This is a genomic window from Streptomyces sp. NPDC043738 (assembly GCF_056436545.1).
The window spans coordinates 80,179-137,849 of sequence record NZ_JBWKCJ010000008.1 but is presented as its reverse complement, the minus strand read 5'-3'; the positions used below and the strand labels follow the sequence as shown (position 1 = coordinate 137,849).

General features: G+C 71.5%; 50 protein-coding genes and 1 tRNA gene. 14 read left to right on the top strand and 37 right to left on the bottom strand.

The window, feature by feature from the left end; translation table 11 throughout:
* Positions 1-75: 75 nt before the first annotated feature.
* Positions 76-157, bottom strand: a tRNA-Tyr gene (locus tag AC0680_RS13725).
* Between the two features lie 190 nt (positions 158-347).
* Here AC0680_RS13725 and AC0680_RS13720 point away from each other — a divergent pair.
* A complete protein-coding gene (locus AC0680_RS13720) occupies positions 348-836 on the top strand; it encodes a YajQ family cyclic di-GMP-binding protein (protein ID WP_384429836.1) in 489 nt (162 codons plus the stop codon).
* Positions 837-983: 147 nt separating this feature from the next.
* Positions 984-1,724 (top strand): antibiotic biosynthesis monooxygenase, encoded by a 741-nt coding sequence (locus AC0680_RS13715; RefSeq protein ID WP_478627902.1) that lies wholly within the window; start codon positions 984-986, stop codon positions 1,722-1,724.
* A gap of 12 nt (positions 1,725-1,736) precedes the next feature.
* On the opposite strand, the gene AC0680_RS13710 is transcribed toward AC0680_RS13715, so the two are convergent.
* The 14 genes from AC0680_RS13710 to AC0680_RS13645 form a co-directional block, all read right to left on the bottom strand.
* A complete protein-coding gene (locus AC0680_RS13710) occupies positions 1,737-2,129 on the bottom strand; it encodes a YccF domain-containing protein (RefSeq protein ID WP_478627899.1) in 393 nt (130 codons plus the stop codon).
* A 133-nt stretch (positions 2,130-2,262) separates the two neighbouring features.
* Positions 2,263-3,129 carry a zinc metalloprotease HtpX gene (htpX, locus tag AC0680_RS13705; protein ID WP_478627896.1) on the bottom strand — a complete coding sequence of 289 codons (867 nt, stop codon included), beginning with the start codon at positions 3,127-3,129 and terminating at the stop codon, positions 2,263-2,265.
* Between the two features lie 230 nt (positions 3,130-3,359).
* The gene (locus tag AC0680_RS13700; RefSeq protein WP_478627893.1) at positions 3,360-4,913 is read right to left on the bottom strand and encodes an NADH-quinone oxidoreductase subunit N; all 1,554 of its coding nucleotides are present in this window, start codon (positions 4,911-4,913) and stop codon (positions 3,360-3,362) included.
* Positions 4,913-6,553 carry a complex I subunit 4 family protein gene (locus AC0680_RS13695; protein WP_478627890.1) on the bottom strand — a complete coding sequence of 547 codons (1,641 nt, stop codon included), beginning with the start codon at positions 6,551-6,553 and terminating at the stop codon, positions 4,913-4,915. The genes AC0680_RS13700 and AC0680_RS13695 overlap by 1 nt, the downstream gene beginning before the upstream one ends.
* Before the next feature lie 98 nt (positions 6,554-6,651).
* A complete protein-coding gene (locus AC0680_RS13690; protein ID WP_478627887.1) occupies positions 6,652-8,649 on the bottom strand; it encodes an NADH-quinone oxidoreductase subunit 5 family protein in 1,998 nt (665 codons plus the stop codon).
* Positions 8,646-9,017 (bottom strand): NADH-quinone oxidoreductase subunit NuoK, encoded by a 372-nt coding sequence (nuoK, locus tag AC0680_RS13685; protein ID WP_478627884.1) that lies wholly within the window; start codon positions 9,015-9,017, stop codon positions 8,646-8,648. Before nuoK (AC0680_RS13685) ends, AC0680_RS13690 begins: the two co-directional genes overlap by 4 nt.
* Positions 9,017-9,631: an NADH-quinone oxidoreductase subunit J family protein gene (locus tag AC0680_RS13680; RefSeq protein ID WP_478627882.1), complete on the bottom strand. Its 615-nt coding sequence runs from the start codon at positions 9,629-9,631 to the stop codon at positions 9,017-9,019. Before AC0680_RS13680 ends, nuoK (AC0680_RS13685) begins: the two co-directional genes overlap by 1 nt.
* A complete protein-coding gene (locus AC0680_RS13675) occupies positions 9,628-10,290 on the bottom strand; it encodes a NuoI/complex I 23 kDa subunit family protein (protein ID WP_478627880.1) in 663 nt (220 codons plus the stop codon). Before AC0680_RS13675 ends, AC0680_RS13680 begins: the two co-directional genes overlap by 4 nt.
* Positions 10,290-11,255: a complex I subunit 1/NuoH family protein gene (locus AC0680_RS13670; protein WP_478627877.1), complete on the bottom strand. Its 966-nt coding sequence runs from the start codon at positions 11,253-11,255 to the stop codon at positions 10,290-10,292. The genes AC0680_RS13675 and AC0680_RS13670 overlap by 1 nt, the downstream gene beginning before the upstream one ends.
* A 73-nt stretch (positions 11,256-11,328) precedes the next feature.
* Positions 11,329-12,582 carry an NADH-quinone oxidoreductase subunit C gene (locus AC0680_RS13665; RefSeq protein WP_478627874.1) on the bottom strand — a complete coding sequence of 418 codons (1,254 nt, stop codon included), beginning with the start codon at positions 12,580-12,582 and terminating at the stop codon, positions 11,329-11,331.
* A complete protein-coding gene (locus AC0680_RS13660) occupies positions 12,579-13,238 on the bottom strand; it encodes an NADH-quinone oxidoreductase subunit B (RefSeq protein WP_478627871.1) in 660 nt (219 codons plus the stop codon). Before AC0680_RS13660 ends, AC0680_RS13665 begins: the two co-directional genes overlap by 4 nt.
* Positions 13,229-13,630, bottom strand: a complete 402-nt coding sequence (locus AC0680_RS13655) for an NADH-quinone oxidoreductase subunit A (protein ID WP_393487357.1) — start codon at positions 13,628-13,630, stop codon at positions 13,229-13,231. Before AC0680_RS13655 ends, AC0680_RS13660 begins: the two co-directional genes overlap by 10 nt.
* 245 nt (positions 13,631-13,875) lie before the next feature.
* Positions 13,876-15,606 (bottom strand): CpaE/TadZ family protein, encoded by a 1,731-nt coding sequence (locus AC0680_RS13650; RefSeq protein ID WP_478627869.1) that lies wholly within the window; start codon positions 15,604-15,606, stop codon positions 13,876-13,878.
* A gap of 138 nt (positions 15,607-15,744) precedes the next feature.
* Positions 15,745-16,890, bottom strand: coding sequence for a secretion protein snm4 (locus AC0680_RS13645; protein WP_478627866.1), 1,146 nt, complete (start codon positions 16,888-16,890; stop codon positions 15,745-15,747).
* A gap of 207 nt (positions 16,891-17,097) precedes the next feature.
* Between AC0680_RS13645 and AC0680_RS13640 the strand changes: the two genes are divergently transcribed.
* The 7 genes from AC0680_RS13640 to rarD all read left to right on the top strand — a co-directional run bounded on the left by AC0680_RS13640 (position 17,098) and on the right by rarD (position 26,356).
* On the top strand, positions 17,098-18,348 hold the full coding sequence (locus AC0680_RS13640; RefSeq protein ID WP_478627865.1) for a sensor histidine kinase: 1,251 nt from the start codon (positions 17,098-17,100) through the stop codon (positions 18,346-18,348).
* Between the two features lie 197 nt (positions 18,349-18,545).
* Positions 18,546-19,859: a sensor histidine kinase gene (locus AC0680_RS13635; protein ID WP_478627864.1), complete on the top strand. Its 1,314-nt coding sequence runs from the start codon at positions 18,546-18,548 to the stop codon at positions 19,857-19,859.
* A gap of 212 nt (positions 19,860-20,071) precedes the next feature.
* Positions 20,072-20,743: a LuxR C-terminal-related transcriptional regulator gene (locus AC0680_RS13630; protein ID WP_478628069.1), complete on the top strand. Its 672-nt coding sequence runs from the start codon at positions 20,072-20,074 to the stop codon at positions 20,741-20,743.
* Positions 20,744-21,037: 294 nt separating this feature from the next.
* Positions 21,038-22,990, top strand: a complete 1,953-nt coding sequence (locus AC0680_RS13625; RefSeq protein WP_478627863.1) for a 2-oxoacid:acceptor oxidoreductase subunit alpha — start codon at positions 21,038-21,040, stop codon at positions 22,988-22,990.
* Positions 22,983-24,077 (top strand): 2-oxoacid:ferredoxin oxidoreductase subunit beta, encoded by a 1,095-nt coding sequence (locus AC0680_RS13620; RefSeq protein WP_384429779.1) that lies wholly within the window; start codon positions 22,983-22,985, stop codon positions 24,075-24,077. The genes AC0680_RS13625 and AC0680_RS13620 overlap by 8 nt, the downstream gene beginning before the upstream one ends.
* Before the next feature lie 227 nt (positions 24,078-24,304).
* Positions 24,305-25,171, top strand: a complete 867-nt coding sequence (locus tag AC0680_RS13615; protein WP_478627859.1) for an SDR family oxidoreductase — start codon at positions 24,305-24,307, stop codon at positions 25,169-25,171.
* Between the two features lie 189 nt (positions 25,172-25,360).
* Complete coding sequence (gene rarD, locus AC0680_RS13610) at positions 25,361-26,356, top strand: EamA family transporter RarD (RefSeq protein WP_478627858.1); 996 nt, start codon at positions 25,361-25,363, stop codon at positions 26,354-26,356.
* On the opposite strand, the gene AC0680_RS13605 is transcribed toward rarD, so the two are convergent.
* From AC0680_RS13605 to AC0680_RS13580, 6 genes are all read right to left on the bottom strand, one after another.
* Positions 26,346-27,218: an ABC transporter permease gene (locus tag AC0680_RS13605; protein WP_478627856.1), complete on the bottom strand. Its 873-nt coding sequence runs from the start codon at positions 27,216-27,218 to the stop codon at positions 26,346-26,348. The two genes, rarD and AC0680_RS13605, sit on opposite strands and share 11 nt — an antisense overlap.
* Positions 27,205-28,263, bottom strand: a complete 1,059-nt coding sequence (locus tag AC0680_RS13600) for an ABC transporter ATP-binding protein (RefSeq protein WP_478627853.1) — start codon at positions 28,261-28,263, stop codon at positions 27,205-27,207. Before AC0680_RS13600 ends, AC0680_RS13605 begins: the two co-directional genes overlap by 14 nt.
* A gap of 91 nt (positions 28,264-28,354) precedes the next feature.
* On the bottom strand, positions 28,355-29,626 hold the full coding sequence (locus AC0680_RS13595; RefSeq protein ID WP_478627850.1) for a LolA family protein: 1,272 nt from the start codon (positions 29,624-29,626) through the stop codon (positions 28,355-28,357).
* 257 nt (positions 29,627-29,883) lie between these two features.
* Positions 29,884-30,897: a polyprenyl synthetase family protein gene (locus AC0680_RS13590; RefSeq protein ID WP_478627847.1), complete on the bottom strand. Its 1,014-nt coding sequence runs from the start codon at positions 30,895-30,897 to the stop codon at positions 29,884-29,886.
* 385 nt (positions 30,898-31,282) lie between these two features.
* Complete coding sequence (locus AC0680_RS13585; protein ID WP_478627844.1) at positions 31,283-32,488, bottom strand: FAD-dependent oxidoreductase; 1,206 nt, start codon at positions 32,486-32,488, stop codon at positions 31,283-31,285.
* On the bottom strand, positions 32,485-33,636 hold the full coding sequence (locus AC0680_RS13580; protein WP_478627841.1) for a carboxylate--amine ligase: 1,152 nt from the start codon (positions 33,634-33,636) through the stop codon (positions 32,485-32,487). The genes AC0680_RS13585 and AC0680_RS13580 overlap by 4 nt, the downstream gene beginning before the upstream one ends.
* A 519-nt stretch (positions 33,637-34,155) precedes the next feature.
* Here AC0680_RS13580 and fahA point away from each other — a divergent pair.
* From fahA to AC0680_RS13565, 3 genes are all read left to right on the top strand, one after another.
* Positions 34,156-35,376, top strand: coding sequence for a fumarylacetoacetase (gene fahA / locus AC0680_RS13575; RefSeq protein WP_478628067.1), 1,221 nt, complete (start codon positions 34,156-34,158; stop codon positions 35,374-35,376).
* A 1-nt stretch (position 35,377) separates the two neighbouring features.
* Complete coding sequence (locus tag AC0680_RS13570; RefSeq protein ID WP_478627838.1) at positions 35,378-36,022, top strand: GOLPH3/VPS74 family protein; 645 nt, start codon at positions 35,378-35,380, stop codon at positions 36,020-36,022.
* Between the two features lie 463 nt (positions 36,023-36,485).
* Positions 36,486-36,965, top strand: a complete 480-nt coding sequence (locus AC0680_RS13565) for a hypothetical protein (protein ID WP_478627835.1) — start codon at positions 36,486-36,488, stop codon at positions 36,963-36,965.
* Between the two features lie 84 nt (positions 36,966-37,049).
* Here the strand turns inward: AC0680_RS13565 and nuoN are convergent, their stop codons facing one another.
* Genes nuoN through AC0680_RS13495 form a run of 14 tightly spaced genes read right to left on the bottom strand, consistent with a single transcriptional unit; the run spans position 37,050 to position 53,329 of the window.
* Positions 37,050-38,702, bottom strand: coding sequence for an NADH-quinone oxidoreductase subunit NuoN (gene nuoN / locus AC0680_RS13560; protein WP_384429753.1), 1,653 nt, complete (start codon positions 38,700-38,702; stop codon positions 37,050-37,052).
* Positions 38,699-40,357, bottom strand: coding sequence for an NADH-quinone oxidoreductase subunit M (locus AC0680_RS13555; RefSeq protein WP_478627833.1), 1,659 nt, complete (start codon positions 40,355-40,357; stop codon positions 38,699-38,701). Before AC0680_RS13555 ends, nuoN begins: the two co-directional genes overlap by 4 nt.
* A gap of 3 nt (positions 40,358-40,360) precedes the next feature.
* The gene (nuoL, locus tag AC0680_RS13550; RefSeq protein WP_478627831.1) at positions 40,361-42,271 is read right to left on the bottom strand and encodes an NADH-quinone oxidoreductase subunit L; all 1,911 of its coding nucleotides are present in this window, start codon (positions 42,269-42,271) and stop codon (positions 40,361-40,363) included.
* A 13-nt stretch (positions 42,272-42,284) separates the two neighbouring features.
* The gene (gene nuoK, locus AC0680_RS13545) at positions 42,285-42,584 is read right to left on the bottom strand and encodes an NADH-quinone oxidoreductase subunit NuoK (protein ID WP_350730467.1); all 300 of its coding nucleotides are present in this window, start codon (positions 42,582-42,584) and stop codon (positions 42,285-42,287) included.
* Positions 42,581-43,447: an NADH-quinone oxidoreductase subunit J gene (locus AC0680_RS13540; RefSeq protein ID WP_478627828.1), complete on the bottom strand. Its 867-nt coding sequence runs from the start codon at positions 43,445-43,447 to the stop codon at positions 42,581-42,583. Before AC0680_RS13540 ends, nuoK (AC0680_RS13545) begins: the two co-directional genes overlap by 4 nt.
* Entirely contained in the window at positions 43,444-44,070 is a 627-nt protein-coding gene (gene nuoI, locus AC0680_RS13535) for an NADH-quinone oxidoreductase subunit NuoI (protein ID WP_478627825.1), read from the bottom strand. The genes AC0680_RS13540 and nuoI overlap by 4 nt, the downstream gene beginning before the upstream one ends.
* Complete coding sequence (gene nuoH, locus AC0680_RS13530) at positions 44,036-45,424, bottom strand: NADH-quinone oxidoreductase subunit NuoH (protein ID WP_478627823.1); 1,389 nt, start codon at positions 45,422-45,424, stop codon at positions 44,036-44,038. The genes nuoI and nuoH overlap by 35 nt, the downstream gene beginning before the upstream one ends.
* Positions 45,421-47,958, bottom strand: coding sequence for an NADH-quinone oxidoreductase subunit G (locus AC0680_RS13525; protein ID WP_478627821.1), 2,538 nt, complete (start codon positions 47,956-47,958; stop codon positions 45,421-45,423). The genes nuoH and AC0680_RS13525 overlap by 4 nt, the downstream gene beginning before the upstream one ends.
* Positions 47,955-49,337: an NADH-quinone oxidoreductase subunit NuoF gene (gene nuoF, locus AC0680_RS13520; RefSeq protein WP_478627820.1), complete on the bottom strand. Its 1,383-nt coding sequence runs from the start codon at positions 49,335-49,337 to the stop codon at positions 47,955-47,957. Before nuoF ends, AC0680_RS13525 begins: the two co-directional genes overlap by 4 nt.
* On the bottom strand, positions 49,337-50,197 hold the full coding sequence (gene nuoE / locus AC0680_RS13515) for an NADH-quinone oxidoreductase subunit NuoE (RefSeq protein WP_478627817.1): 861 nt from the start codon (positions 50,195-50,197) through the stop codon (positions 49,337-49,339). Before nuoE ends, nuoF begins: the two co-directional genes overlap by 1 nt.
* Before the next feature lie 50 nt (positions 50,198-50,247).
* Positions 50,248-51,624, bottom strand: coding sequence for an NADH-quinone oxidoreductase subunit D (locus tag AC0680_RS13510; protein ID WP_478627815.1), 1,377 nt, complete (start codon positions 51,622-51,624; stop codon positions 50,248-50,250).
* Positions 51,624-52,409 carry an NADH-quinone oxidoreductase subunit C gene (locus tag AC0680_RS13505; protein ID WP_478627813.1) on the bottom strand — a complete coding sequence of 262 codons (786 nt, stop codon included), beginning with the start codon at positions 52,407-52,409 and terminating at the stop codon, positions 51,624-51,626. The genes AC0680_RS13510 and AC0680_RS13505 overlap by 1 nt, the downstream gene beginning before the upstream one ends.
* Positions 52,406-52,960: a NuoB/complex I 20 kDa subunit family protein gene (locus AC0680_RS13500; RefSeq protein WP_030416193.1), complete on the bottom strand. Its 555-nt coding sequence runs from the start codon at positions 52,958-52,960 to the stop codon at positions 52,406-52,408. Before AC0680_RS13500 ends, AC0680_RS13505 begins: the two co-directional genes overlap by 4 nt.
* Before the next feature lie 9 nt (positions 52,961-52,969).
* Positions 52,970-53,329: an NADH-quinone oxidoreductase subunit A gene (locus AC0680_RS13495; protein WP_006604811.1), complete on the bottom strand. Its 360-nt coding sequence runs from the start codon at positions 53,327-53,329 to the stop codon at positions 52,970-52,972.
* Between the two features lie 724 nt (positions 53,330-54,053).
* On the opposite strand from AC0680_RS13495, the gene AC0680_RS13490 reads away from it, so the two are divergent.
* A complete protein-coding gene (locus AC0680_RS13490; RefSeq protein WP_478627809.1) occupies positions 54,054-54,851 on the top strand; it encodes a C40 family peptidase in 798 nt (265 codons plus the stop codon).
* 86 nt (positions 54,852-54,937) lie between these two features.
* Here the strand turns inward: AC0680_RS13490 and AC0680_RS13485 are convergent, their stop codons facing one another.
* Complete coding sequence (locus AC0680_RS13485; protein WP_478627807.1) at positions 54,938-55,393, bottom strand: carboxymuconolactone decarboxylase family protein; 456 nt, start codon at positions 55,391-55,393, stop codon at positions 54,938-54,940.
* Between the two features lie 182 nt (positions 55,394-55,575).
* Positions 55,576-56,883: a geranylgeranyl reductase family protein gene (locus tag AC0680_RS13480; protein ID WP_478627805.1), complete on the bottom strand. Its 1,308-nt coding sequence runs from the start codon at positions 56,881-56,883 to the stop codon at positions 55,576-55,578.
* Between the two features lie 97 nt (positions 56,884-56,980).
* Here AC0680_RS13480 and AC0680_RS13475 point away from each other — a divergent pair, with 97 nt between their 5' ends.
* Positions 56,981-57,499, top strand: coding sequence for a GNAT family N-acetyltransferase (locus tag AC0680_RS13475; RefSeq protein ID WP_478627803.1), 519 nt, complete (start codon positions 56,981-56,983; stop codon positions 57,497-57,499).
* Positions 57,500-57,671: the final 172 nt, after the last annotated feature.

Sequence of the window (57,671 nt, the reverse complement as noted above, 5' to 3'; positions counted from 1 at the left end):
GCGTCCACGAGGTCTCGGCGCACGAAAAAGGCCCCTGAGTCGTATCGCTACAACTCAGGGGCCTTTTCACACCTGTGGCGGCGCCAGGATTCGAACCTGGGAAGGCGAAGCCGGCAGATTTACAGTCTGCTCCCTTTGGCCGCTCGGGCACACCGCCAGGGTTTGCTGCCGGGAGTCCCGCTTTGGGGCGGTGCTCCGTGGCAACGACGTAAACCATACCCGATGGCTGGGGGTGGTTCGCCACTCGATTCCGGAGCGCTGGATCTTGGCCGGGTGGCTAGGCTTGGCAGGCGGTCCGGGCACGGTCCGCACCCCTGACGGATCTAGGTACGAGGAGCCAACTCAACATGGCCGACTCCAGTTTCGACATCGTCTCGAAGGTAGAGCGGCAGGAGGTCGACAACGCCCTCAACCAGGCGGCCAAGGAGATCTCGCAGCGCTACGACTTCAAGGGCGTGGGCGCGTCGATCGCGTGGTCGGGCGAGAAGATCGAGATGCGGGCCAACGCCGAGGAGCGGGTCAAGGCCGTACTCGACATCTTCGAGACCAAGCTGGTCAAGCGCGGGATCTCGCTCAAGGCGCTGGACGCCGGCGAGCCGCAGGCCTCGGGCAAGGAGTACAAGATCTTCGCCTCCATCGAGGAGGGGATCTCGCAGGAGAACGCGAAGAAGGTCGCCAAGATCATCCGCGATGAGGGCCCCAAGGGCGTCAAGGCGCAGGTGCAGGGCGACGAGCTGCGGGTCAGCTCCAAGAGCCGGGACGACCTGCAGGCGGTGCAGCAGCTGCTGAAGGGCAAGGACCTGGACTTCGCCATCCAGTTCGTGAACTACCGGTAGCAGCCCGGCCTCCGGGTGCCATGGATGGGGCGGTGCGCTGCGGCGTGCCGCCCCACCGGCTTGAGTGGCGCCCGTAGGAGCCCCTGCCGACGGACGGCCGACGGGAGTGCTTGACCTCAACCGCGCTTGAGATTGCAGTCTCATGGCATGACTTCTCTTGACGCGCAGCGCAGCGCCGCCTCGGTGACCGGTCCCGGGGACGGCTTTGTCACGGATGTGTTCCCGCAGGTCCGGCGGCCGGACGCCGGGGCGGTACTGATCAGCGAGTGGGATGCCGGCAGCCCCGAGGGGCAGCGGGCCGTCCTGGACGGCGTCGCCCGGGCCTGGGAGCGGACACCGCTGCCGGCGGGGTTCCTGTCGCGGGTGCTGTTCGCCGGGACCGACGGGCGCAGCGTGCTCAACTACGCCCAGTGGACGAGCGACGCGGCGCACCGGGAGTTCGTACGGAGCGAGGACACCGGGCTGAGCGAGCGGGTCGCGGCGGCGCTGGAGGCGGCGGGGGAGGTGACCGCCCCCGGGCCCGCCCACTACCGGCTGTACCGCAGCATGCTGCCCGACGGGGAGCCGGGGACGCCGGGCTGCGTCGTACGCGTCGCCTTCCGCACGGCGGGGCACGAGGCCGCGCGGGGGCTCGTCGACGGACTGCTGGACCTGCTCGGCGGGGTGCAGCGGGGCGAGGGCGGGATCGCCTCGCACTTCCACATCAGCGAGGACGGCACACGGGTCGTCAACTACAGCGAGTGGACGGACCCGGAGTCGCACGCCCGGCAGATCGGCACCAGCCTGCGGGCCGGCGGTCCGGTGATGAGCTTCATCGCGGGCCTGCCGGGGGTCGAACCGCTGGGGTTCCGGCGGTATGCGGCCCCCAGGGGGCTCGTACGGGTGTGACGCGGCCTCGCGTCAGCGGGTGGCGAACGGCTGGTCGGTGGGGACGATCTCCCGGCCCAGCGGCACCAGGGAGAGCGGGATCATCTTGAAGTTGGCGATGCCGAAGGGGATTCCGATGATCGTCACGCACAGGGCGATACCGGTGACGATGTGCCCGAGGGCCAGCCACCAGCCCGCGAAGACGAACCAGATCACGTTGCCGATCACCGAACCGGCGCCGGCGTCGTGCCGGACGACCGTCGTACGGCCGAAGGGCCACAGGGCGTAGCCGGCTATCCGGAAGGACGCGATGCCGAAGGGGATCGTGATGATCAGGATGCAGCAGATGATGCCCGCGACGACATAGCCGAGCGCCAGCCAGAAGCCGCTGAGGATCAGCCAGAGGACGTTGAGGAGGGTTTTCATGATCGGCAGCCTTCCACGGGCACGGCACAGAACGTAACTGCTCTGCTAGACGCACCGAGCCTGGTGAAACGTTGCACTCATGATGCGACGGGGTGGCGGGGACGGCCACCCGTTCCCGCCGGCGCCCGGCACCTCAGGGGCCGTGGTGGCCCGCCATCTGTTCGAGGCGGGTGATCCGTTCGCGCATCGGGGGGTGGGTGGAGAAGAGCCGGGACATGCCGCCGCCGGCCCGGAAGGGGTTGGCGATCATCATGTGGCTGGCGGTCTCCAGCCGGGGCTCGGGCGGGAGCGGGAGCCGCTGGGTGCCGGCCTCCAGCTTGCGCAGGGCCGAGGCCAGGGCGAGCGGGTCGCCGGTGAGCTGGGCGCCCGAGGCGTCCGCCTCGTACTCGCGGGAGCGGCTGACGGCCAGCTGGATCAGCGAGGCCGCGACCGGCCCGAGGATCGCGACCAGCAGCATGCCCAGGAGGCCGGGGCCCTCGTCGTCGTCGGAGCGGCCTATGGGAATCAGCCAGGCGAAGTTGACCAGGAACATCACGACCGAGGCCAGTGCGCCCGCGACGGAGGAGATCAGGATGTCGCGGTTGTAGACATGGCTGAGCTCATGGCCGATGACGCCGCGCAGCTCGCGCTCGGTCAGCAGCTGCAGGATGCCGTCGGTGCAGCAGACCGCGGCGTTGCGGGGGTTGCGGCCGGTGGCGAAGGCGTTGGGCGCCTGGGTCGGCGAGATGTACAGCCGCGGCATGGGCTGGCGGGCGGCCGTCGAGAGCTCGCGGACCATTCTGTAGAGCTGGGGGGCCTCGAACTCGCTGACCGGACGGGCCCGCATGGCCCGTAGGGCCAGCTTGTCGCTGTTCCAGTACGCGTAGGCGTTGGTGCCCAGGGCGACGAGGACGGCGATGATCAGGCCCGTACGGCCGAAGAGGCTGCCGATGACGATGATGAGGGCGGACAGCCCCCCGAGGAGTACGGCGGTCCTGAGCCCGTTGTGCCGGCGGTGCACGGTACGCCCTCCAAACGGTGCGGCAGGGGAACCCTGTGCCTTGTTGCTCCACTCTCCAGTGGACCCTTACGCACTGGTCAACGCGAGATGAACGGGCCTGGTTCCCCGGCGCGCGGACGGCGGGGCCGGGCGGGGCACGGGGGTGCGCGACGTGGTGCCGTACCGCTGTACGGGTGGACAGGAGGCCGTAGGGGGCCCGGGGTGGGTCCCCTACGGTGCGCGGTGGTCCGTCAGAGCAGCGCCCCGGACGCGAAGCGCAGGACGAGCTGCGGAGCGCCGGAGAGGGCCACGCCGAGGACGGCGGCCAGGGCGATGGCGGTGGCGAGGGGGCCCGGGATCCTGGCGCGGGACGGCTCCCCGGCGCGGGGGGCTGCCGTCGCGCCGGCTTCCTCGGCGGCCTCGGCTTCCTTGGCGCCCCGGAAGAGCACCGCGGTCCACTGCAGGTAGTAGTAGAGCGCGATCACGACATTGACGGCCATGACGACGGCGAGCCAGGCCAGCCCCGCGTCGACGGCCACGGCGAAGACCGTGACCTTGGCGAACAGGCCGATGATGCCCGGCGGCAGACCGGCGAGGCAGAGCAGGAAGAAGCCGAGCGCGAGCGCCACCAGGGGGCGCCGGGCGTACAGGCCCCGGTAGTCGGCGATGCGGTTGGCCGGGCTCGTACGGGCCACCAGGGCGGCGACGGCGAAGGCGCCGAGGTTCACGGCCGCGTACATCAGGGCGTAGGCGACCGTGGAGCCGATGGCGTGCGCCGGATCGTGGGCGTATCCGGCGGCCGCGAGGGGGACCAGGAGGTAGCCGGCCTGGCCGACCGAGGACCAGGCGAGCAGGCGTACGGCGCTGTGCGCGCGGTGCGGGTCCTGGCGCAGGGCCGCGACGTTGCCGACGGTCATGGTGAGCGCGGCGAGGACGGCCAGCGCCGGGCCCCAGATGTCCGCGTAAGCGGGGAAGCCCTGGACCGTGACGAGGATCAGGCCGGAGAAGCCGACCGCCTTGCCGACCACGGAGAGGTAGCCGGCGATGGGCAGCGGTGCGCCGACGTAGGTGTCCGGCACCCAGAAGTGGAACGGGGCGGCGGCGGTCTTGAAGGCGAAGCCGACCAGGGTGAGCGCGACGCCGGCGCTCGCCAGAGTGGCCAGGCGCGGGTCGGGGAGGTCGGCCAGGCCGCTCGCCACCCGGGAGAGGTACAGGCTGCCGGTGGCGGCGTACAGGAAGCTCACGCCGAGCAGCATCACGGCGGTCGCGGCCACCGAGGACAGGAAGAACTTCAGCGCCGCCTCGGAGGAGAGCCGGTCGCCGCGGCGCAGCCCCACGAGGGCGAAGGCGGGCAGCGAGGCCACTTCGAGGGCGATGACGAGGGTGGCGAGGTCCCTGGAGGCGGGCAGCAGGGCCGCGCCGGCCGCCGAGGACAGCAGCAGGAACCAGTACTCGCCGGTCGGCAGGTCGTGGTCCTTGATGGTGTCGATGGACAGCAGGGCGGTCAGCAGCGCCCCGCCGAGCACCAGGAACTGGATGACCAGGGTGAACGGGTCGGCCACGTAACTGCACACATCGGGGTGCCCGGTGAGGCAGAAGGTGCGGCGGTCGCCGTTCAGGAGGGGCAGCAGCGTCAGCGCGGCGAGCGCGAGGCCGGCCGTGGCGATCCAGCCCAGCACCGGTTTGCGGGCCGCCGGAAGGAAGAGGTCGGCGACGAGCACCACCAGGGCCACGACCGCGGCGAGGGTGGGCGGCGCGATGGCGAGCCAGTCGACGGACTGGACCAGTGAGGTGACCGAGCTCATCACTTACCGCCTCCGAGGAGCTGCTGGACGGCCGGGTCGGTGAGGCCGAGGAGGGCCGCGGGCCACAGTCCGGCAAGGACGGTGAGCACGGCGAGGGGGGTCCAGGCCGCGTACTCGTAGCGCGCGATGTCGGGGACGACGGGGACCGCGGACGGTGCGGGGTCCGCGGGGCCGGCGCCGTCCGGGTCGCTCCCGTCACCGAGCGGGGCGGTGGGTGCGAGGTGCGGGGTGCCGCCCATGCAGACGCGGCGGACGACGAGCAGCAGGTACGCCGCGGTCAGCAGGGTGCCCAGGCCGGCCAGCACCATGAACGTCAGGAAGGCGGGGCGGCTGAGGCCGGCGGCCGGCCGGAAGGCGCCGAACATCGCGAGCATCTCGCCCCAGAAGCCGGCCAGGCCGGGCAGGCCCAGCGAGGCGACGGCCGCGAAGGCGAGCAGACCGCCGAAGCGGGGCGCCCTGCCGTAGAGGGCGGCGCCGGTCGTGCCGGCGAGGGCGTCGAGGTCGGTGCTGCCGTAGCGGTCCTTGAGGGCGCCGACCAGGAAGAAGAGCAGGCCGGTGATCAGGCCGTGGGCGATGTTGGCGAACAGCGCGCCGTTGACGCCGGTGGGGGTCATGCTGGCGATGCCGAGCAGGACGAAGCCCATGTGGCCGACGGAGCTGTAGGCGATCAGGCGCTTGAGGTCGCCCTTGGCGCCCTTGCGCACGAGGGCGAGGCAGGCCAGCGAGCCGTAGATGATGCCGACGGCGGCCAGCGCGGCGAGGTACGGGGCGAAGGTGTGCATGCCCTCGGGCGTGATGGGCAGCGCGATCCGCACGAACCCGTACGTGCCCATCTTCAGCAGGACGCCGGCCAGCAGCACCGAGCCGACGGTGGGGGCCGCGGTGTGCGCGTCGGGCAGCCAGCTGTGCAGGGGCCACAGCGGGGACTTGACGGCCAGTCCGATGCCGATCGCGAGCACCGCGAGCACCTGGACAGTGTGGCTGAGCTGGGCGTTCGGGCCGTTGTCAGTGGCGAGTGCGACCATGTCGAACGTGCCGGACTTCACGCCGATCAGGAGGAGGCCCAGCAGCATCACGACGGAGCCGAGCAGCGTGTAGAGGATGAACTTCCAGGCCGCCGCCTGCTTGTCCGCACCGCCCCAGCGGGCGATGAGGAAGTACATCGGGATGAGGACCATCTCGAAGGCGAGGAAGAACAGCATCAGGTCGAGGACGGCGAAGGTCGCGAGGGTGCCGGCCTCCAAAGTGAGCAGCAGGGCCACGAATGCCTTGGGAGACGGGCCCGCCGGCATGTGGAAGTAGCTGTAGAGCGCGCACAGGAAGGTCAGCAGCGCGGTCATGACGACAAGGGGGAGCGAGATGCCGTCGACGCCGAGGTGGATACGGATGTCGAGCGCCGGGATCCAGCTGATGTCGGTGGTGGCCTGCATACGGGCCGGGTGAGCGTGGTCGAAGCCGACGGCCAGCGCGAGGGTGGCGGCCAGCACGACGCCGGTGACGGTCACGCCGTGGCGCAGTACGGCCTGGTCGGGGTTCTTGCCCCGAAGCCCGGGCGGAGCCGGGAGCAGCGCGGCGAGCGCGCCGACGAGAGGCAGGGCGACGGCCCCCGCGAGGAGAAGCTGCAGAGCGGTGTGGTTCACGGGTCAGGCCCTCCTCAGGGGTTCGGCTCCGGCGAGGCAGGCCACGAGGGCTGTCGGCTGGGGGTGCGGGGATCGGCCCCCGGGGAATGGCAGCACGGTCAGGCTCCCGTGCCGGTGGCGACGAGGACGGCGACGACGGCCAGGACGAGCGAGCCCGCGAGCAGCGCGCCGAGGTAGGTCTGCACGTTCCCGGTCTGGGCGCGGCGGACGGCGGCGCCCAGCAGGCGGGGCGCGGTGCCGGCGCCGCGGACGTAGGTGTCGACGACCTCGCGGTCCAGGAAGCGGACCAGCGTGGCGGCGGCGCGTACGGGCCGGACGAAGAGGGCGGAGTAGACGGCGTCGAGGTGGAAGCCGACGGCCGCGTGGCGGTGCAGCGGGCCCAGCAGGAGGCGGCCGGGGTCGGCGGGGTCGGCGGCGCCGGAGACGCTCCCGTAGACCGGGGCGTGGGTGGCGATCGCGGTCTCCTCGGCGAGCCCGGGGGCGGCGTCCGCGGCGGTGACGACCGCACCGATGGGGGTACGGGCGGCGAGGGCGCTGGTGTGCCGCCAGGCCGCGTAGGTGACCAGGCCGCCGATGAGGGCGAGACCGGTGCCCAGGACGGAGGTGGTCAGGGTCGGGGCGAGCGAGCGCCCGTCGAACCATTGGGGCAGCAGGGGGGCGGTGAGACCGAGCGCGAGGGTGGGCAGGAAGAGCACCCACAGGACGGCGTTCATGACGACCGGCTGCGGGCCGTGGTCGGGGGCTTCGACGCCCTTGCCCTTGAAGGCCAGCAGCCACAGGCGGGCGGCGTAGGCCGCGGTGAGGAGGGCGGTGAGCAGTCCGGAGACCAGTACGGTCCAGCCGGCGGCGCCGGGGACGGCGGGTGCCTCTCCGGTGGCGGCGTGCTCGGCGGCGCCCAGGACGGCTTCCTTGGAGAAGAAGCCGGCGAACGGCGGGACGGCGGCCAGGGCGAGCAGCGCGACGGTGACGGTCCAGTACGCGTCGGGGATGCGCCGGGCCAGGCCGCTCATCCGGGACATGGCGGCCAGCGAGTTGGTGCCCGCGGCGTGGATGATCACGCCCGCGCCGAGGAAGAGGAGGGCCTTGAACGCACCGTGCGTCAGGAGGTGGAAGACGGCGGCGCCGCGGTCGCCGACGGCCAGCGCGCCGAGCATGTAGCCGAGCTGACCGACCGTCGAATAGGCCAGGACGCGCTTGATGTCGTCCTGGGCCAGCGCGGCCAGCCCGGAGCCGACCATGGTGATCGCGGCCATGACGGCGAGCACGACCAGCGCGGCCGCGGAGGCCGCGAAGACCGGGAGGAGACGGGCCACGACATAGACACCGGCCGCCACCATCGTCGCGGCGTGGATCAGCGCCGAGACCGGCGTCGGGCCGGCCATCGCGTCCGGCAGCCAGGTGTGCAGCGGGAACTGGGCCGACTTGCCCGCGACACCGCCGAGCAGCAGCAGCGCGATCAGCGTCGGGTGGTCCAGGCCGCCGTTCGCCACGGAGCCGAGGATGCCGGTGATGTTGAAGGTGCCGGCGTCGGCGGCCAGCGCGAAGATGCCGAACAGGAAGGGGACGTCGCCGAGCTTGGTGACGAGGAAGGCCTTGAGCGAGGCGGCGCGGGCGGCCTCGGTCTCCCAGTAGTGGCCGACCAGGAAGTAGGAGCAGATGCCCATGACTTCCCAGCCGACCAGCAGCATCATCAGGTCGCCGGTGTAGACGACCAGCAGCATCGCGGAGGTGAAGAGCGAGACCAGCGCGGCGTAGGAGGGGTAGCGCGGATCGTCGCGCAGATAGCCGGTGGAGTAGATCTGCACACAGGTCGCCACGAAACCGACCAGGACGGCGATCAGCGCGGCGAAGCCGTCGATGTGCAGGGCCAGGTCGATGGGGATCGAGCCGGTCGGGGTGAGCCGGGTGGCGACGTCGGTGGCCGGTCCGCCGCCCTGCCCGACGGCGACGACCACGGTGAGCGCGGCCGCGGCGAGCGTCGGCAGCACGGCCAGCGGCCGTACGAAACCGGGCGTACGGCGCCCCAGGAGGAGGCCGGCGACGCCCCCGAGGAAGGGCAGGAGGGGAACGAGGACGGCGGTGGTCGTGAGCGTCACGCGGTGGCCTCCGCCTTGGTGTCCGGCTGCGGCGTCCCGTCCGCGGCGTCCGCCCCGGCCGGCCGCTCGGCGAGGTCGCGGAGCCGGTCGATGTCGGAGCTGCCGCGGTTGCGGTAGACGAGCAGCACGATCGCCAGGCCGATGCCGATCTCGGCGGCGGCGATGGCGATGGTGAAGAGGGTGAGCGCCTGGCCGGCGTGCAGGGTGTCGCGCAGCCAGACGTCGAAGGCGACGAGATTGAGGTTGACGGCGTTGAGCATCAGCTCGACGGACATCAGCACCAGGATCGCGTTGCGGCGGGCGAGCACGCCGTACAGACCGGTGCAGAAGAGGAGGACGGCGAGGACGGCCGGATAAGCCAGATGCATCAGCGCTGCTCCTCTCGCGGGTCGGGGGCACCGGAGGCGCTGTTGCTGAGCGCCGCCGCCGGGGCCTTGCCCTCGCCGCCCTTGCGGGACAGCACGATCGCCCCGACGAGCGCGGCGAGCAGCAGCACCGACAGCGCCTCGAAGGGCAGCACCCAGTACTGGAAGAGGCTGCGCCCGGAGACTTCGGTGGAGCCCTGGGCGGCGCCGTCGAGGTTGATCCAGGTGGCGCGGAAGGCGTCGACGACGACCCAGACCAGGGCGCCGGCCGAGGCCAGGGCCACCACGATCGCGGCCCAGCGGTTGCCGGAATCGGCGTCCGGTGAGCGGCCGATGGGGGCCTTGGTGAGCATCAGCCCGAAGAGCAGGAGGACGACGACGGAACCGACGTAGATCAGTACCTGCACCCAGGCGATGAACTCCGCCGTGAGGAGGAGGTATTCGATGGCGATCCCGCCGAGGGCGACGACCAGCCAGAGGGCGGCGTGCACCAGCTGCCGGGTGGTGACGGTGACCAGGGCCGCGCCGAGCGTGGCGATACCGACCAGGAGGAAGGCGATCTCGACACCGGTGGGCGAAAGGAAGCCGTGGCCTGCGGCGGTGGCGGCGAGCGTCACGCTTCCTCCCCTGAGGTCTTCGGTGGTTCCTGGTCGTGGGCCGCGGCGGACTCCGCCTCGGCCTGTGCCTCGGCTTCCGCCGCCTGCTGGGCGGCGAGCTTGTCCGCGGCCTTGCGGGCGGCGGCGATCTCCTTGGGCTCCTCGGCCGCCGGGTCGAGCGCCGGCGGCTCGGGCACCGTCCACATCCACTCGCGGAGCTTGTCGCGCTCATGGGTCAGTTCGCGGATGTCGGTCTCGGCGTACTCGAACTCCGGCGACCAGAAGAGCGCGTCGAAGGGGCACACCTCGATGCAGATGCCGCAGTACATGCACAGCGCGAAGTCGATCGCGAAGCGGTCCAGCACATTGCGGCTGCGCTCACGGCCTCCGGGCGCGGCCGGCGGCACCGTCTCCTTGTGGGAGTCGATGTAGATGCACCAGTCCGGGCACTCACGCGCGCACAGCATGCAGACCGTGCAGTTCTCCTCGAACAGGCCGATGACGCCGCGGGTACGGGGCGCCAGGTCGGGCTGGACGTCCGGGTACTGCGCGGTGACCGACCGCTTGGTCATCGTCCGCAGGGTGACGGCCAGGCCCTTGGCGAGGCCGCTGCCGGGGAACTTACGGGGCCGCCCGGAGGGCGTCGAAGAGGAGTGGTGGTCGGGAGACGGGAGGGACATCAGGAGATCACCACCTTCACTACGCCGGTGAGGGCGATCTGGGCGAGAGAGAGCGGGATCAGGACCGTCCAGGCGAGCTTCTGCAGCTGGTCCTCGCGCAGCCGCGGGTAGGTCACCCGTAGCCAGATGACGCCGAAGGCGAGGATCGCGGTCTTCAGCAACGTCCACAGCCAGCCCAGGCCGTCGGCCCCGAACGGGCCGTGCCAGCCGCCGAGGAAGAGCACCGAGGTCAGCGCGCAGAGCACGACGATCCCCGCGTACTCGGCGAGCAGGAAGAGGGCGAAGCGCAGTCCGGTGTACTCGGTGTACGCGCCGAAGATGATCTCCGAGTCGGCGACCGGCATGTCGAACGGCGGGCGCTGCAGCTCGGCGAGCCCCGCGGTGAAGAAGACCACCCCGCCGACGATCTGCCACGGCAGCCACCACCAGTGGAAGGCCTCGACGATGCCGGGCAGCGAGAGCGTGCCGGCCGCCATCGCCACCGACGCCGCGGCGAGCAGCATCGGCAGCTCGTAGGCGAGCAGCTGCGCGGCCGTCCGCAGACCGCCCAGGAGCGAGAACTTGTTCGCCGAGGCCCAGCCCGCCATCAGTGAGCCGAGCACGCCGACGCCCATGACGGCGAGGACGAAGAAGATCCCCGCGTCCAGGGCCTGTCCGACGGCGTTGTGCGGCCCTATCGGGATGGCGACGAGCACCAGGAGGTAGGGCAGCAGGGCGACGGCGGGCGCGAGCTGGAAGATCCGCCGGTCGGCACCGGCCGGAACGATGTCCTCCTTCTGCGCGAACTTCACACCGTCGGCGACGAGCTGCGCCCAGCCGTGGAAGCCGCCCGCGTACATCGGACCGAGGCGGCCCTGCATATGGGCCATGACCTTGTGCTCGGTCTGCCCGATGACCAGGGGGAACACCAGGAACACGGCGAAGACGGCGAGCAGGCGCAGCGCGATGTCGAGGGCGTCGCTCATGCCGACACCTCGCTTCGCTCGGCCCCGCATTCGCGAGGCGCGCACCTCTCCACGATTCGCTCGCTGCGCTCGCTCATGGGGTCTCGCCTCCTGCCGGGTCTTGGGGGGTGGCTTGGTCGGGGCGGGGCTCGGGCGCGGGCTCGGGCTGCTGGACCGGCGCGGATTTCTGCTCGGCCTCGTCCGTCGGCTCGGGCGCGGGCGCGGGCGGCTGCTGCGGCTCCGCCGGGCTCTGCGGGCCCGTCTTCCCCGGCTCCGCCTTCTGCTCCGGCTGCTCCGGCGCCGCCTTGCGCTCCGGCTCGTCGAAGGCCGGGCGCGCGTGGTGCCACGGCGCGTCGGAGGAGCGCGGCGCGGCGGACGCCTCGGGGGCCTTCGCCGCCGGGGCCTGCTCGGGCCCGGCCGCCTCCGCCGCCGCACGCTGCTGGCTCGCCGAACCCTCGCCGGCCGAGCGGGTACGGCGGGCCGGGCGCTCCGGCCGCCCGGTAGGCGCCGGGGCTGCCGGTGTCTCCGCGGCCGCCGGGGTCTCGGGGGCCGCTGCCCCCTCCCCCGCGGCCTGCTGGCTCGCCGAACCCGCGCTCGCGGTCCGGGCACGCCGCGCCGGGCGCTCACCCGCGGCGGCACCGGCCGCGCGGGCCCCGCCCGCCGCCCGCGCACCCCGCGCGGGCCGGGCGGGCGCCGGCGGCAGCTGGCCCTTCAGCGGGCCCCACTCGTTCGGGTCCGGGACACCGGGCGGCAGCATCTGGCGGCGCTTGGGCCCGCCGTGCTCGGACTCGCCCGGCTCCTTGGCGCCCGGCCACGCCTTGGCGACCCGCGCCGCCAGCACGAAGTCCTTGCGCAGCGGGTGCCCCTCGAAGGACTCGGGCAGCAGCAGCGGTACGAGGTGGGGGTGGCCGGTGAAGTCGACGCCGAACATCTCGTGGGTCTCGCGCTCGTGCCAGCCCGCGCCCGCGTAGACGCCGACGGCGGTGGGCAGCGCGGCCGCCTCGTGCGGGACCGTCGTGCGCACGATCAGCCGCCGCACGGCCCCTGGGCGGGCGACGTCCGCGAGGTGCGCGCAGATCCGGAAGCCGGTACCGGGCTCGTCGACGGCGCTCAGCCAGTCGAAGTAGCTGCAGCCGAGGTCGTCACGGGCCGCCGTCAGCGCGGTGAGCCAGCCGTCCACCGGGACGTCGACGGTCAGCAGGTCGTACGCCAGCTCCGCCGTGGCGCCCGCGCCGAAGATCTCGCTCGCGGGCCGCCGCAGCCAGCCGACCACGGGCTCGGGGGCGGGCTGCTCGGCGGTCTCCGGCTGCTCGGCCGGCTGCTCGGGCTGGTCCGGCTGCTCGCTCATCGAGGCTCCTCCCCCGGTGCCGTCGGCTCCTGCGCCGGCTTCGGGGCGGGCGGCGCCACCAGCCCGCTGCGCAGCGCGGCCGCCGAGGGCCGGGCGGCGCCCTTGGTGTACCGCTCGCCCAGCGATTCGCGGGCGATCTTCTCCTGGAGCTTGAGGATGCCCTGCAGCAGCGCCTCCGGCCGCGGCGGGCAGCCCGGCACGTACACATCGACCGGGATGATCTGGTCGACGCCCTTGGTGACCGAGTACGAGTCCCAGTAGGGACCGCCGCAGTTGGAGCAGGCCCCGAAGGAGATGACGTACTTGGGCTCGGGCATCTGCTCGTAGAGCCGCTTGACCGCGGGCGCCATCTTGTCGGTGACGGTGCCGGAGACGACCATCAGGTCGGCCTGGCGCGGGCCGGGCGCGAAGGGGATCACACCGAGCCGGATGAAGTCGTGGCGCGCCATCGAAGCGGCGATGAACTCGATGGCGCAGCAGGCCAGGCCGAAGTTGAAGACCCACAGGCTGTAGCGGCGGCCCCAGTTGAGGACCACCTTCATCGGTTCGGGCGCGAGCCGGGCCAGGGTGCCCAGGCGTCGCGGCTCCGGCAGGAACTCGGGAGCGGCGCCCTCGGGCGCGGCTGCCGAGCCGTTGGAGACGGGGGTCACGTCCATTCCAGGACGCCCTTCTTCCATGCGTAGAGCAGGCCGACGGCGAGGAAGCCGAGGAAGATGAACATCTCCACGAGCGTCACGCCGCCGAAGCCGGGGGCGGCGAAGACCGTCGCCCAGGGGAACAGGAAGATCGAGTCGACGGCGAAGATGACGTAGAGGAAGGCGTAGACGTAGTAGCGGACCTGGGTGTGCGCCCAGCCCTCGCCGACCGGGTCCACGCCGCACTCGTACGTCAGCAGCTTCTCGGGCGTCGGGACGGCAGGGCGCAGCAGCCGCCCGGCCCCGAAGGCCACGGCGACGAAGAGCACACCGACCACGGCGATGAGCCCCACGACCGAATAGCCCTGGAAATAGTCCGCGGCGATGGTGGTGCGTACGGTCGCGTCCGGCACGTCCGCCCCTCGCTCCCTGACTGCGCTTGTTCAACGACTTCGACGATCTGTACGGACGGGAGTCTAGGCCCTGTCAGGCCCGCCCGAGCAGCCGCGTCGTCGCCGACGGTGAGCTTGTCCGTACTTCGCCCTACCTGGGCGGGAGGCAGCGTAGACATCCTGCGCGGTTGTCTCATCAGGCGTCTCACGAAGCGGGATGCCGCGCCCCTCCCACCGGGGCGGGAGGGGGCGTGATCAACGGACGATCAGCGGACCGGACCGCCGTCGAAGGGGCTGCGGCTGTCGGGGCCGGCGGCGGGGGCGGGGGGTTCCGGAGCCCGGGGAGCCGGCGCCTGGGGCGCCGGGGCCTGGGGCGCCGGGGCCTGGGGCGCCGGGGCCTGGGCCGCGGGCCCGGCCTGCGGCGGAGCCTGGCGCGCGGGCTGCGGCGGGGCCTGGGGTGCGGGCTGCGGCGGAGCCTGGCGCGCGGGCTGCGGCGGGGCCTGGGGTGCGGGCTGCGGCGGGTAGTGCTGCTGGGGCGCCGGCTGGGGTTGCCGGGACTGGAGCGGCGCCGGTGCCTGGGGCGCCGGTTGCGGCTGCGCCTGAGGCGGCATGTGTGGCGTGTGCGGCATGTGTGGCTGTGTCGGGAGCGGCGCCTGCGGCGGCGTCTGTGCCGGTGCGTACACCGGCGCCTGCCCGGGCGCGGTCGCCGGCGGCTGCCCCGGTGCGTACACCGGCCCCTGGCCCTCCACGTACGTGGCCGCCTGGACCGGCGCGTCGGCCGTCGCCCGGCCCTCCGCGGGCGGTGCGGGCTGCTGCCGGCGCCGGCCCGGATCCCGCGAGGCCGCGCGGTTCATCGCCTCGGCCGCGATCCGCGCCGCCGCCTCCCGTGTCCGTTCGCCGAGCAGCTCCGTACGGATCGCGCCACCGGCCGCCAGATGGCGGTCGTACGGCAGCGGCAGCACCGCCGCGCCACCGGCCCCCAGGTGCTCGGCCGCCTTGCGGACATCGACGCCGCTGTCGGGCGAGGAGTGGGTGAGCACGACCACCGTGGTGGGCAGCAGTCCGGGGTGCAGGCCGCCGATCCAGTCCAGTACGGAGCGGGTGGCCGCCACGCCCTCCGGGGTCGCCGGAGTGACCAGCACCCGCGCGTGTGTGGTCACCAGCGCGGTGCGCGCGACCTCGGCGGGCAGCGTCTCGCAGTCCACGACGGTGGCCGCGAAGTGGCGGCGCAGGGACGTCATCACGACGCGGTAGGTGTCGATGTCCAGACGGGTGCCGATGGCGCCCTGGCTGCCGGGCAGCAGCCAGCCGCCGCCGGCGAACGGCAGGAGATAGCCGGTCAGGTCCGTGATCAGCATCGACGGATCGACGATCTGCGCCAGATCGCTGCCCGACCAGCGCACCTCACGGGCGCCCAGGCGGTGCGGCAGCGTGCCGAGCGCCGGGTCCGCCTCGACGGCGAGCACGGGGTCGGAGCGGTAGTGCGCGAAGGTGAGCGCCAGGAGGGCGGCGACGGTGGACTTGCCCGCACCGCCCCGGATGCTGGACACGGCGATCTGCCGGCCCGTGGTGACGGGCTGCTGGATGGCGTACGCGGCCTGGGTGACGGCGGCCGTCTCGGCGGCCGGCGACGAGGCGAAGACGCGGCGCAGCGCCCGGCCCGCGCGCCGGGCCAGCGGGTCGCCGCGGCGCGGCCTGGGCTGCCCGTCGGCCAGCTCCGGCGGCAGGAGGGGCACGGAGACCGGCGTCCGCGCGGGCAGTCCGGACCGACCGTAGCGGCCGGGGGCGGGGGCCTGGGCTGACGGGGTGGAAGGGGCGGAAGGGGCGGAAGGGACAGCAGGGGCGGGCGGCGCCGCGGCCTGGATGGGCGCCGGGGCGGGGGCGGCGGGTGAGGGCATCGGCCCGGCGGCGGGTATCGGCCCGGCCGCCTGCACCGGCTCGGTGGCCTGCACCGGCTCGGCCGCCGGAAGGGCGCCCGGCCCGTAGCTCGTGCTCACCGCGTCCCTGCCTTCCGCCGCTCCGGCTCCCACTCGGGCCCCCTCGCCCACTCCCGCTCCGTCCACGTTCGCTCGGTCCGGATTCGCTCGGTCCGGATTCGCTCCCGACGATGACAAGACCCTCCACCACCCTCCGGGTCAGGACGTGCCGAACAGCAGGCCGTAGAGCCCGAAGGCGCCGAGAGCCACCGGGATCAGCGCCACCACGCTCACCGACTCGGCCAGGTCCAGCCACCGCCGCAGCCGGGCCCGCAGCGTCTCCGGCAGCCGCACGGCGAGCACCACGACCGGCAGCACGGCCAGCACACCCAGCGTGGCCAGCGCGAACACCGGCGCCCCGCCGTCGGTGGCCCAGAGCAGCACCAGCCGTACGCCCACCACCAGGCCGGCCCCCAGCAGCGCGACGACCTCCACGGCCAGCGGATAGGCGCGGGCGCGCGAACACAGGACGACGCACAGAAGCAGCCCGGCGAGCACCGTCCACAGGCCGGGCGTGCGCACCGCGAGCACCCCGGCGGCGCCGGCCGAGGCCGCCATCGCGACCGTGGCCAGGGCCAGTTCCCGATGGGCGGCGCCCAGCGCGCCCGCCACCTGGTGCCGGCTGACCGGTGTGCCGCCGGACCGCTGGTCGTCGAGCCGGGTCAGGCCGGCCGCCATCAGTGCGATTCGCGGCAGATAGCCGAGGACCAGTACGGAGCCGAAGCCGAGCGCAACTCCCGTGCGCGCGGGGGTGGTCAGGGCCAGTCCCAGCTCCCAGGCGCCCACGGCGAGCGCGACCGACCCCGCGCCTATCAGGCCGCCGCGCCCGAGCCCCGCACGGAGTCCGAGGAGCGCGAGCACGGCCGCGACGGTCAGCCCGACGGCGGCGAGCCTGGGGCCGCCGTCCGGGACCGCCTGCCATGCCGCGGCCACCCCGAGGATGCCGCCCAGCAGCAGGGCGACCCGGGGGACGCGCGGGCTCGTTTGTCCGGCGCGGGTGCCGAGGGCGGCTCCGGCACCCGCGAGGGCGACGGCGGCGAGGCCGAGCCCCAGGGCGGCGCTCCCGTTCCCGTACCAGTTGTGTGCGCAGATCCCGGCGACCGCCCCGAGCAGCACGCTCGCCGCCGTCGCGGTCCAGGCCCTGCTCTGCTCGCCCCATCCCCAGCCGCGGACGTCGAGGGGGCCGGCCGAGGCGTCGGCGAGGTCCCGCGCCGCGGATTCCGGCTGCCGCGCGGCGAAATCCGGTTTCAGCAACCGGCCCTCGTCACTGCGCGCCATCGCCACCCGCCCCCTCCCGTTGTGCATCGCCACACCATACGGTCCCGGCGTCGCGCCCTGTCCACCGCTGTGGACAACGAGACGGGCACAACCAGTGCCCACGCGCCGCGCCGGGCCAGGGCCTTGACCTGCGACGGGGCGGACGGCATCGGAAGCGGTGGTGGGGAAAACCCCACCACCCACCACCCCAGCCACCCCATGGCACCCGCGGCCGCGGCCGGGCAGGCTGGGGGCATGACGGACAGTTCCCGACCCGGTGCCGCTGCTGACGACCTTGACGGTGCCTCACCCCCGCCGCCCCGAGCACCGCTCGGCAAGGCGACGTGGCGGGAGATCGCCTATCTGCTGGCCAACTTCCCGCTCGGCGTCGTGGCGTTCGCGGTGGTGGTGGTCTGGCTGACGCTGGGACTCGGGCTGTCGGTCACCGTGATCGGCCTGCCGCTGCTGGCCACGGGGCTGATGGCGTGCCGGCAGTACGGGAGGCTGGAGCGGGCCAGGGCGCGGGCGCTGCTCGGGGTGCGGGTCGAGGAGCCGAGCCCGCTACGGGCGCGGGAGCCGGGGTTCTTCCCGTGGCTGTGGACGTGCCTGAAGGATCCGGTCGCCTGGCGGCACGCGCTGTTCGCGTTCATCCGGCTGCCGTGGGCGCTTCTCACCTTCACGGTCGTCTTCGTCTCGCTCTTCGTGGGATGGCCGGCGCTCCCCTGGGTGGCGCGCTGGCTGTCGAACGTCGACCGGGCGATGGTGCGCGGCTTGCTCTCGCCCTCCGACGAGCTGGAGCGGCGGATCGCCGAGCTGGAGTCGGACCGGGTGACGGTCACCGACACCGCGGCCGCGGATCTGCGGCGGATCGAGCGGGATCTGCACGACGGCGCGCAGGCCCGGCTGGTGGCGCTGGCCATGGGGCTCGGGCTGGCGAAGGAGAAGCTGCTGGAGGGTCAGGCCGACGAAACCGTGGCGGCGATGGTGGAGGAGGCGCACGGCGAGGTGAAGCTGGCTCTCCAGGAGCTGCGGGATCTGGCCCGGGGCATCCATCCGGCGATCCTCACCGACCGCGGGCTGGGGCCCGCCCTGGCCTCGCTGGCCGGGCGCTGCACGGTGCCCGCGACGACCTCCGTCGACCTGGCCGAGCGGCCCGCGCCCGCCATCGAGGGCATCGCCTACTTCACCGTCTCCGAGCTGCTGCAGAACGTCTCCAAGCACAGCGCGGCGCGGCGGGCGTTTGTCGAGGTGTGGCGGGCGGAGGACCGGCTGCTGATCCAGGTGGTGGACGACGGGCGGGGAGGGGCGCGGCTGGACGGCGGCAGCGGGATGGCCGGGCTCGCCGAGCGGCTGGGGTCGGTGGACGGGCTGTTCGTGCTGGATTCGCCGGCGGGCGGGCCCACGCGGGTGACGGCGGAGCTGCCGTGGCGGGCGCGGGCCGGGGCGGGGGCGGCTCCCGCGCCGGCGTCGGCGTCGAAGCGGGGGCTCCGGCCGAGGGGCCGCTGACCTGCCGGTTGTGCTGAACCCCAGGTCGGGGGGTGGGGAAAACCCCAGGAAAAGACTGCGAAGACCCTCATGGTGCGCCGGGCTCGGCTCGCGGAGGCTTGTCGTAGCGGAAAACCGCTGGGCCCGAGCAGGGCCGGCAGCTCACTCAGCGGCGCCGACAGTCAGGAACCGCATACGACAGAACGGACGACGAGACGATGGATACCGCATACGCACCGCAGCCCCGCGGCTCGCGAGTTCCCGTGGGACTGCGCGCCCCGTTCTCCGGGCGCACCTGGCGGGAGTTCCTCTACCTCTTCCTCAGCCTCCCGATGTCCGTCGTGATGTTCGCCTACGCCATAGCGGTGATCTCGCTCGGCGCCGGTCTGCTGGTGACGTTCCTGGGAATTCCGGTGCTGGCGGGCGGTCTGGCCGGCAGCCGGGGGCTGGGCAGCGTGGAGCGTGCGCGGGCCAGGGGTCTGCTGGCGCTGGACGTGGCCGATCCGGAGCCGGTGCGCCCCTCGAAGCCGGGCGTGATGGGCTGGGTCGGGGCCGTGCTGAAGAGCGGGGTGTCCTGGCGGCACCTGCTCTACTCCCTGCTGCACTTCCCGTGGGCGGTCTTCTCCTTCGTCTTCTCGCTGACGTTCTGGACCATCGGCTGGGCCCTGCTGGCCTATCCGCTGTGGCGGTGGACGTTCCCCGCCTACCTCGACCAGCCGGGCATCCAGATGTGGGGCGACGGCAGCGGCAGCGGCTTCTACCTCGACACCCCCGCGGAGATCTGGCTGACCAGCGGCATCGGGCTGCTGCTGGTGCTGGCCGGGCCCTGGGTGATCCGCGGGCTGACGCAGGTGGACCGGGTCATGGTCCGCGGCCTGCTGGGCCCCTCCGCGCTCGCGACCCGGGTCGTCGAGCTGGAGTCGGACCGCGGCGTGGTGGTGGACACCGCGGCGGCCGATCTGCGCCGCATCGAGCGCGATCTGCACGACGGCGCGCAGGCACGGCTGGTCTCGCTCGCCATGGATCTGGGCCTGGCCAAGGAGAAGCTGGCCGAGGACCCGGAGGCCGCGGCGCGGATGGTCGACGAGGCACACGGCGAGGTGAAGATCGCGCTCCAGGAGCTGCGGGATCTGGCCCGGGGGATACACCCGGCGATCCTCACCGACCGGGGCCTGGGCCCCGCACTGTCGGCGCTGGCCTCCCGCTGCACGGTTCCGGTGAGGGTGACGGTGGACCTCGACCACCGCCCGGCGGCGGCCATCGAGGGCATCGCCTACTTCACCGCCTCCGAGCTGCTGCAGAACGTCTCCAAGCACGCCCGGGCCACCCGCGCGACGGTGGACGTCTGGCGCACCGCCGACCGGATCGTGGTGCTGGTGACGGACGACGGCAGGGGCGGCGCCCGCACCGATGCCGGCACCGGCCTGGCCGGCCTCGGTGAGCGACTCGGCTCCGTCGACGGCCTGCTCATAGTGGACTCCCCGATCGGCGGCCCGACGTCCATCACCGCCGAACTGCCCTGGCGCGGGTGACCACGGGGGACACCGAAGCGGGGAGACCGGTCGGCGGCCGGGGACGGGACGGGGGTCCGGCCCCGCCCGCCCGCGCCGCTTGCCCCGCCTCGGCACCGCCCCTGTGCCGCCCCCTGCCTCCCCTTCCCCCCTGATCCGCCCGCCCGCGTCCGAATGCTGGGATGCTGGGGACCGGCAGGGTGGGAGCGATGAGACGTGGGGGATCCGAAGTCGTGGAGGACAAGGTGCGGGTGGTCATCGCCGAGGATTCGGTGCTGCTCCGGGAGGGGCTGACCCGGCTGCTCACCGACCGTGGGCATGACGTGGTGGCGGGCGTGGGGGACGCCGAGGCGCTGATCAAGGCGATCAGGGAGCTGGCGGACGAGGACGCGCTGCCGGATGTGGTGGTGGCGGACGTGCGGATGCCGCCGACGCACACCGACGAGGGGGTGCGGGCCGCGATCCGGCTGCGCCGCGACCATCCGGGCCTGGGGGTGCTGGTGCTCTCGCAGTATGTCGAGGAGCAGTACGCCACGGAGCTGCTGGCCGGGTCGAGCCGGGGTATCGGCTATCTGCTCAAGGACCGGGTCGCCGAGGTCCGGGAGTTCGTCGACGCGGTGGTCCGGGTCGCCGAGGGCGGCACCGCGCTGGACCCGGAGGTGGTGGCCCAGCTGCTGGGCCGCAGCCGTAAGCAGGATGTGCTGGCCAACCTGACGCCGCGCGAGCGGGAGGTGCTGGGGCTGATGGCCGAGGGCCGGACGAACTCCGCCATCGCCCGGCAGCTGGTCGTCAGCGACGGCGCGGTCGAGAAGCACGTCAGCAACATCTTCCTGAAGCTGGGGCTGGCGCAGAGTGACGGGGATCACCGCAGGGTGCTCGCCGTTCTCACCTACCTCAACTCCTGACTCGCTGACACCCTGTCAGTTTGGCAGGCCGTGGCCATTTTGGGTGCGGCCCAGGACTTTGGGCGTAGAACCAATGGAGGAGTCCGGAGCGTCATGAATAAGGGGCCACGGGGGCGGTGATTTCATGACAAAACACACCAGAATGGTGTCTCATCTTGACGTCCACCATGTGATCGACCCAGGGAAGGTCACCCTTACCCACGTACGATGGTTATGGGACAACCGTCCGGTACGACTAGTCCCGAGCCCTGCCTCCGGCGGGGACGCCGCACCCCTCGAGGGAGGTCCGAAGCAGTGACCAGCCAGGTCAGTAGCCCAGCCGAGCAGACCGACGCAGCGCTAGTCGGGGAACAGCGCGCTTCCGGTAACGGCGGGCAGAGCAAGGAAGTCCGGCGCCTGGACCGGGTGATCATCCGGTTCGCCGGTGACTCCGGTGACGGAATGCAGCTCACCGGAGACCGGTTCACCTCAGAAACGGCGTCGTTCGGCAACGACCTGTCGACGCTGCCCAACTTCCCCGCCGAGATCCGGGCGCCCGCCGGCACGCTGCCGGGCGTCTCCAGCTTCCAGCTGCACTTCGCCGACCACGACATCCTCACGCCCGGTGACGCTCCGAACGTGCTGGTCGCGATGAACCCGGCCGCACTCAAGGCGAACCTCGCCGACGTCCCGCGCGGCGCGGAGATCATCGTCAACACCGACGAGTTCACCAAGCGCCCGATGGCGAAGGTCGGCTATGCGACCAGCCCGCTGGAGGACGGCTCACTGGCGGCCTACAACGTCCATCCGGTGCCGCTGACGACGCTGACGATCGAGGCGCTCAAGGAGTTCGGGCTCTCCCGCAAGGAGGCCGAGCGCAGCAAGAACATGTTCGCGCTGGGCCTGCTGTCGTGGATGTACCACCGCCCGACCGAAGGCACCGAGAAGTTCCTGCGCGCCAAGTTCGCCAAGAAGCCGGACATCGCGGAGGCGAACGTCACCGCGTTCCGGGCGGGCTGGAACTTCGGCGAGACGACCGAGGACTTCGCGGTCTCCTACGAGGTCGCCCCGGCGACCAAGGCCTTCCCGACCGGCACCTACCGCAACATCTCCGGCAACCTCGCGCTGTCCTACGGGCTGGTCGCCGCCTCCCAGCAGGCGGACCTGCCGCTGTATCTGGGCTCCTACCCGATCACCCCGGCCTCCGACATCCTGCACGAGCTGTCCAAGCACAAGAACTTCGGTGTGCGGACGTTCCAGGCGGAGGACGAGATCGCCGGTATCGGCGCGGCGCTGGGCGCGGCGTTCGGCGGCGCCCTGGCGGTGACGACCACGTCCGGCCCGGGTGTGGCGCTGAAGTCGGAGACCATCGGTCTCGCGGTCAGCCTCGAGCTTCCGCTGCTGATCGTGGACATCCAGCGTGGCGGGCCCTCGACGGGCCTGCCCACGAAGACCGAGCAGGCCGATCTGCTGCAGGCGATGTACGGGCGCAACGGCGAGGCGCCGGTACCGATCGTGGCGCCCAGGACCCCCGCCGACTGCTTCGACGCGGTGCTGGACGCGGCCCGTATCGCGCTGACCTACCGCACCCCCGTCTTCCTGCTCTCCGACGGCTATCTGGCCAACGGCTCCGAGCCCTGGCGGATCCCCGACGTCGGGGAACTCCCCGATCTGCGCGTCCAGTTCGCCTCCGGCCCCAACCACGAGCTGGCGGACGGCACGGAGGTCTTCTGGCCCTACAAGCGCGATGAGCAGACCCTGGCCCGCCCCTGGGCGGTGCCGGGCACGCCGGGCCTGGAGCACCGCATCGGCGGCATCGAGAAGCAGGACGGCACCGGCAACATCTCCTACGACCCCGCCAACCACGACTTCATGGTGCGCACCCGCCAGGCCAAGGTCGACGGCATCGAGGTCCCGGACCTCACGGTCGACGACCCCGCCGACGCCGACGGCAAGGGCGCCGGCACCCTGGTCATCGGCTGGGGGTCGACGTACGGACCGATCACCGCGGCGGTACGGCGCGTACGGGGCGCAGGGGAGCGCATCGCGCAGGCCCATCTGCGCCACCTCAACCCCTTCCCCCGGAATCTCGGCGAGGTCCTGGCGCGTTACGACAAGGTGATCGTGCCGGAGATGAACCTCGGGCAGCTCGCCACCCTGCTGCGCGCCAAGTACCTGGTCGACGCCCGCTCGCACACCCAGGTCAGCGGGATGCCGTTCAAGGCCGAGCAGCTCGCGGAGGTCTTTAAGGAGGCCATCAATGACTGAGACGATCTCGGAGAGGCCCTCGCAGATCGAGGCGCTCTCCCTGGTGCCCAAGGCCGAGGCCAAGCAGTCCATGAAGGACTTCAAGTCCGATCAGGAAGTGCGCTGGTGCCCCGGTTGCGGTGACTACGCCGTCCTCGCCGCCGTACAGGGCTTCATGCCCGAGCTCGGCCTGGCGAAGGAGAACATCGTCTTCGTCTCCGGCATCGGCTGCTCCTCCCGCTTCCCGTACTACATGAACACCTACGGGATGCACTCCATCCACGGCCGCGCCCCGGCCATCGCCACCGGCCTGGCCTCCTCGCGCCGCGATCTGTCCGTATGGGTCGTCACGGGCGACGGCGATGCGCTGTCCATCGGCGGCAACCACCTCATCCACGCCCTGCGGCGCAACGTCAACCTCAAGATCCTGCTGTTCAACAACCGGATCTACGGTCTGACCAAGGGCCAGTACAGCCCCACCTCCGAGGTCGGCAAGATCACCAAGTCGACGCCGATGGGATCGCTGGACGCGCCGTTCAACCCGGTCTCGCTGGCGCTCGGGGCCGAGGCGACGTTCGTGGCCCGTACGGTCGACTCCGACCGCAAGCACCTCACGTCGGTACTGCGCGAGGCCGCCGCCCACCCCGGCACGGCGCTGGTGGAGATCTACCAGAACTGCAACATCTTCAACGACGGCGCCTTCGAGGTCCTCAAGGACAAGGAGAAGGCCCAGGAGGCCGTCATCCGCCTGGAGCACGGGCAGCCGATCCGCTTCGGCGCCCCGGCCCCCGACGGCCTCGGCTCCAAGGGCGTGGTCCGCGACCCGGCCACCGGCGACCTCAAGATCATCGACGTGCTGCAGGAGGGCACGGAGGGCGTGCTGGTACACGACGCGCACAACCCCTCCCCCACCACGGCCTTCGCGCTCTCCCGGCTCGCGGACCCCGACACCCTCCACCACACCCCGATCGGTGTGCTCCGCAATGTCGAACGGCCGGTCTACGACACCCTGATGTCCGACCAGCTCGACACCGCCATCGAGCAGCAGGGCAAGGGCGACCTCGCCGCGCTGCTGACCGGCAACGACACCTGGACGGTCGTCGGCTGACGACCGCGGTCCACGCCTCGGCCGTGCCGCAGGGCGCGGCGGAGGCGTGGCGGGCCCCGGACACCGCTGCGGGTGTCCGTAGGGGAACGTCTCATGGCGTCCCCCTACGGGCACCCGCTTTCGGTTGCGGGGTGTCAGAGCGTCGTTCGGCGCGGGCGCGGCGCGTCTCTTCTGCGCGTCTCGTACGAGTGCCATGCTGACGGCCTCCAACCGCCAAGGGGCAAGACATGAGCATCGTGGTCACCGGCGCCTCCGGGGCGCTCGGCCGGCTGGTCATCGACGAGTTGCTCAAGCGCGCCGCACCGGGCGACATCGTGGCGGTCGCCCGGGACCGGGCCAAGACCGCGGGCCTGGCGGCGCTCGGCGTGGGCATCAAGATCGCGGACTACGGTCGGCCCGAGACGCTCGAAGGGATCTTCGCGGCCGGCGACCGGGTCCTGCTCATCTCCGGCAACGAGGCCGGTCAGCGCCTCACCCAGCACCGCGACGTGATCGACGCCGCGCGCGAGGCGGGCGTGGGACTGCTGGCGTACACCAGCGTGCTGGGCGGGCCGACCGCCACCTTCTCCATCGCCGAGGAGCACATCGCCACCGAACAGGCGCTGCTCGCGTCCGGTGTGCCCTACTGCCTGCTGCGCAACGGCTGGTACCACGAGAACTACACCGGTGCGCTGGCCGGCACGCTGAGGACCGGCGCGGTGATCGGCAGCGCGGGCGAGGGCCGGGTGGCCTCCGCCGCGCGCCGGGACTATGCCGAGGCGGCCGCCGTCGTGCTCACCGGCGCCGGCCATGAGAACTCGGTGTACGAGCTGAGCGGTGACACCGCCTGGTCGATGGCGGAGTACGCGGCCGAGGTGTCCCGGCAGACCGGCCGGCGAATCCCGTACCGCGATCTGCCCCAGGAGCGGTATGTGGCCCTGATGGTCGAGGCGGGGGTGCCGGCCTTGGGGGCGCAGCTGGTCGCCGATGCGGACGCCGGGATCGCCCGGGGCGAACTGGCCGCGACGCCCGGCGACCTCTCCCGGCTCATCGGCCGCCCGACGACACCGATCGCCGAGTCCATCGCGGACGCCCTGAGGCGGCTGACGGCCTGAGGCGGCTGACGGCCTGGCTTCCCGGACCACGGTGACTCCCGCCCGGAGGCGGCCTCCGATCAGAGGCGTCTCCCCGCCGTCGCCCTTCGGCCACCCCTTCGTCATGACCGTCTATCGATACGCACATGACAGGCGGACTGATGCGGCGCTACCTTCGCAGGGTCGACGAAGCACATCAGGAGGGTCCCCTTGCAGCATCGAGCCGATCAGCGCGCTGGACTCGCCTATGGCATCGCCGCCTACACCATGTGGGGCCTGCTGCCCCTCTACTGGCATCTGCTGGACGCCGTCGCGCCGTCCGAGATCCTGGCCCACCGGATGGTGTGGTCGCTGCCCGTCGCCGTCGTCATCCTGGCCGTGCTGCGCCGCTGGGCCTGGATAGGCCCGCTGCTGCGGCAGCCCAAGCGGCTCGGACTGGTCCTGGTCTGCGCGCTGGTCATCTCGGTCAACTGGTTCCTCTACATCTGGGCGGTCAACGCCGGGCATGTCCTGGAAGCGTCGCTCGGCTACTTCATCAACCCTCTGGTCAGCATCGCCTTCGGCGTGCTCGTGCTGCGTGAGCGGCTGCGGCCGCTGCAGTGGACGGCAGTGGGCGTCGGCGCCCTGGCCGTCGTGGTGATGACCGTCGCCTACGGCAAGGTGCCCTGGATCGCGCTCGGCCTGGCCTTCTCGTTCGCGACGTACGGGCTGGTCAAGAAGGGCATCAAGCTCGACGGCATCGAGGGCTTCAGCGCCGAGACGGCCATGCAGCTGCTGCCCGCACTGGGCTTCCTGATCTACCTCGGGGCCCAGGGCCAGTCCAGCTTCGTGGGCGGCGGAGTGGGCCAGGCGCTGCTGCTCTCGGCCTGCGGAGTGGCGACCGCGGTGCCGCTGATCTGCTTCGGTGCCTCGGCGATGCGGCTGCCGCTGACCGTGATCGGGATGCTGCAGTACCTGGCGCCGACCTTCCAGTTCGTGCTGGGTCTCCTGGTCTTCCACGAGGAGATGCCGCCGGAGCGCTGGGCCGGGTTCGCACTGGTGTGGGTGGCGCTGGTGGTGCTGACCTGGGACGCCCTGCGGACGGCGCGGCGGGGGCGGACACAGCTGGCCGCCGCCGCGGCCCGCGCGGGCGAGGCAGCCGCGACCGAGGCGATGGCGTCGGCGGCCGAGCCCGCCACCGCGCAGCCTCCCGGCCTCAAGCCGTGATGTCGCGGGTGGTGAACCGCGCCCAGGCGGCCGCCCCGAACACCGCCGCGTACAGCGCCTGCAGGCCGAAGTTCTTCTGCAGCTGGTCCCAGTAGACGGGGTCGCGCAGCAGGTCCGCGAAGGACAGCCAGTAGTGCGGGAAGAGATACGGCTGGATGGCGTCCAGCTGGGGGATGGTGTCCAGGATCTGCACGGTGATCAGCAGTCCGACCGTGGTCGCCATGGCGGCGATACCGCTGCTGGTGAGCGTCGATATGAACAGGCCGACGGCGGCCACGCCCGTCAGGGACAGCGCCACCGCTCCGGCGATGGCCAGCGCCCGCAGCAGACCTTCGGCGAAGGAGACGGTCGTGCCGGAGAGCAGGGTGATCTCGCCCAGGGGGAAGAGCACAGCGCCGGTCGCCAGCGCGAAGAGCGCCACGACCAGGGTGCCCACCAGGCAGAACGTCATGGCCGTGGCGTATTTGACCAGCAGCAGGCGGGTGCGGCCCGCGGGCGCGACCAGGAGGTAGCGCAGCGTCCCGCCGTGCGCCTCGCCGGCTATGGAGTCGCCTGCGATCACGCCGATGGACATCGGCAGGAAGAACGGCAGCGTCACCGCGAGCGAGGTGAAGACCAGGAAGAGACCGTTGTTGCTGACCTGGGAGATGAACGCCGGGCCGCCCGCACCTCCGCCGCCCCCCGCCCCGCCGTCGCCGGTCTCGATCTTGACGGCGATGCCGACCAGGACCGGGACGCCGGCGAGCACCGCCAGCAGCGCCAGGGTGCGCCAGCGCCGGAAGGTCATGGTGATCTCGCTGCGCAGCAGGCCCAGCGACCACAGCGGTCGGGGCCGGCGCGGCACCGCCTCAGCCTGCGACATCGAATCCCTCCCCGGTCAGGTGTACGAAGACGTCTTCCAGCGAGGTGCGTTCGGTGCCGAAGGCACGGACCCGGACACCGGCGTGCACCAGGGCGGCGTTGACGTCCGCCAGCTCCAGGGGCGCCTGATCGCCCGGCCGGTCCGAAGGGCCGGCCGGGAGGTCGCCCGTCACCCGGTCGTCGGTGACGTGAAGTCCGGTCACACCGTGCTCCTTCAGCACCCGCACCGCGTCCGCCGCGTCGGGAGTCGTCACCGTCAGCCGGCCGTGGCCGCGGGGCCCGAGGACCGTGGCGGACAGGTCGGCGACCGTGCCCTGGGTGATCAGCCGGCCGCGGGCCATCACCGCGGCGTGGGTGCAGACCTGCTCGATCTCGTCGAGGAGGTGGGAGGAGAGGAAGACGGTCGTACCGTCGGCGGCCAGTTCCCGGACCAGGGTGCGGATCTCCCGCATGCCCTGCGGGTCCAGGCCGTTGGTGGGCTCGTCGAGCACCAGCAGCTCACGGGGCTGGAGCAGCGCCGCGGCCAGTCCGAGGCGCTGCTTCATGCCGAGGGAGTAGGCCCGCGCCTTCTTGCTTGCCGCGGCGGCCAGGCCCACCCGCTCCAGTGCGCCGCCGACCCGCTGTGTACGGGTACGGGGGTCGGCGGCGGGGTCGGCGGCGTCGAAACGCCGCAGGTTGTCGCGGCCGCTGAGGAAGCCGTAGAGCGCCGGTCCCTCGATGAGCGCGCCGACCTTGGGGAGCACGCGGCGGGCCGCGGCGGGCATCGGCTGCCCGAGCACCCGGGCACTGCCGGCGGTCGCGTCGATCAGGCCCATCAGCATGCGGATGGTGGTGGTCTTGCCGGAGCCGTTGGGGCCGAGGAAGCCGAAGACGCTGCCGCGCGGTACGGCCAGATCGAGGCCGTCGACGGCGAGCTGGCCACCGCGGTAGGCCTTGGTCAGCCCCCGCGTCTCGATCGCCCGGTCCCCGGCCGGCGAGTGGTCGAAGGCGGCCGGGCCCGCGGGTGGCCGCGCGCCGGCGGCCCCTGTGGCGGGCGGCTGTGGCATCGGCTCCCCCAACGTCGTACGGCTGGCCTGCGGGCCGCGCCGCGCCACCCGGTGAGGGGCGGCGCGGCGGTCCCTGTGCGGTGGTGGCCCGTTACTTGGCGGCGTTGGCCGCGTCGATCAGGGCCTGCTTGTCGACGGCGCCGACGTAGATCGTGCCGTTGTCCGTTATCAGGGCGTTGACCAGGCGGGTGCTGAAGATCCGGCCGGAGCCGAAGGAGCCGCTGGCCTTGTCACCGAGGCTGTCCAGGAACTTGCCGACGTCGCCGCCCGCGCCCTGGTCCTTGCCCGAGGGCAGGCCGGAGCCGGCGCCCTTGATCGTGGCGATGGACGTCCAGCCCTTGCCGATGACGTTCAGCCCGCCCAGGTCCTTCTCGACGTCCTTCATGCCCTTGCGGGAACCGAAGTCCTTGCTGCCCTTGCCGTGTTCACGCTCGGCCTTCGCCCGCTCCTGGTCGCCGTTGACGACCTTGGCGCCCTTGGGCGGGGTGAAGGAGAACTGGCTCGCGGCGGGCTTGGCGAAGTCGACATCGGTGTAGCCGACGTCGATGGCGGCCGCGCCACCGCTCTTGGGGGTGAGGGTGAACTTCAGCGGGACGCCGTTGGCGGCGTCCACCGCGACCCGGATCGAGCCGACGGTCGAAGCGGCCTGCTTGGGCTTGATCAGCAGCTGGTAGGCGTCCCGGCCGGCGACCTTGGCGGTGCCGTCGACGGTGACCGAGGTCGTGTCCCCGGCCGCCTCCAGGGCCTGCTTGGCCAGGTCCTGCGGGGTGGCGTTCTTCAGGTCCTTGGGGAGGTCCTTGGGCTCAGGGCGCTGCTTGCCGTGCCGGCCGGCGTCCGGCGCGGTGCTGTGGACGGCGGTGTTGCTGCCGCTGTCGTACGCCCAGACGTCCTTGCCGTTGTGGACGAGGCTGTACTCGGCGGCCTTGTCGACGATCGACAGCCGCTGCTTGTCGGGGCCGTCGGCGGCGACGCGCAGCGTGTGCGCACCGGACGCCAGCTCCATCAGCTTGCTCTCGGGCGCCGCGGACGCGCCGTCGCCCTTCTTCTCGGCACCGCCCGGGCCGCCGCCGAAGCCGCCGGCCCCTCCGGCCATGCCCGGCAGGGCGGGCAGGCCGAGGTCCGTGGTGATCCGGACCGTGCCGGAGAGCTGCTGGGCATCCGACTTGGCGACCTTGGCGATCAGGTCCTGTGCCGAGATCTCCGGCAGGTCCGGAGAACCGCCGGCGAACGCCGGGACCAGCCCGATCGTGGCCGCCGCCACTCCCGCCACCGCGACCGGCACGGCGTACCGCACCGCTTTACGGCGCTTCGGAGAGTGTCCCCCGTCCCCTTCGGTGACCTCTGTCGGTTCGTACCGTGGCATCTGCCTACCTCCGTCGTTTGCGGCGGTTGCTGCGCTGTCCGCTCGCCCACCCCTGGACTCAAGGTGACCCGTCCGCCGTGCTCTGGTGCTTTCCATCTCACCAAAGCCCCGGGCGTATCGCGTCAGCCCGCGGGGCCAACTCGTCGTACTGCTGAGGTATGACGCCGGGTCACCGCACGGCGTTGCACGTACGACAGGAGTCTGATCACTCCCTAGGGGACAGGCGGGCGATCCCTCAGGGATCCGCCCGCCCCACGTCACCCGGCTCGGTGCACCACCGCGTCGCAGAGGCCTTCCAGGGCCTCCTTGGCCGGGCACTGCGGCAGCGGCGCCAGCATCGCGCGGGCCTCCTCCGCATAGCGCACGGTGTCGCGGCGGGCCTCTTCGAGCGCCGGGTGGGCGCGCAGGCCGGCCAGCGCCTCGGCGTGCCGGGCGTCGTCGGTGAGATCGCCGGCCAGCAGCTCGCACAGCGCGCGGTCCTCCGGCGTGCCGGCGGCGCTCTCGGCCCGCGCCCGCAGATGCAGCACGGGCAGCGTCGGGATGCCCTCGCGCAGGTCCGTACCGGGCGTCTTGCCCGATTCGTGCGAGTCGCTGGCGATGTCGAGCACGTCGTCGGCCAGCTGGAAGGCCGTGCCCAGCCGCTCGCCGTACTGGGTGAGGATGTTGACCGTCGACTCGTCGGCGCCCGACATCATCGCGCCGAACCGGCACGCGACGGCGACCAGTGAACCGGTCTTGCCGGCGAGGACGTCCAGGTAGTGGTCCACGGGGTCCCGGCCGTCGCGCGGCCCCGCGGTCTCCAGGATCTGGCCGGTCACCAGGCGCTCGAAGGCCTCGGCCTGGATCCGGACCGCCTCGGGGCCGAGGTCGGCGAGGATGTGCGAGGCCCGGGCGAAGAGGAAGTCCCCGGTCAGCACCGCGACGGAGTTGCCCCAGCGGGCGTTGGCACTGGCCACGCCGCGGCGCACATCGGCCTCGTCCATCACGTCGTCGTGGTAGAGCGTCGCCAGATGGGTCAGCTCCACGACGACGGCCGAGGGCACCACGCCCGGGCTGTGGGGGTCACCGAACTGGGCTGCCAGCTCCACCAGCAGCGGCCGGAACCGCTTGCCGCCCGCGCGCACGAGATGCTGCGCGGCTTCGGTGATGAACGGCACGTCGCTCTTGGTGGCCTCCAGCAGGCCCTCCTCGACAGCCGCCAACCCGGCCTGGACATCGGCCTCAAGAGCCTGGTCCCGCACGCTCAGCCCGAAGGGCCCGACGACGGTCACGAGGGGTACTCCTGTCTGCTGACGATCAAACTGAATGTCGATCTGTCGCTGTCTCCACCATTGGTCAGCGTATCCGGTCTCAGTTCGATCACCGTGAGCGCCCGCCCCCCGAACCGCCCGCGAAGCACAGCGGCCCCCGGCCGGTACGTTGCGGATCACCCTTTGATGCGGGTTTGACTCCGGTCAACGGGGCAACAAAGGCATCCCGTTTCCCACCCACCCCACGAGCCACAGCTCTGACCGGAGAGCCGAATACCCGCCCCGGAAGAGGCGTTCTTCGGCCATCCTCACAGGCCACTCGCCCCCCGGCCCGCGGGGCGGGGCGGCGGGCGGGACTCCACTCATCCTGAGCGCCGCGCCGCGCACATGCCCGGGCGCCCGGCGGTCACCCGTACGCCCGCGCCACCGCCCGCGCCAGCCGGGGCGAGGCGAACGCCGTGCCGCAGACGAAGCGCATCACCGGGCCGAACGAGGCGGCCGCCGGCAGCCCCGTGAAGTACAGCCCCGGTACCGACGAGCCGAAACCGGCGTCCAGCAGGGGCCCGCCGGCCCGCGTCACGACCTCGGTGCGCAGCCCCTGGCCCAGGAAGTCCAGCGCCGCGAGATCCATCCGGTAGCCGGTGGCGGCCAGCACATGGTCGGCCACGAGCTCCCCGCCCTGGCCGTCGGCGCCACGCAGCGCCAGTACGGGACGGCCGTCGCGCACCGTCGCCCGGACGATCCGCCGGCCCTGCGTGACCTGCACCCGTCCGGCGAAGCGGTCCCGCAGCCACCAGGCGCCCAGCGGGCCGAGCACCCTGCGCACCAGGTACCGCCGCAGCGGCGCCGGCAGACGGCGGAACGCGTCGGCGTGATACGTCAGCGCATACAGCGACCAGGCGTTGCCGAACGGGGACGGCGGCCGCAGCCGCGGCTGGCGGTCCGGTGGCGCGCCGAAGCCCACCGCGGCGGGCTCGCGCGCCACCACTCTTACGGACGCCGCGCCCGCCTCGGCCAGCAGCACCGCGCTCTCCAGGGCCGACTGCCCCGCGCCGACGACCACCACCTCCCGGCCGGCCAGCGCCGACAGGTCGTGGTGCTGCGAGCTGTGCGAGACGGGCCCGGTGGCGGACGGCCCGTCCGGGACCGCGGCGGCCAGTTCCGGCGGCAGGTGCGCCAGACCGCTCAGTCCGGTGGCGACGACCACTGCCCGGGCGCCGAACTGCTCACCGCTGTCCAGCTTCAGCTCGAAGCCGTCGGCCCGCCGGTCGACCGAGACCACCGTGACCTGCTCCAGATCCGGCACCAGCCGCTGCTGCACCCACTGGCCGTACTGGACGAACGTCTCCACCGGGATGATGTCCCAGTCCGACTCGTAGCGGCGCCCCTCCCCTGTTGCCGCGCAGTGGTCACCGAGGGTGTGCCCGGCCTGCGGGGCGTGGATGCTGGAGGCCGCCGGCGTCGACTTGAGCAGCATGCCCGCGGGCATCTGCGCGTGCCAGCTGACCATCGGGCGGCCGAAGACCCGCACCGGCAGGCCGCGCGCCCGTAGGTGCGCGGCCGTCGACAGGCCGTACGGGCCGGCCCCGATGACCGCTACCGGAGTGCTCACTTGGGTTCCTCCCCTTGCCTAGGTGGTGCGTCGGTGCCCGCCCGGCGACCCGCCCGGCGCAGCTGCATCAGGTGGTGGGCGCCCGGCCCGACGGACCGCGCGAGCATGGTGAAGAACGGCAGCGGGTCGTCCCCGGCGAACCACGCCAGTTCGGTGCCCGAGGCCCGCGCCGGTACGTGCGCGGTGGCCGCGCCACCGCGCACGTAGGCGAAGCGCGCGGGCAGATCGACATTCTCGACGACGAAGCGGCGCCCGGCCCGCTGGGCGCCTTCGGGCACGGTGCGCCCGGTGAGGTACAGGTGCTGGGCGCGTACGACATCGACCCCGGCAGTGCTCTCGAAGAGCCGGAACTGCGCGCCCATGCGGGGGTTGAAGTCGAGCAGCCGGTACCGGCCGTCGCGGCGGTCGAGCCGCCAGTCCAGGTCGGCGATCCCGGTGAACCCGATCCGCTTGACGAACTGTGCGGACATCCGGGCGAGTTCGGGGTTGCCGACGACATACGCGCAGGCCGTCATGCCGGCGTGCGGTGGCCAGGAGCGCACCTTGACGCCGGTGAACAGCGCCAGTGGCGCGCCGTCCGAGCCGAAGCAGCCGTGCACGATCCAGTCCTCGGCCTGCTCGCGGGGCAGGTACTCCTGGAGGATCACGCCGGGCCGCGGCCCCCAGCCCCGCGCCAGGTCGAGCAGTTGACCCGGTCCCTCTATCCGGGTCGTGCCGGCGACAGCGGGTCTCCTGCGCCGTACGAACGCCTCGCGGTTCTTGGCCACCACCGGGAAGCGCGCCTGCCTGGCGTACGCCTCGATCTCCCCGTAGGACGCGGGGAAGGCGGCGGCCGGCGAGGGCACGCCGTGTGCCAGGCACAGCTCGTGCAGGCCCTGCTTGCTGGCAAGCCTGCGCGGCAGGTCCGCCGCCACCCTTGGGAAGAGAAACGATCCGGCGAGCACCTCGGCATGCTCGGCGATCAGCACCGCGGCCTCTTCGTCGGTGGGGATCAGCACCGTCGGCCGCCCGATCCGGCGGCCGATCCGCAGCAGCCCCGCCACCAGCCGGTCCGGCTCCTCGCGCCCGGTGGTCGGCCACACGAAGCGGCCGCGGAGATAGCGGGAGGCCGCCGCCGGCGTGCAGCGGTCCTCCGTCACGGCGTACATGGGGACACCGAGCCGCCCCAAGCTGCGAATCGCCCCCACACCGCCGTGGTGCAAGGGATAAGCCCCGATCTTCACGATCAGCCCCGGAACACTCCGGTCGACCGCGAGCCGTGCGCCATTGCGAGCCACGTGTCCCCCCAACGGAACGGCCCCCTCCCCGGCCCGTGCCAGGAAAGGAAGCTAGGACCGAATTGCGTAGTACAGCAAGGCTTTTCCGGACATTGCCATCGCTTGGGGCGTAGCAGGCAGACGGCCGCCGGCCGACTTCCTACGCCTACGCCCACGTCGCGCTCGCGCCCCGCGGCCGCCCCGCCGAGCGGGCCCGCCCGTCCGCCCGACGCATCAGCTGCGCCGATCGCGCACGCTCGCCCGGCGCAACCGCCCGCGCGAGTTATCCACAGGCCACTTCGCCGCGACGTGCCCGGCCGTACTCTGATCAACACAGCCACCGGCTCGGGGACACACCAGCCCCGGACGGCCCGGCTGCCCACCGGCGACGACGAACGCGAGGAGCTGTCCATGCCCGAGCAGAGCCCGTTCGAGCTGGCGGAAGGCGATCCCTTCGGCCCGCACAACCTCCCCTACGGCGTCTTCAGCACCACCGATGCGCCCGACCAACACCGCATCGGTGTCCGCTACGGCGCCCATGTCCTCGACCTCAGCGCCCTGCCCAGCGCCCTCCCGGCCGCCATCCATCCGCACGCCGAGCTTCTCGCCGCGCCGACCCTCAACCCACTCCTCGCCGCCGGCCGGCCCGTCTGGCAGCAGATCCGCGCGGCCGTCCACACCGCCGTGACCGACCCCGCGCACCGCGACGAAGTGGCCCCGCTGCTCCACCCGTTGGAGGAGGTCACCCTGCATCTCCCCTTCGAGGTCGCCGACTACGTCGACTTCTACTCCAGCGAGCACCACGCCACGAACGTCGGCCGGATCTTCCGCCCGAACGACGCGGGGCTGCCGCCCAACTGGAAGCATCTGCCGATCGGTTACCACGGCCGGTCGGGCACCGTCGTCGCCACCGGCACCCCGGTGGTGCGGCCCAACGGGCAGCGCAAGGCTCCGGCGGACGAGGCCCCCACCTTCGGCCCTTCCACCCGCCTCGACATCGAGGCCGAGGTCGGCTTCGTCGTCGGCACGCCCTCCACGCTCCATGAGCCCGTCGGCCTGGGCTCCTTCCGTGACCACGTGTTCGGTGTCTGCCTCGTCAACGACTGGTCCGCCCGAGACATCCAGGCCTGGGAGTACGTGCCGCTCGGCCCGTTCCTCGGCAAGTCCTTCGCCACCTCCGTCTCCGCCTGGATCACCCCGCTCGACGCCCTTGACGAGGCCCGTACGGCACCGCCCACCCGGGACGTCCCAGCGCTGCCCTACCTCGACGACTCCGGCGCGGAGCCGGGCGGCTTCGACATCCGCATCGAGGTGCGGATCAACGACGAGGTCGTCTCACGGCCCCCGTTCGCCAGCATGTACTGGACGGCCGCCCAGCAGCTGGCCCACATGACCGTCAACGGCGCCTCCCTCCGCACCGGCGATCTGTTCGCCTCCGGCACGGTCTCCGGTCCCGACCCCGATCAGCTCGGCTGCCTGCTCGAACTCACCCAGGGCAAGGGCCCCTACCTCCAGGACGGCGACGTGGTCACCCTCACCGCCTGGGCCCCGGGCCCCGGCGGCGCCCGGATCGAGCTGGGCGATGTCACCGGCCGTATCCTGCCCGCACCCACGGTGGGGACTCCGCAGTGACATGACCGACGTGCCCCTCACCCTCCCCGAGGAGCTGCTGCTGCTCGCCCTCGACCCGGTCCGCGGCCGCCCGCTGAACAACCCCAGGTACCTGCGGTACGGGCTGGCCGGAGCGGCGCTGGCCGACCTGGAGGCGGCCGGGCGGGTCGCGGTCGAGCGCGGCGACCGCGTCACGGTGGCCAATCCGCTGCCGCTGGGCGACCCGATACTCGACGGCGCCCTGGCAACGCTCCCCGCCCCCGCCAAGGGCGGCCGGGGCACCAGGGCCCACCGCTGGGTACGCCGAGCCGGCCGCCCCGTCCGGGAGCTGTGCCTGCGCCGTCTGGAGGAGCGCGGCGCGCTGCGCAGACAGGTCCACCGCGCCCTGGGCCTGGTGCCGTACGAGCGCTTCCCGGCAGGGGCGGTGGACCTGGCCGGCCCCGCCCGCGCCCGCTTCAGGGCGGCGGTCGACGCCGGGCTCCCCGACCGGCGCGCCCGGCTCCTGGCGGCGCACTCCTCGGCGACGGGCCTGGACGCCAAGCTCCTGCCGGGCAGCGCCTTCCGCCCACTCCGCCGCGATCTGAGACGCCTGGTCAAGGAGGAGTGGACGGCACACGCCGCGTTCCGCGCCGTACAGGACGACCAGAGTGCCGGAGGTGGGGCGTAGGGCGGGGAAGGGCGGCTGGAGAGTGCGATTAGGCCACGAGTGGCCCCAGTAGAGGTCCTGGCAGAGGCTCCGGCGGAGGGACGGAAAAAGGTCTGCAGCGACCTCGCCAGGGGCCCTGGGGCCAGTCTCGGCAGAGTCCTGGTGGCGGCATTGGCGGGCGTCGCCCTGGCGCCGGCCTCAGCAGGGGGCCTGGCGGCGGCCTTCCCGGCGGCAGGCGCTGAAGCATGAGGTGGAGGGGGCGGGGGGCGGGGCGGGGGGGGGAGGCCCCGCAAGGCAGTAGCTATCCGTGCCCCGCTCCACCCCCTCCCCCACCCCCGCCCATTTCGCCCCCTTAGCCCCGTTTTCGCGTCACAGCCCCACACCAAGTCCGTACCGGCGTTGACGCAATCCGGTGACGGATCCGAGAGCCGTGGAGGGCGCTGCTAGCCTCACGTCTCCCTGTCCCACAACGGAGGAGACGTACGTGCGCAAGGCAGCGCAGATCGCCGGGGCGGCGGCCATCGCCGCGATGCTGCTCAGCGGTTGCGGAAGCAGCGGCGGCACCGACAGCAAGCCGAGCAAGACGCCGGAGGCCGCGCCGTCGACTCCGGGAGACGCCGACAAGCCCGCCGGCCCCACCGCGGTCGAGGGAGCCTGGAAGGCCGGATCGAGCGGCAGCCCGCTGATCCTCGTGATCAAGGAGGGTACGGTCGCGTTCAGCAACGGCCACAAGGCCGCCTGTCTGGGCAAGGTCCAGACGATGGCCGGAATGACCATGGCCGCGCTCAAGTGCACCGACGGGGACACCACCCGCACCATGGGCACCCTCAAGCCCGCTTCGGACGGCAAGACCCTGACCGTCGACTGGAAGAACGGCCCCACCGAGAAGTACACCAAGTCCAGCGACGGCAGCGTGAAGATCCCCGACATGCCCGAGCTGCCGAGCGGCATGCCCAAGAGCTGACCGCCGCCCTGCGCGGCAACGGCCGCCGCCCGGCCCCGAGCGGGGCGCGGGCGGCGGCCGTTGTGCGTGCCGGACTGCGGTGCCTCAGCGCACGAAGACCCCTGCCTGCCCGGCGAGGTCGAGGAAGTACTGCGGCGCCAGACCGAGCACCAGGGTGGCCGTGACGCCGATGGCGATGGCCGTGGTCGTCAGCGGACTGGGGACCGCGACGGTCGGGCCTTCCGCCTTGGGCTCGTTGAAGAACATCAGCACGATGACGCGGATGTAGAAGAACGCGGCGATGGCGGAGGAGATGACACCGACCACCACGAGCCAGCCCGCACCACTTTGTGCCGCCGCCTTGAAGACCGCGAACTTCCCGGCGAAGCCGGAGGTCAGCGGGATGCCGGCGAAGGCCAGCAGGAAGACGGCGAAGACCGCGGCCACCAGCGGCGAACGGCGTCCGAGCCCGGCCCACTTGGACAGCTGAGTGGCCTCGCCGCCCGCGTCCCGCACCAGGGTGACGACGGCGAAGGCGCCGAGCGTCACGAAGGAGTAGGCGCCGAGGTAGAAGAGCACCGAGGAGATGCCGTCCTCACTGGTGGCGATCACACCGGCGAGGATGAAGCCGGCGTGCGCGATGGAGGAGTAGGCCAGCAGCCGCTTGATGTCGGTCTGGGTGATGGCGATGATCGCGCCGCCCAGCATCGTGATGATCGCGACGCCCCACAGCACCGGCCGCCAGTCCCAGCGCATGCCCGGCAGGACGACGTACAGCAGGCGCAGCAGCGCGCCGAAGGCGGCGACCTTCGTGGCGGCCGCCATGAAGCCGGTGACCGGGGTGGGCGCACCCTGGTAGACGTCCGGGGTCCACATGTGGAACGGGACCGCGCCGACCTTGAACAGCAGGCCCATCAGCACCAGCGCCGCGCCGATCAGCAGCAGCGCGTCGTTGCCCATGGTGCCTGCCAGTGCCGGGTCGATCTGCTTGGCGCCGTCCGAGATCACCTCGGCGATCCCGGCGTACGTCACGGTGCCGGCGTAGCCGTACAGCAGGGCCACGCCGAAGAGGAGGAACGCGGAGGAGAAGGCGCCGAGGAGGAAGTACTTGACGGCGGACTCCTGCGACAGCAGTCGCTGGCGGCGGGCCAGCGCGCACAGGATGTAGAGCGGGAGGGAGAAGACCTCCAGGGCGACGAAGAGCGTCAGCAGGTCGTTGGCCGCCGGGAAGACCAGCATGCCGCCGATCGCGAAGAGCGCGATCGGGAAGACCTCCGAGGTGGTGAACCCGGCCTTGACCGCGGCCTGTTCGGCCGGGCCGCCTGGGACGGCGGCGGGCTGGGCCGCGAAGGAGTCCACTCGCTTGCCGTGCGCCGCCGGGTCGAGCCGGCGCTCGGCGAAGGTGAAGACCGCGATCAGGGACACCAGCAGGATCGTGCCCTGCAGGAACAGGGCGGGGCCGTCGACGGCGATGGCGCCCATGGCGGCGATATGCGCCTTGGACGAGCCGAAGCCGCCGGCCGCCAGGCCGATCACCGCGGCGAACGCGGCGGCCAGCGTCACCAGGGACAGCAGCAACTGGGAGTGGTAGCGGGCGCGGCGCGGCACGAACGCCTCGATCAGGACGCCGATCACTGCCGCACCGAGGACGATCAGCGTCGGCGACAGCTGGGCGTACTCGATGTGCGGCCCCGGGATCTTGCCCGGTGCGCCGGCCGCCACCGTCCACAGGCTGTGGACACTTGCCACGGAACTCACTTCGCGGCCTCCACGTCTTGATCGTTCGCGGCGTGGCCGTGCCGGCCTCCGCCGGGCACGGCGTTCACCTGCACAGTGGGCTTGGGGTCCTGCTTGTCCACGACGGACAGGGTGTGGTCGACGGCCGGATTGACGATGTCGGTCAGCGGCTTCGGATACACCCCGAGGAAGATCAGCAGCGCGATCAGCGGCGCCACCACCACCAGCTCCCGCACCCTGAGGTCGGGCATGCCGGTCACCTCGGCCTTCACCGGCCCGGTCATCGTCCGCTGGTAGAGGACCAGGACGTAGAGCGCGGCGAGGACGATGCCGAAGGTGGCGATGATGCCGATCACGGGATAGCGGGTGAACGTGCCGACCAGGACCAGGAACTCGCTGACGAACGGCGCCAGGCCCGGCAGTGACAGGGTGGCGAGACCGCCGATGAGGAACGTGCCGGCGAGAACGGGGGCGACCTTCTGGACGCCGCCGTAGTCCGCGATCAGGCGCGAGCCGCGGCGGCTGATCAGGAAGCCGGCCACCAGCATCAGCGCGGCGGTGGAGATGCCGTGGTTGACCATGTAGAGCGTGGCGCCGCCCTGGCCCTGGGACGTCATCGCGAAGATGCCCAGGATGATGAAGCCGAAGTGGGAGATCGAGGCGTAGGCGATCAGCCGCTTGATGTCCCGCTGGGCGACCGCGAGCAGCGCGCCGTAGACGATGCTGATCAGCGCGAGCACCAGGATGGCGGGGGTGGCCCAGCTGCTGGCCTCGGGGAAGAGCTGGAGGCAGAAGCGGAGCATCGCGAACGTGCCGACCTTGTCGACGACCGCGGTGATCAGCACCGCGACCGGCGCGGTCGACTCGCCCATGGCGCCGGGCAGCCAGGTGTGCAGCGGCCACAGCGGCGCCTTCACCGCGAAGGCGAAGAAGAAGCCGAGGAAGAGCAGCCGCTCGGTGCCGGCGGCGATGTCCAGCTTGCCGGCGGCGCGGGCCTCGACGATCTGCTGGAGCGAGAACGTGCCGGTGCCGAGCTGGTCGGCGGTGACGGCGTACAGCCCGATCACCGCGGCCAGCATGATCAGGCCGCCGGCGAGGTTGTAGAGCAGGAACTTCACCGCGGCGTACGACCGCCGGCCGGCGGCCTGTTCCTCGCCGTCCGCACCGGCGCGGTCCCCGAAGCCGCCGATGAGGAAGTACATCGGGATCAGCATGGCTTCGAAGAAGATGTAGAAGAGGAAGACGTCGGTGGCCTCGAAGGAGATCACCACCATCGCCTCGACGGCCAGGATCAGCGCGAAGAAGCCCTGGGTGGGCCGCCAGCGCCGGTTGGGCGTGGCCTCTTCCAGAGGGTCGGCGTCATGCCAGCCGGCAAGGATGATGAACGGGATCAGCAGGGCGGTCAGCGCGATCAGGGCGACCGCGATGCCGTCCACGCCGAGTTCGTAGCGGACGCCGAAGTCCTGGATCCAGGCGTGCGATTCGGTGAGCTGGTACGGGCTCTTGGCTCCGGGGTCGAAGCGGAACGCGACGACCAGGGCCAGCGCGAAGGTGATCAGCGAGAACAGCAGCGCGAGCCATTTGGCCACGGTGCGCTTGGCCGCGGGCAGCGCGGCGGTGGCGATCGCGCCGACCGCCGGCACCACGGCCGTTGCCGTCAGCAGGGGAAACGACATGGCTCAGACACCCCTCATCAGCAGGGTCGCGGCGACGAGAACGGCGGCCCCGCCCAGCATCTGGACCGCGTACGAGCGGACGAAGCCGCTCTGCAACTGGCGCAGCAGGCCGGAGAGTCCGCCCACCGAGGCCGCCGTGCCGTTGACCGCCCCGTCCACCAGGGAGCGGTCGAGTTGGACGAGCGTGGTGGTGACCTCGCCGCCGCCGCGCACGAAGACGATGTGGTTGAAGTCGTCCTGGAGCAGGTCCCGGCGGGCGGCCCGGGTGAGCCACGAACCGCGCGGGGCGAGCTGCGGGACGGGTTTGCGCCCGTACATCAGCCAGGCGATGCCGACGCCGATGAGCAGGACGACGACGGTCGAGGCGGTGACGGTGGTGGCGCTGACCGGGGAGTGGCCGTGCGCGAAGGAGGTGACCGGCTCCAGCCACTTCACGAAGGCGTCGTTGACGCTGAACAGCGCGCCGGCGAAGACCGATCCGACGGCCAGCACGATCATCGGGAGCGTCATGACCTTCGGCGACTCGTGCGGGTGTTGCACCTGCTGCCCCGGCGCGGCAGCGGCCGGTGTCTCGGCCCAGCGCTTCTCGCCGAAGAACGTCATCAGCATCACCCGTGTCATGTAGAACGCGGTGATCGCGGCGCCCAGGAGGGCCGCGCCGCCGAGGATCCAGCCCTCGGTGCCGCCCTTGGCGAAGGCCGCTTCGATGATCTTGTCCTTGGAGAAGAAGCCGGACAGTCCGGGGAAGCCGATGATCGCCAGATAGCCGAGGCCGAAGGTGATGAACGTGATCGGCATGTACCGGCGCAGGCCGCCGTAATGGCGCATGTCGACCTCGTCGTTCATGCCGTGCATCACCGAGCCGGCGCCGAGGAAGAGGCCTGCTTTGAAGAAGCCGTGGGTGACCAGGTGCATGATCGCGAAGGCGTAGCCGATGGGGCCGAGTCCGGCGGCCAGGACCATGTAGCCGATCTGCGACATCGTCGAGCCGGCCAGGGCCTTCTTGATGTCGTCCTTGGCGCAACCGACGATCGCACCGAACAGGAGGGTGACCGCGCCGACGGCGACGACGGCGGTCTGCGCGTCCGGCGCGGCATTGAAGATCGCCCCGGAGCGGGTGATCAGATACACCCCGGCGGTGACCATCGTGGCGGCGTGGATCAGGGCCGAGACCGGGGTCGGGCCCTCCATCGCGTCACCCAGCCAGGACTGCAGCGGCACCTGTGCCGACTTGCCGCAGGCGGCCAGCAGCAGCATCAGCCCGATGGCGGTGAGCTTGCCTTCGGAGGTGTCACCGGTGGCCGCGAACACCGGCCCGAAGGCGAAGGTCCCGAACGTCGTGAACATCAGCATGATCGCGATGGACAGGCCCATGTCGCCGACGCGGTTGACCAGGAACGCCTTCTTGGCGGCGGTGGCCGCGCTGGGCTTGTGCTGCCAGAACCCGATCAGGAGGTACGAGGCGAGGCCGACGCCCTCCCAGCCGACGTACAGCAGAAGGTAGTTGTCGGCGATGACGAGGAGCAGCATCGCCGCGAGGAAGAGGTTGAGGTAGCCGAAGAAGCGGCGGCGCCGCTCGTCGTGCTCCATATAGCCGATCGAGTAGATGTGGATCAGCGATCCGACACCGGTGATCAGCAGGACGAAGGTCATCGACAGCTGGTCGAGCTGGAAGGCGACGTCGGCCTGGAAGCCGCCGACCGGGATCCAGCTGAACAGATGCTGGTGCAGGGCACGGTGCTCGGGGCTCTTGCCGAGCATGTCGGCGAAGAGCGCCACCCCGACGGCGAACGACGCCACCGCCAGCAGCGTGCCGATCCAGTGGCCGGTGCGGTCGAGTCGTTTGCCGCCGCACAGCAGCAGGGCCGCACCGACCAGCGGTGCCGCGACAAGCAGCGCGATCAAGTTCTCCACTTTGTGCGACCCCTTACAGCTTCATCAGACTGGCGTCGTCGACCGAGGCCGTATGACGGGTGCGGAAGATCGACACGATGATCGCCAGGCCGACCACGACCTCGGCCGCGGCGACGACCATCGTGAAGAAGGCGATGATCTGGCCGTCCAGATTCCCGTGCATCCGCGAGAAGGTGACGAAGGCGAGATTGCAGGCGTTGAGCATCAGCTCGATGCACATGAACATCACGATGGCGTTCCGCCTGATCAGCACCCCGGCCGCGCCGATGGTGAACAGCAGGGCGGCGAGGTAGAGGTAGTAGACCGGGTTCATTTCTTGGCCCCCTCCTTGTGCTCCTTCCGCGTCGCGCCACCGGAGGCCCCGGGCGGGGGCTCGTCCTCCGTGCCGCGGCCCAGCCACTCCTCGGAGCGCTGCTCCAGCGCCTTGAGTTCGGCGAGCGACTCACCGGAGACATCGCGGATCTGGCCGCGCTCGCGCAGCGTGGGACTGACGGTCAGCTCGGACGGGGTGCCGTCGGGCAGCAGGCCCGGGATGTCGACGGCGTTGTGCCGGGCGTAGACCCCCGGGGCGGGCAGCGGGGGCACCTGCTTGCCCTCGCGGATGCGCGCCTCGGACTGCTCGCGCTGCGACTTGGCCCGCTCCGTGCGCTCCCGGTGCGTGAGCACCATCGCGCCGACGGCTGCCGTGATCAGCAGCGCGCCGGTGACTTCGAAGGCGAAGACGTACTTGGTGAAGATGAGCGCGGCCAGGCCCTGTACGTTGCCGCCGGCGTTCGCCTCGCCCAGGCCGTTGAACTCCTTGAGCGAGGCGTTGCCGATGCCGGCGATCAGCAGGATGCCGAAGCCGATGCCGAGGCCGGCGGCGAGCCAGCGCTGGCCCTTGAGCGTCTCCTTGAGGGAGTCCGCGGCCGTGACGCCGACGAGCATGACGACGAACAGGAACAGCATCATGATCGCGCCCGTATAGACGACGATCTGCACGACGCCGAGGAAGTACGCGCCGTTGGCGAGGTAGAAGACCGCCAGGACGATCATGGTGCCGGCGAGCGAGAGGGCGCTGTGCACAGCCCGCTTCATCAGGATCGTGCACAGCGCGCCGATGACGGCGACGCTGCCCAGGATCCAGAACTGCACGGCCTCCCCCGTGGAGGCGGCCGCGGCGGCGAGACCGGTCATGCCTGCACCTCCTCGTCGGCGGTCGGGGCCGGCTGCTCTGCGGGGTGCTCCCCCTTGGAGACGGCGACCTGGCGGACGGTGCCGGGCGCGGCCTCGGTCACCAGCCCGTTGTAGTAGTCCTTCTCCGTCATGCCGGGGTAGATCGCGTGCGGTGAGTCGACCATCGTGTCCTGCAGGCCCGCGAGCAGCTCCTCCTTGGTGTAGATGAGCGATTCGCGGGAGCGGTCGGCGAGTTCGTACTCGTTGGTCATCGTGAGCGCGCGGGTCGGACAGGCCTCCACGCACAGCCCGCACAGGATGCAGCGCAGATAGTTGATCTGGTAGACGCGGCCGTAGCGCTCACCCGGGGAGTAGCGCTCCTCGTCGGTGTTGTCCGCGCCTTCGACGTAGATCGCGTCCGCCGGGCACGCCCAGGCGCACAGCTCGCAGCCGATGCACTTCTCCAGCCCGTCCGGATGGCGGTTGAGCTGATGCCGGCCGTGGAAACGCGGCGCCGTCGGCTTCTTCTCCTCCGGATACTGCTCGGTCAGCCGCTTCTTGAACATGGCCTTGAAGGTCACGCCGAAGCCGGCCACGGGGTTCTGGAACTCAGGCACCGTCGCCCCCCTTTCCGTCGGTCTCATTTCCGTCACTGACAGTGTCCACCCGACCACTGACAATCAACTCCCGGTCCCGGCGGGGACGCCGGCGCGGCACGGGCGGCAGGCTCTGCCCGGGCAGCGGCGGTACGGGGAAGCCGCCGGCCATCGGGTCGAAGGCGCCGTCGCCGTCCGTCTCCTGCTCTTCCTCACCGCGCCGGAAGAAGTCCACGACCAGGGAGATCAGCAGCAGCGCGACGGCGCTGCCGGCCACGTACAGCACGATCTGGGAGAAGTCGTAGCCCTCGTTCTTCAGCGCCCGGACGGTGGCGACCAGCATCAGCCAGACCATCGAGACCGGGATGAGGACCTTCCAGCCCAGCTTCATGAACTGGTCGTAGCGCACCCGGGGGAGGGTGCCGCGCAACCAGATGAAGAAGAACAGCAGCAGCTGCACCTTGAGGGTGAACCACAGCAGCGGCCACCAGCCGTGGTTGGCGCCTTCCCAGAACGTCGACACGGGCCAGGGTGCCCGCCAGCCGCCCAGGAAGAGCGTGACCGCGACCGCCGAGACGGTGACCATGTTGATGTACTCGGCCAGCATGAACATCGCGAACTTGATGGACGAGTACTCGGTGTTGAAGCCGCCGACCAGGTCGCCCTCGGACTCCGGCATGTCGAACGGCGCCCGGTTGGTCTCGCCGACCATGGCGACGATGTAGATGATGAAGGACACCGGCAGCAGCAGGATGTACCACCGGTCCTGCTGCGACTCCACGATGGTGGAGGTCGACATCGACCCGGAGTACAAGAACACCGCCGCGAACGAGATGCCCATCGCGATCTCGTACGAGATCATCTGCGCGCACGAGCGCAGCCCGCCGAGCAGGGGGTAGGTCGAGCCGGAGGACCAGCCCGCCAGCACGATGCCGTAGATGCCGACGGAGGCCGTGGCGAGGATGTAGAGGATGCCGATGGGCAGGTCGGTCAGCTGCATCGGAGTGCGGTGGCCGAAGATCGAGATCTCGTTGCCCGCCGGACCGAAGGGGATCACCGCGATCGCCATGAAGGCCGGGATGGCCGCCACGATCGGCGCGATGATGTAGACCGCCTTGTCGGCCCGCTTGACGACCAGGTCCTCCTTCAGCATCAGCTTGATGCCGTCGGCCAGCGACTGGAGCATCCCCCAGGGGCCGTGCCGGTTGGGGCCGATGCGCAGCTGCATCCAGGCGACGACCTTGCGCTCCCAGACGATCGAGAACAGGACCGTCAGCATCAGGAACGCGAAGCAGAAGACCGCCTTGATGACGATCAGCCACCAGGGATCGCGGCCGAACATCGACAGGTCTTCCTGGGCCAGCGCGGTCTGCGCGGTGGCCAGTTGGCCGAGCTGCATCATGCGTCCACCTCCTTGGCCTGCGCCGGCGTGCCCGGAGCGGCGGAGATCTTCACCAGGTCACCGGGGCGCGCCCCGGTGTCGGCGGCGACGCCACCGCCCGTGGAGTTGAGCGGCAGCCACACCACCCGGTCGGGCATCGGCGTGACCTTCAGCGGCAGCCGGACCGAGCCGGCCGGTCCGCCGACCTCCAGCAGGTCGCCGTCCTTGACGCCGGTCTCCTCGGCGGTGGTCTGCGACAGCCGGGCGAGCGCGGCGTGCCGGGTGCCGGCCAGTGCCTCGTCGCCCTCCTGGAGCAGCCCCTGGTCCAGCAGGAGCCGGTGCCCGGCGAGTACCGCCTCGCCGTCGGCGGGCCGGGGCAGCGGACGCCCGGTCTCGTGGGGCTCACCGGCGTACGGGCCGTCCCAGCTGCCGAGCCGGTCCAGCTCGCGGCGTACGGAGCGGATGTCGGGCAGGGCCAGGTGGACGTCCATGGCGTCGGCGAGCATGTGCAGCACCCGGGAGTCCGGCTGCAGCTGGCGGCGGGTCATCTGGTCCGGCTTGAGCGCCGCCTCGAACAGCCGCGCCCGGCCCTCCCAGTTGAGGAACGTGCCGGCCTTCTCCACCACGGCCGCCACCGGCAGGACCACATCCGCCCGCTCGGTGACCTGCGAGGGCCGCAGCTCCAGACTGACCAGGAAGCCGACCTCGTCCAGGGCGGTCAGCGCCCGCGCCGGGTCCGGCAGGTCGGCGACCTCGACTCCGGCCACCAGCAGCGCGCTGAGCTCCCCGGTCGCCGCGGCCTCGATGATCTGGCCGGTGTCGCGGCCGTGCCGGTGCGGGAGCGCGGCGACGCCCCAGGCCGCGGCGACCTCGTCGCGGGCCCGCGGGTCGGTGGCCGGCCGCCCGCCGGGCAGCAGACCGGGCAGCGCGCCGGCCTCGACGGCGCCGCGATCGCCCGCCCGCCGCGGAATCCACACCAGGCGGGCACCGGTCGCGGCGGCGGCGCGCACCGCGGCGGTCAGCGCGCCGGGCACCCCCGCCAGCCGCTCGCCGACGACGATCACCGCGCCGTCCGCGCGCAGCGCCTCGGCGGCCGCGTGCCCCTCGCCCTCCAGGCCGACGCCGCCGGCGAGCGCGTCCAGCCATTCGGTCTCGGTGCCCGGGGCGGCCGGCAGCAGCGTCCCACCGGCCTTGATCAGCCCGCGTGAGGCGTAACTGCCCAGCCCGTAGGTGCGCTGGCCGCTCTTGCGGTGCGCCTTGCGCAGCCGCAGGAAGACGCCCGGCGCCTCCTCCTCGGCCTCGATCCCGGCCAGCAGGACGGCCGGCGCCTGCTCCAGGGCGGTGTACGTGACCCCTCCCCCACTCCTTGACCCGTGGGAGGTACCCCCATCGTCCAGATCACGCCCCCGCCCGGCGACCTTGGCCGCCAGGAAGTCGGCCTCTTCGGCGCTGTGCACCCGGGCCCGGAAGTCGATGTCGTTGCTCTGCAGGGCGATCCGGGCGAACTTGGCGTAGGCGTAGGCGTCCTCGACGGTCAGCCGGCCGCCGGTCAGTACGCCGGTGCGCCCCTTGGCCGCGGTCAGCCCGCGGGCCGCCGCCTCCAGGGCCTCGGGCCAGCTCGCCGGCTCCAGTTCACCGGACTCGGCGTTGCGCACCAAGGGGTGCTCGAGCCGGTCGCGCTGCTGGGCGTAGCGGAAGGCGAACCGCCCCTTGTCGCAGATCCACTCCTCGTTGACCTCGGGGTCATTGGCGGCCAGCCGCCGCAGGACCTTGCCGCGCCGGTGGTCGGTGCGGGTCGCGCAGCCGCCGGCGCAGTGCTCGCACACCGACGGCGAGGAGACCAGGTCGAAGGGGCGGGAGCGGAAGCGGTACGCGGCGGAGGTGAGCGCGCCGACCGGGCAGATCTGGATGGTGTTGCCGGAGAAGTACGACTCGAAGGGGTCGCCCTCTCCGGTGCCGACCTGCTGGAGGGCGCCGCGCTCGACGAGCTCGATCATCGGGTCGCCGGCGATCTGGTTGCTGAAGCGGGTGCAGCGCGCGCACAGCACGCAGCGCTCGCGGTCCAGCAGCACCTGTGTGGAGATCGGTACCGGCTTGGCGAAGGTGCGCTTCTTGCCCTCGAAGCGCGACTCCGGGTCGCCGACCTGCATGGCCTGGTTCTGCAGCGGGCACTCGCCGCCCTTGTCGCAGACCGGGCAGTCCAGCGGGTGGTTGATCAGCAGCAGCTCCATCACCCCGCGCTGGGCCTTCTCGGCCACCGGGGAGGTCAGCTGCGACTTGACGACCATGCCGTCGGTGCAGGTGATGGTGCAGGAGGCCATCGGCTTGCGCTGGCCCTCCACCTCGACGATGCACTGCCGGCAGGCGCCCGCCGGGTCCAGCAGCGGGTGGTCGCAGAAGCGCGGGATCTCGATGCCGAGGAGTTCGGCGGCGCGGATGACCAGCGTCCCCTTGGGGACGGAGATCTCGATGCCGTCGATCGTCAGGGTGACGAGGTCCTCCGGCGGGACGGCCGCCTCGCCGCCTCCCGAGGGGGCATTTGTCACGACGGTCATGCATTCACCCCCAGGTGAGCGTCGTTGTCGGCCCACAGGGTCGACTTGGCCGGGTCGAACGGGCAGCCGTTGCCGGTGATGTGCTGCTCGTACTCCTCGCGGAAGTACTTGAGCGAGGAGAAGATCGGCGAGGCGGCGCCGTCGCCGAGGGCGCAGAAGGACTTGCCGTTGATGTTGTCGGCGATGTCGTTGAGCTTGTCGAGGTCGTCCATCCGGCCGTTGCCGGCCTCGATGTCGCGCAGCAACTGCACCAGCCAGTACGTCCCTTCGCGGCAGGGTGTGCACTTGCCGCAGGACTCGTGCGCGTAGAACTCGGTCCAGCGGGTGACCGCCCGTACGACGCAGGTGGTCTCGTCGAAGCACTGCAGCGCCTTGGTGCCGAGCATCGAGCCGGCCGCGCCGACGCCCTCGTAGTCGAGGGGGACGTCGAGGTGTTCGGTGGTGAACATCGGCGTCGAGGAGCCGCCCGGCGTCCAGAACTTCAGCCGGTGGCCGCGGCGCATACCGCCGCTCATGTCGAGCAGCTGGCGAAGGGTGATGCCCAACGGGGCCTCGTACTGGCCGGGGGCTGCGACGTGGCCGCTGAGCGAGTAGAGCGTGAAGCCCGGGGACTTCTCGCTGCCCATCGACCTGAACCAGTCCTTGCCCTTGTTCATGATCGCGGGAACCGACGCGATGGATTCGACGTTGTTCACGACGGTGGGGCAGGCGTAGAGGCCGGCCACCGCGGGGAAGGGGGGACGCAGCCGGGGCTGTCCGCGACGGCCCTCCAGGGAATCGAGCAGCGCGGTTTCCTCACCGCAGATGTACGCGCCGGCGCCCGCGTGCACGATGACGTCCAGGTCGAGTCCGGAGCCGAGGATGTTCCGTCCGAGGAAGCCCGCCGCGTAGGCCTCGCGTACGGCCTCGTGCAGCCGGCGCAGGACGGGTACGACCTCACCGCGCAGATAGATGAAGGCGTGGTTCGACCGGATCGCATGGCAGGCGATCACGATCCCCTCGATGAGGGAGTGCGGGTTCGCGAAGAGGAGGGGGATGTCCTTGCAGGTACCGGGCTCCGATTCGTCGGCGTTGACCACGAGGTAGTGCGGTTTGCCGTCGCCCTGCGGGATGAACTGCCACTTCATCCCGGTGGGGAAGCCCGCGCCGCCGCGGCCGCGCAGGCCGGAGTCCTTGATGTAGGCGATGACGTCGTCGGGGGGCATCGCGAGCGCCTTGCGCAGGCCCTCATAGCCCTCGTGCCGGCGGTAGGTCTCCAGCGTCCAGGATTCGGGCTGGTCCCAGAAGGCGGACAGGACGGGCATCAGGAGCTTCTCCGGGCTCGCCTCTCCCCCGGCGTGCGGCCGGGAGGCGCCCCCGTACTCGGCTGCCACTGTCATCACTCCCCCTCCTTAGCTGTGGGCCCGGCCGGGTGCTGGTCGTCGGAGGCCGAGGTCTCGTGCGGTGCGTCGTGGGAACTGGGGTGACCCGAGGGCGCCTGCTCGGCGGGGTGCCCGGACGGGGGTTCGTCCGTCGAGCGGTCGGTGGTCGTCCGCGGGGCGACGACGTGACTGGCGCTGTCGGCGCCGCGGCCCGGTGCGGCCTCGCCCTTGGCCAGGCGCAGTCCGATCAGGGAGGCGGGTCCGGCGCCGCCGGTGGCCTCGACGGCGCCCGGTCGCTCGTCCGGGAATCCGGCGAGCATCCGGGCGGTCTCCTTGAAGGTGCACAGCGGGGCGCCGCGGGTGGGCTCGACGGTGCGGCCCGCCCGGAGGTCGTCGACGAGCTGCCGGGCGGACTGCGGCGTCTGGTTGTCGAAGAACTCCCAGTTGACCATCACGACCGGGGCGAAGTCGCAGGCGGCGTTGCACTCGATGTGTTCGAGGGTGACGGCGCCGTCCTCGGTGGTCTCGCCGTTGCCGACGCCGAGGTGCTCCTTGAGCTCCTCGAAGATGGCGTCGCCGCCCATCACCGCGCACAGGGTGTTGGTGCAGACGCCGACCTGGTAGTCGCCGCTCGGCCTGCGGCGGTACATGGAGTAGAAGGTCGACACCGCGGTGACCTCGGCGGTGGTCAGGTCGAGCTGTTCGGCGCAGAAGCGGATGCCGGTGCGGGTGACGTGCCCTTCCTCGGCCTGTACGAGGTGCAGCAGCGGCAGCAGCGCCGAGCGCGCGCCGGGGTAGCGGGCGATCACCTCCTTGGCGTCCGCCTCGAGCCGGGCCCGCACCTCGGCCGGGTAGTCCGGGGCCGGGAGCGCGGGCATCCCCAGGCTGGTGGGGGTTTCGGGGGTTCCACCCCGAGAAGACGCGGTGGTCACCGGTCGACGCCTCCCATCACGGGGTCGATGGACGCGACGGCGACGATGACGTCGGCGACCTGGCCGCCTTCGCACATCGCCGCCATGGCCTGCAGATTGGTGAAGGACGGGTCGCGGAAGTGCACCCGGTAGGGGCGGGTGCCGCCGTCGCTGACCGTGTGCACGCCCAGCTCGCCCTTGGGTGACTCGACGGCCGCGTAGGCCTGTCCGGGCGGGACCCGGAAGCCCTCGGTCACGAGCTTGAAGTGGTGGATCAGGGCCTCCATCGAGGTGCCCATGATCTTCTTGATGTGGTCGAGGGAGTTGCCCAGTCCGTCCGGGCCGAGGGCCAGCTGGGCGGGCCAGGCGATCTTCTTGTCGGCGACCATCACCGGGCCGGGCTCCAGGCGGTCCAGGCACTGCTCGACGATCCGCAGCGACTGGCGCATCTCCTCCAGCCGGATCAGGAACCGGCCGTAGGCGTCGCAGGTGTCGGCGGTCGGCACCTCGAACTCGTAGTCCTCGTAGCCGCAGTACGGCTGCGTCTTGCGCAGGTCGTGCGGGAGGCCGGCGGAGCGCACGATGGGGCCGGTGGCTCCGGTGGCCATGCAGCCGGCCAGGTCCAGGTAGCCGATGCCCTCCATGCGGCCCTTGAAGACGGGGTTGCCGGTGGCGAGCTTGTCGTACTCGCCGATGTTCTTGCGCATCTTCTTGACGAAGGCGCGCACCTGGTCGACCGCGCCCGGGGGCAGGTCCTGGGCGAGGCCGCCGGGCCGGATGTAGGCGTGGTTCATCCGCAGGCCGGTGATCAGCTCGAAGATGTCGAGGATGAGCTCACGGTCGCGGAAGCCGTAGATCATGATCGTGGTGGCGCCCAGCTCCATACCGCCGGTGGCGATGCACACCAGGTGGGAGGAGAGCCGGTTGAGTTCCATCAGCAGCACGCGGATGACCGAGGCCCGGTCGGGGACGTCGCCGGTGATGCCGAGCAGCTTCTCCACGGCCAGGCAGTAGGCCGTCTCGTTGAAGAAGGGGGTGAGGTAGTCCATCCTCGTGACGAAGGTGGTGCCCTGCGTCCAGGTCCGGTATTCGAGGTTCTTCTCGATACCGGTGTGCAGATAGCCGATGCCGCAGCGGGCCTCGGTGACGGTCTCCCCGTCGATCTCCAGGATCAGCCTGAGCACACCGTGCGTCGAGGGGTGCTGCGGCCCCATGTTGACGATGATCCGCTCGTCGTCGGACTTGACCGCGGCGGCCGCGATCTCGTCCCAGTCACCGCCGGAGACGTTGTAGACCGTGCCCTCGGTGGTCTCGCGGCCCAGCGACTCCTGGGTGTCGAAGTCGCTTGAGGTGCGGTGGCCGTTCGAGGAGTGGGAGTGCGGTGCAGTAGTCATCAGCTGTACGACCTCCGCTGGTCGGGAGCCGGGATCTGGGCGCCCTTGTACTCGACGGGGATGCCGCCGAGCGGGTAGTCCTTGCGCTGCGGGAAGCCCTGCCAGTCGTCGGGCATCATGATCCGGGTCAGCGCGGGATGACCGTCGAAGATCAGGCCGAAGAAGTCGTACGTCTCGCGCTCGTGCCAGTCGTTGGTCGGATAGACCGCCACGAGCGAGGGCACGTGCGGGTCGGCGTCCGGGGCGGAGACCTCCAGCCGGATCAGCCGGTTGTGGGTGATCGAGCGCAGGTGGTAGACGGCGTGCAGCTCGCGGCCGGTGTCCCCGGGGAAGTGCACCCCGCTCACGCCCGTGCACAGCTCGAAGCGCAGCGCCGGGTCGTCGCGCAGGATCTTGGCGACGGCCGGCAGGTACTCCCGCTCGATGTGGAAGGTCAGCTCGCCGCGGTCCACGACCGTCTTGGCGATGACGTTCTCGGGGACCAGCCCCTGCTCGTCGAGGGCGCCCTCCAGCTCGTCGGCGATCTCGTCGAAGTCGCCGTACCCTCCGCCGCTCTCGGCTCCGCCCGACGTATCCCCGTCGGCGCCCGGTCCGCCGTACGGCCGCTGGGACGCGCCGGGCAGCCGGACGGTCCGTACGAGGCCGCCGTAGCCGGTGGTGTCCCCGCCGTTGTTGGCGCCGAACATGCCGCGGCGGGTGGCGATCACCTCGCCGGTGTCGTCGCGCTGCGCCGGGACGGCCTCGTCCGAGGCGTCCGGACGCTCGGGGTTCTTGTGCTCACTCACCGCAGCAGCCCCTTCATCTCGATCAGCGGGAGCGCCTTGAGTGCCGCCTCCTCCGCCTCGCGGGCGGCCTGCTGCTGATTGACCCCGAGCTTGGTGTGCTGGATCTTGTCGTGGAGCTTGAGGATGGCGTCCATCAGCATCTCGGGACGCGGCGGGCAGCCCGGCAGATAGATGTCGACGGGCACGATGTGGTCGACGCCCTGGACAATCGCGTAGTTATTGAACATTCCGCCTGATGAGGCGCAAACCCCCATGGAAATCACCCACTTCGGGTTCGGCATCTGGTCGTAGACCTGCCGCAGGACGGGGGCCATCTTCTGGCTCACCCGGCCGGCCACGATCATCAGATCCGCCTGGCGCGGCGAACCCCGGAAGACCTCCATGCCGAAGCGGGCCAGGTCGTAGCGCCCGGCGCCGGTCGTCATCATCTCGATGGCGCAGCAGGCCAGCCCGAAGGTCGCCGGGAAGACCGATGATTTGCGCACCCAGCCCGCGGCCTGCTCGACAGTGGTCAGCAAAAAGCCGCTCGGCAGCTTCTCTTCAAGTCCCATGTGTGACCCCTAGTCCCATTCCAGGCCGCCACGACGCCAGACATAGGCGTAGGCGACGAAGACGGTGAGCGCGAAGAGGAGCATCTCGACGAGCCCGAACAGTCCCAGGGCGTCGAAGGTGACGGCCCAGGGATAGAGGAAGACGATCTCGATGTCGAAGACGATGAAGAGCATCGCCGTCAGGTAGTACTTGATCGGGAAGCGACCGCCACCGGACGGGTGTGGCGTCGGCTCGATTCCGCATTCGTACGCCTCGAGCTTGGCCCGGTTGTAGCGCCTGGGCCCGACGAGGGTGGCCATGACGACGGAGAAGATCGCAAAGCCTGCCCCTAGGGCTCCCAGTACGAGGATGGGCGCGTAAGCGTTCACCGTCCTCGCTCCCTTCAGTCGACGATGACTGGATGGCGGTCCGCTCGGGCCCTCTGATCGCCCCATGGAGATCGTGCACATGTGAGGCAGTTCACAAGCCCGAGCCGCCTGCATCTTATGCCCGCTGGTGTGTGATCTGCGACACGGGGGTGAACAACGCCTTTGTGATCTCCACCACCCGGCGAAGGATCATGAAGTCGGATGAGCGGTGATCTTCGTACGCGAAGCGCGCGAGTGATCACGAGAGGTGACATTCACACGGGTTACCGCTGGTCAGGGCGGTGGCGTCATTATCAAGTAGCGGCGACCGTAGGCAAATTGGCACTGGACTTCACCAACTGCTATAGGAGTGCGACCCGTCGGCGTGATCCGCTCGTGACCCGCTCGTGATCGTCGGTACGTGCTCCGGTTCACGAGCGGGCGGCCGCGTCGGATCACGGGAACATAACGGACACTCAAGAGTGACCTATCCCACGCTATTTCGGGCACTGAGTTCTTGACGGCTGGGAAGCCTTGGCGTGGCGCGTGGGGAAGTGATAGGCCCCCGTCGGACCCGCACCGAGCAGCAAATGCCGTGCGTAGGAACATGATCGCGAAATTCGGACATCGCGCCGCCGAGTCGACGGGCAGGCAAAAGTCCGTTTTGTTCGTCGCGTACGCGTCAAGTGTGGCGCACTGCACCTTTCTTGGCAGCAACCTCCGGCGCCTGATAGCCGTTATTGCCATGTCCCCGAACGCACTCATACCCAGCCACCGGAAGCCCCGCCGTTCCGCGTCCTCGCGGGCACTGCGTGCGGGCGTGACCGGTGGCTTCCTCACTCTCGCGGTGACCGGCGCGACCGTGCCGGCCAACGCCGCGGAAAAGCCCGTCTCCGAGACCCAGGAGATGCCGACGATCACGACGGCGCTGGCGACCAGCGCCGCCAAGAGCGCCGACACCGCCGAGCAGGTCGCGTTCAACTACGAGCGGCAGGCGCTCCAGGACAGCGTCTTCGCCAAGGCCGCCAAGGCCGCGGAGAAGGACAAGGCCGAGGCCGTCAAGAAGGCCAAGGCCGAGGCCAAGAAGAAGGCCGAGGAGGCCCGCAAGGCAAAGGAGGCCGCGCAGGCCCGTGCCTCGCGCTCCGACGAGCGGACGACCCTGTCCGCGCCGTCGACCTCCACCGCCACCGGCTCCACCGCCACCCTCGTCGCCTTCCTCAAGGCGCAGCTGGGCAAGGCGTACGTGCTGGGCTCCAGCGGCCCCTCGTCGTACGACTGCTCCGGTCTGACGCAGGCCGCGTTCAACCAGATCGGTATCGACCTGCCGCGTGTGTCGCAGGACCAGTCGACCGCCGGCACCCAGGTCGGACTGTCCAACCTCCAGGTCGGCGACATCCTCTACTGGGGCAGCGCGGGCAGCGCCTACCACGTCGGCGTCTACATCGGCGACGGCAAGTTCATCGGCGCCCAGAACTCGAGCACCGGCATCGTCGAGCGCCCGCTCAGCTACGACATGCCCACCGGCGCGGTGCGCGTCCTGTAGGACCGCCGCACACCAGGTACTGACGAAGGACCGCCCTCCCCGGCTCGGGAGGGCGGTCCTTCGGCGTAGGGCGTACGGGGCGGCGGCTACCAGCCCGCGCCCGCCGGCTGCTTGGTGGTCGCGTTGAGCCGGTTGAACAGATTGGTGATCCCGATCGTCAGCACGATCGCCGCCAGTTGCTGCTCGTCGAAGTGGTCGGCGGCGTCGTCCCACACGGAGTCCGGCACCGGGTCGGAGCTGTCGGCGAGCCGGGTGGCCGACTCGGCGAGCGCGAGGGCGGCGCGCTCGGCGTCCGAGAAGTACGGCGCCTCGCGCCAGGCCGCGACCGCGAACAGCTTGTCGTCGCCGACGCCCGCCTTGCGGGCGCTCTTGACGCCGCCGTCGACGCAGAAGCTGCAGCCGTTGATCTGGCTGGCCCGCAGGTGCACCAGCTCCAGCGTCTCCTCCGGCACCCCGCCCCGCCGCGTCGCCTTCACCACGTCGAGAAGGGGCTGCATGGCCTCGGGGATGACCACCGCGGGGTTCTTCATGCGTGCTTCCATCACTGCTCTCCTCCGAAGTGCCGTCCGGCGGGCCCCACCGGGAGGCCGCGCGCCGGGAGATCCCGTCCGGGAATCTCCTCGTCACCGCACTGACGGATACCGGCCGGAGAATGTGACGGGGGCGGCCCGGAATTTCTCCCGGACCGCCCCAAGACCGCCCACCGGGGCTGCCACCAGGGCCGTTACGCCTTCGGCGCGACCTTCGACAGGCCGTTGATGATGCGGTCCATCGCGTCGCCGCCCGTGGGGTCGGTGAGGTTGGCGAGCATCTTCAGGGTGAAGCGCATCAGCAGCGGGTGGGTCAGACCGCGCTGCGTGGCGATCTTCATGACCTTGGGGTTGCCGATCAGCTTCACGAAGGCGCGGCCGAGCGAGTAGTAGCCGCCGTAGGTGTCCTTGAGGATCTTGGGGTAGCGCTGCAGGGCCAGCTCGCGCTGGGCGTACGTGGCGCGCGCCTGGGCCTGCACGATGACCTCGGCGGCGATGGAGCCGGACTCCATGGCGTAGGCGATGCCCTCGCCGTTGAACGGGTTGACCAGGCCGCCCGCGTCACCGACCAGCAGCAGGCCCTTGGTGTAGTGCGGCTGGCGGTTGAAGGCCATGGGGAGCGCGGCGCCGCGGATCGGGCCGGTCATGTTCTCCGGTGTGTAGCCCCAGTCGGCGGGCATCGAGGCGCACCACGCCTTGAGGATCTCGCGCCAGTCCAGTTCCTTGAAGGAGGCGGAGGTGTTCAGCACACCGAGACCGACGTTGCTCGTACCGTCGCCCATGCCGAAGATCCAGCCGTAGCCGGGCAGCAGCCGGTCCTGCGCGCCGCGGCGGTCCCACAGCTCCAGCCAGGACTCCAGGTAGTCGTCGTCGTGGCGGGGAGAGGTGAAGTACGTGCGCACGGCGACGCCCATCGGGCGGTCCTCGCGGCGGTGCAGGCCCATGGCCAGCGACAGCCGGGTGGAGTTGCCGTCCGCGGCGACGACGAGCGGGGCGTGGAAGGTGACGGGGGTCTTGTCGTCGCCGAGCTTGGCGTGCACGCCGGTGATGTGGCCGGTCAGCTCGTTGATGATGGGGGCGCCCACGTTGCAGCGCTCGTGGAGCCGGGCGCCGGCCTTCTGCGCCTGCCGCGCCAGCTGCTCGTCGAAGTCGTCGCGCTTGCGGACGAGTCCGTAGTCCGGGAACGAGGCGAGGTCCGGCCAGTCGAGCTGGAGCCGGGAGCCGCCGCCGATGATCCGCAGGCCCTTGTTGCGCAGCCAGCCCGCTTCCTCGGAGATGTCGATGCCCATGGCGACCAGCTGCTTGGTGGCACGCGGGGTGAGACCGTCGCCGCACACCTTCTCGCGCGGGAAGGCCGTCTTCTCCAGGAGGAGGACGTCCAGTCCGGACTTGGCGAGGTGGTAGGCGGTCGTCGAGCCGGCGGGCCCGGCGCCGACGACGATCACGTCCGCGCTGTGCTCGGAGCGGGGCGTGGTCTTTGACGCGGTCACGGACTCCGTCACGGCGAGGTCTCCCGGAAGTCGATATCTGGGTGCCGACCGGCACTGGGCACGTGCAGTCTATGGGGGCGTATGTGATCAGAACCTGAAGGGTTGGTCCATGAACAGACCTCCGCAGTCGCTCCCGGCCGTCGAGCTGCGCGTCCCCACCGACGAGGACGCGCTGAACTGGCACCGCGTCTTCGACCACCCCGACGTGATGGAGTTCCACGGCGGCACATCGGCCGAACTGTCCGTGTACGAGGAGCTGACCGCCCGCCAGCGGCTCCACGACGCGGAACGGGGTTTCTGTCTCTACACGATGCTCGACCCCGCGGACGGCGCGGTCATCGGCTTCACCGGCGCCCAGCCCTGGCCGCACGAGTGGGGCCCCAAGGGCGAGATCGAGATCGGATGGCGGCTGGGCCGCGCCTACTGGGGCAAGGGGTACGCCACGGCGGCCGCCCAACTCGCCCTGGAGCGCGTACGGCAGGCCGGCGTGCGCCAGGTGGTGGCGATGGTCGACGCCCGCAACGAGCGGTCCCTCGCGGTGACCCGGCGCCTGGGGATGCGGCGGGCGGAGACGGTTCTCACGCCGCGCGGGAACCGGACGGCCTACTGCCACCGGCTGGACGTGTGAGTGCCGGCGCCGTCGGGCCGGCACGAAGAGCCGCCTGACGACGCGGGGGGGGGGGGGGGGGGGGGGCCCCCGCGGCCCCCCCCCCCCCCCCCCCCAAGGGGGGAGGACCCCCCGGCCCCCCCCCCGCCAGGTGGGTTCGCGTTGCGCTGTCGGTCGCATCCCCTAAGGAAAA

Coding starts and splice junctions, on each gene's coding strand:
- AC0680_RS13645 (WP_478627866.1), bottom strand. CDS start 16,890: ATGCACAACGGGAGGGGGCGGGTGGCGATGGCGCGCAGTGACGAGGGC.
- AC0680_RS13540 (WP_478627828.1), bottom strand. CDS start 43,447: ATGACCGGTCTCGCCGCCGCGGCCGCCTCCACGGGGGAGGCCGTGCAG.
- AC0680_RS13570 (WP_478627838.1), top strand. CDS start 35,378: ATGACCGACGTGCCCCTCACCCTCCCCGAGGAGCTGCTGCTGCTCGCC.
- AC0680_RS13555 (WP_478627833.1), bottom strand. CDS start 40,357: ATGTCGTTTCCCCTGCTGACGGCAACGGCCGTGGTGCCGGCGGTCGGC.
- AC0680_RS13660 (WP_478627871.1), bottom strand. CDS start 13,238: ATGGACGTGACCCCCGTCTCCAACGGCTCGGCAGCCGCGCCCGAGGGC.
- AC0680_RS13475 (WP_478627803.1), top strand. CDS start 56,981: ATGAACAGACCTCCGCAGTCGCTCCCGGCCGTCGAGCTGCGCGTCCCC.
- nuoK (WP_350730467.1), bottom strand. CDS start 42,584: ATGAACCCGGTCTACTACCTCTACCTCGCCGCCCTGCTGTTCACCATC.
- AC0680_RS13605 (WP_478627856.1), bottom strand. CDS start 27,218: ATGTCGCAGGCTGAGGCGGTGCCGCGCCGGCCCCGACCGCTGTGGTCG.
- AC0680_RS13580 (WP_478627841.1), bottom strand. CDS start 33,636: ATGTACGCCGTGACGGAGGACCGCTGCACGCCGGCGGCGGCCTCCCGC.
- AC0680_RS13525 (WP_478627821.1), bottom strand. CDS start 47,958: ATGACCGTCGTGACAAATGCCCCCTCGGGAGGCGGCGAGGCGGCCGTC.
- AC0680_RS13710 (WP_478627899.1), bottom strand. CDS start 2,129: ATGAAAACCCTCCTCAACGTCCTCTGGCTGATCCTCAGCGGCTTCTGG.
- fahA (WP_478628067.1), top strand. CDS start 34,156: ATGCCCGAGCAGAGCCCGTTCGAGCTGGCGGAAGGCGATCCCTTCGGC.
- AC0680_RS13635 (WP_478627864.1), top strand. CDS start 18,546: ATGGATACCGCATACGCACCGCAGCCCCGCGGCTCGCGAGTTCCCGTG.
- AC0680_RS13700 (WP_478627893.1), bottom strand. CDS start 4,913: ATGAGCTCGGTCACCTCACTGGTCCAGTCCGTCGACTGGCTCGCCATC.
- AC0680_RS13675 (WP_478627880.1), bottom strand. CDS start 10,290: ATGTCCCTCCCGTCTCCCGACCACCACTCCTCTTCGACGCCCTCCGGG.
- AC0680_RS13640 (WP_478627865.1), top strand. CDS start 17,098: ATGACGGACAGTTCCCGACCCGGTGCCGCTGCTGACGACCTTGACGGT.
- AC0680_RS13620 (WP_384429779.1), top strand. CDS start 22,983: ATGACTGAGACGATCTCGGAGAGGCCCTCGCAGATCGAGGCGCTCTCC.
- AC0680_RS13615 (WP_478627859.1), top strand. CDS start 24,305: ATGAGCATCGTGGTCACCGGCGCCTCCGGGGCGCTCGGCCGGCTGGTC.
- AC0680_RS13490 (WP_478627809.1), top strand. CDS start 54,054: ATGTCCCCGAACGCACTCATACCCAGCCACCGGAAGCCCCGCCGTTCC.
- nuoH (WP_478627823.1), bottom strand. CDS start 45,424: ATGATGCAGCTCGGCCAACTGGCCACCGCGCAGACCGCGCTGGCCCAG.
- AC0680_RS13715 (WP_478627902.1), top strand. CDS start 984: ATGACTTCTCTTGACGCGCAGCGCAGCGCCGCCTCGGTGACCGGTCCC.
- AC0680_RS13670 (WP_478627877.1), bottom strand. CDS start 11,255: ATGAGCGACGCCCTCGACATCGCGCTGCGCCTGCTCGCCGTCTTCGCC.
- AC0680_RS13600 (WP_478627853.1), bottom strand. CDS start 28,263: ATGCCACAGCCGCCCGCCACAGGGGCCGCCGGCGCGCGGCCACCCGCG.
- nuoK (WP_478627884.1), bottom strand. CDS start 9,017: ATGCATCTGGCTTATCCGGCCGTCCTCGCCGTCCTCCTCTTCTGCACC.
- AC0680_RS13500 (WP_030416193.1), bottom strand. CDS start 52,960: ATGGGACTTGAAGAGAAGCTGCCGAGCGGCTTTTTGCTGACCACTGTC.
- AC0680_RS13485 (WP_478627807.1), bottom strand. CDS start 55,393: ATGGAAGCACGCATGAAGAACCCCGCGGTGGTCATCCCCGAGGCCATG.
- nuoF (WP_478627820.1), bottom strand. CDS start 49,337: ATGACAGTGGCAGCCGAGTACGGGGGCGCCTCCCGGCCGCACGCCGGG.
- nuoI (WP_478627825.1), bottom strand. CDS start 44,070: ATGAGACCGACGGAAAGGGGGGCGACGGTGCCTGAGTTCCAGAACCCC.
- AC0680_RS13665 (WP_478627874.1), bottom strand. CDS start 12,582: ATGAGCGAGCAGCCGGACCAGCCCGAGCAGCCGGCCGAGCAGCCGGAG.
- nuoE (WP_478627817.1), bottom strand. CDS start 50,197: ATGCCCGCGCTCCCGGCCCCGGACTACCCGGCCGAGGTGCGGGCCCGG.
- AC0680_RS13595 (WP_478627850.1), bottom strand. CDS start 29,626: ATGCCACGGTACGAACCGACAGAGGTCACCGAAGGGGACGGGGGACAC.
- AC0680_RS13510 (WP_478627815.1), bottom strand. CDS start 51,624: ATGACTACTGCACCGCACTCCCACTCCTCGAACGGCCACCGCACCTCA.
- AC0680_RS13720 (WP_384429836.1), top strand. CDS start 348: ATGGCCGACTCCAGTTTCGACATCGTCTCGAAGGTAGAGCGGCAGGAG.